Annotated in this window: 53 protein-coding genes, 1 tRNA gene and 1 pseudogene (2 of these 55 cut by a window edge); 34 read left to right on the forward strand and 21 right to left on the reverse strand. The window is 71.6% G+C overall.

Going from position 1 to position 55,531, the window contains the following annotated elements:
- Positions 1–381, reverse strand: the 5' portion of a protein-coding gene (locus tag ABZY45_RS22085) for a P1 family peptidase (protein WP_356742244.1). Its footprint begins 765 nt before the window's first position; 381 of the gene's 1,146 nt are visible here — the first part of the coding sequence; its start codon is at positions 379–381; the stop codon falls past the left edge of the window.
- Between the two features lie 209 nt (positions 382–590).
- Between ABZY45_RS22085 and ABZY45_RS22090 the strand changes: the two genes are divergently transcribed.
- From ABZY45_RS22090 to ABZY45_RS22115, 6 genes are read left to right on the forward strand one after another with little or no spacing between them, the layout of a single operon-like run.
- Entirely contained in the window at positions 591–1,751 is a 1,161-nt protein-coding gene (locus ABZY45_RS22090) for an MFS transporter (protein ID WP_356742245.1), read from the forward strand.
- A complete protein-coding gene (locus tag ABZY45_RS22095) occupies positions 1,748–4,072 on the forward strand; it encodes a molybdopterin oxidoreductase family protein (RefSeq protein WP_356742247.1) in 2,325 nt (774 codons plus the stop codon). The genes ABZY45_RS22090 and ABZY45_RS22095 overlap by 4 nt, the downstream gene beginning before the upstream one ends.
- A 7-nt stretch (positions 4,073–4,079) precedes the next feature.
- Entirely contained in the window at positions 4,080–4,682 is a 603-nt protein-coding gene (locus tag ABZY45_RS22100; RefSeq protein WP_145809174.1) for a 4Fe-4S dicluster domain-containing protein, read from the forward strand.
- Positions 4,679–5,419 (forward strand): Rieske (2Fe-2S) protein, encoded by a 741-nt coding sequence (locus ABZY45_RS22105; RefSeq protein ID WP_356742249.1) that lies wholly within the window; start codon positions 4,679–4,681, stop codon positions 5,417–5,419. Before ABZY45_RS22100 ends, ABZY45_RS22105 begins: the two co-directional genes overlap by 4 nt.
- Positions 5,416–5,820, forward strand: coding sequence for a hypothetical protein (locus tag ABZY45_RS22110; protein WP_356742250.1), 405 nt, complete (start codon positions 5,416–5,418; stop codon positions 5,818–5,820). The genes ABZY45_RS22105 and ABZY45_RS22110 overlap by 4 nt, the downstream gene beginning before the upstream one ends.
- 21 nt (positions 5,821–5,841) lie before the next feature.
- Entirely contained in the window at positions 5,842–6,069 is a 228-nt protein-coding gene (locus tag ABZY45_RS22115) for a hypothetical protein (protein ID WP_356742251.1), read from the forward strand.
- 26 nt (positions 6,070–6,095) lie between these two features.
- Here ABZY45_RS22115 and ABZY45_RS22120 read toward each other — a convergent pair.
- From ABZY45_RS22120 to ABZY45_RS22145, 6 genes and pseudogenes are all read right to left on the reverse strand, one after another.
- Positions 6,096–6,185, reverse strand: a pseudogene (locus ABZY45_RS22120) (large conductance mechanosensitive channel protein MscL); the annotation flags it as partial.
- A gap of 107 nt (positions 6,186–6,292) precedes the next feature.
- Positions 6,293–6,850 carry an RcpC/CpaB family pilus assembly protein gene (locus ABZY45_RS22125; protein WP_356742253.1) on the reverse strand — a complete coding sequence of 186 codons (558 nt, stop codon included), beginning with the start codon at positions 6,848–6,850 and terminating at the stop codon, positions 6,293–6,295.
- 334 nt (positions 6,851–7,184) lie between these two features.
- The gene (locus ABZY45_RS22130; protein WP_356742255.1) at positions 7,185–8,033 is read right to left on the reverse strand and encodes an S-methyl-5'-thioadenosine phosphorylase; all 849 of its coding nucleotides are present in this window, start codon (positions 8,031–8,033) and stop codon (positions 7,185–7,187) included.
- 88 nt (positions 8,034–8,121) lie between these two features.
- Complete coding sequence (locus ABZY45_RS22135) at positions 8,122–8,466, reverse strand: FmdB family zinc ribbon protein (RefSeq protein WP_356742257.1); 345 nt, start codon at positions 8,464–8,466, stop codon at positions 8,122–8,124.
- A gap of 66 nt (positions 8,467–8,532) precedes the next feature.
- Positions 8,533–9,813, reverse strand: a complete 1,281-nt coding sequence (locus ABZY45_RS22140) for an MFS transporter (protein ID WP_356742258.1) — start codon at positions 9,811–9,813, stop codon at positions 8,533–8,535.
- A gap of 410 nt (positions 9,814–10,223) precedes the next feature.
- Positions 10,224–11,777, reverse strand: a complete 1,554-nt coding sequence (locus tag ABZY45_RS22145) for a potassium/proton antiporter (RefSeq protein ID WP_356742260.1) — start codon at positions 11,775–11,777, stop codon at positions 10,224–10,226.
- A gap of 277 nt (positions 11,778–12,054) precedes the next feature.
- On the opposite strand from ABZY45_RS22145, the gene ABZY45_RS22150 reads away from it, so the two are divergent.
- The gene (locus ABZY45_RS22150) at positions 12,055–14,799 is read left to right on the forward strand and encodes a penicillin acylase family protein (RefSeq protein ID WP_356742262.1); all 2,745 of its coding nucleotides are present in this window, start codon (positions 12,055–12,057) and stop codon (positions 14,797–14,799) included.
- On the opposite strand, the gene ABZY45_RS22155 is transcribed toward ABZY45_RS22150, so the two are convergent.
- Positions 14,786–15,376, reverse strand: a complete 591-nt coding sequence (locus ABZY45_RS22155; protein ID WP_356742263.1) for a 5-formyltetrahydrofolate cyclo-ligase — start codon at positions 15,374–15,376, stop codon at positions 14,786–14,788. The genes ABZY45_RS22150 and ABZY45_RS22155 overlap by 14 nt on opposite strands.
- A gap of 106 nt (positions 15,377–15,482) precedes the next feature.
- Here ABZY45_RS22155 and galU point away from each other — a divergent pair, with 106 nt between their 5' ends.
- The 9 genes from galU to ABZY45_RS22200 all read left to right on the forward strand — a co-directional run bounded on the left by galU (position 15,483) and on the right by ABZY45_RS22200 (position 22,807).
- Complete coding sequence (gene galU, locus ABZY45_RS22160; RefSeq protein ID WP_356742265.1) at positions 15,483–16,385, forward strand: UTP--glucose-1-phosphate uridylyltransferase GalU; 903 nt, start codon at positions 15,483–15,485, stop codon at positions 16,383–16,385.
- A 4-nt stretch (positions 16,386–16,389) separates the two neighbouring features.
- Positions 16,390–17,745, forward strand: coding sequence for a gephyrin-like molybdotransferase Glp (gene glp, locus ABZY45_RS22165; protein WP_356742266.1), 1,356 nt, complete (start codon positions 16,390–16,392; stop codon positions 17,743–17,745).
- Positions 17,746–17,871: 126 nt separating this feature from the next.
- Positions 17,872–18,372, forward strand: a complete 501-nt coding sequence (gene moaC / locus ABZY45_RS22170) for a cyclic pyranopterin monophosphate synthase MoaC (RefSeq protein ID WP_356742268.1) — start codon at positions 17,872–17,874, stop codon at positions 18,370–18,372.
- Positions 18,369–18,893, forward strand: coding sequence for a MogA/MoaB family molybdenum cofactor biosynthesis protein (locus tag ABZY45_RS22175; RefSeq protein ID WP_356742270.1), 525 nt, complete (start codon positions 18,369–18,371; stop codon positions 18,891–18,893). Before moaC ends, ABZY45_RS22175 begins: the two co-directional genes overlap by 4 nt.
- 17 nt (positions 18,894–18,910) lie before the next feature.
- A complete protein-coding gene (locus tag ABZY45_RS22180; RefSeq protein ID WP_356742271.1) occupies positions 18,911–19,540 on the forward strand; it encodes a GNAT family protein in 630 nt (209 codons plus the stop codon).
- A 124-nt stretch (positions 19,541–19,664) separates the two neighbouring features.
- Positions 19,665–20,804: a gephyrin-like molybdotransferase receptor GlpR gene (gene glpR / locus ABZY45_RS22185; RefSeq protein ID WP_356742273.1), complete on the forward strand. Its 1,140-nt coding sequence runs from the start codon at positions 19,665–19,667 to the stop codon at positions 20,802–20,804.
- 87 nt (positions 20,805–20,891) lie between these two features.
- Positions 20,892–20,965, forward strand: a tRNA-Ala gene (locus ABZY45_RS22190).
- Between the two features lie 146 nt (positions 20,966–21,111).
- Positions 21,112–21,927, forward strand: a complete 816-nt coding sequence (locus tag ABZY45_RS22195) for an alpha/beta fold hydrolase (protein ID WP_356742274.1) — start codon at positions 21,112–21,114, stop codon at positions 21,925–21,927.
- A gap of 94 nt (positions 21,928–22,021) precedes the next feature.
- Positions 22,022–22,807 carry an SAM-dependent methyltransferase gene (locus ABZY45_RS22200; RefSeq protein ID WP_356742275.1) on the forward strand — a complete coding sequence of 262 codons (786 nt, stop codon included), beginning with the start codon at positions 22,022–22,024 and terminating at the stop codon, positions 22,805–22,807.
- 4 nt (positions 22,808–22,811) lie between these two features.
- On the opposite strand, the gene ABZY45_RS22205 is transcribed toward ABZY45_RS22200, so the two are convergent.
- A complete protein-coding gene (locus tag ABZY45_RS22205; protein ID WP_356742276.1) occupies positions 22,812–23,288 on the reverse strand; it encodes a GNAT family N-acetyltransferase in 477 nt (158 codons plus the stop codon).
- Positions 23,289–23,337: 49 nt separating this feature from the next.
- Here ABZY45_RS22205 and ABZY45_RS22210 point away from each other — a divergent pair, with 49 nt between their 5' ends.
- Positions 23,338–24,153, forward strand: coding sequence for an exodeoxyribonuclease III (locus ABZY45_RS22210; protein WP_356742278.1), 816 nt, complete (start codon positions 23,338–23,340; stop codon positions 24,151–24,153).
- 27 nt (positions 24,154–24,180) lie between these two features.
- Here ABZY45_RS22210 and ABZY45_RS22215 read toward each other — a convergent pair whose 3' ends face one another.
- Complete coding sequence (locus ABZY45_RS22215; RefSeq protein WP_356742519.1) at positions 24,181–24,801, reverse strand: MerR family transcriptional regulator; 621 nt, start codon at positions 24,799–24,801, stop codon at positions 24,181–24,183.
- Positions 24,802–24,970: 169 nt separating this feature from the next.
- Here ABZY45_RS22215 and ABZY45_RS22220 point away from each other — a divergent pair, with 169 nt between their 5' ends.
- From ABZY45_RS22220 to ABZY45_RS22235, 4 genes are all read left to right on the forward strand, one after another.
- Entirely contained in the window at positions 24,971–26,491 is a 1,521-nt protein-coding gene (locus ABZY45_RS22220; RefSeq protein ID WP_356742280.1) for an NAD(P)/FAD-dependent oxidoreductase, read from the forward strand.
- Positions 26,488–27,438 (forward strand): alpha/beta fold hydrolase, encoded by a 951-nt coding sequence (locus ABZY45_RS22225; protein ID WP_356742282.1) that lies wholly within the window; start codon positions 26,488–26,490, stop codon positions 27,436–27,438. The genes ABZY45_RS22220 and ABZY45_RS22225 overlap by 4 nt, the downstream gene beginning before the upstream one ends.
- Entirely contained in the window at positions 27,435–28,319 is an 885-nt protein-coding gene (locus ABZY45_RS22230; protein ID WP_356742284.1) for an SDR family oxidoreductase, read from the forward strand. Before ABZY45_RS22225 ends, ABZY45_RS22230 begins: the two co-directional genes overlap by 4 nt.
- Before the next feature lie 86 nt (positions 28,320–28,405).
- A complete protein-coding gene (locus tag ABZY45_RS22235; protein WP_277333412.1) occupies positions 28,406–28,615 on the forward strand; it encodes a hypothetical protein in 210 nt (69 codons plus the stop codon).
- 129 nt (positions 28,616–28,744) lie between these two features.
- Here the strand turns inward: ABZY45_RS22235 and ABZY45_RS22240 are convergent, their stop codons facing one another.
- Positions 28,745–32,134, reverse strand: a complete 3,390-nt coding sequence (locus tag ABZY45_RS22240; protein WP_356742286.1) for a S41 family peptidase — start codon at positions 32,132–32,134, stop codon at positions 28,745–28,747.
- Between the two features lie 178 nt (positions 32,135–32,312).
- Between ABZY45_RS22240 and ABZY45_RS22245 the strand changes: the two genes are divergently transcribed.
- Complete coding sequence (locus ABZY45_RS22245) at positions 32,313–32,885, forward strand: TetR/AcrR family transcriptional regulator (RefSeq protein ID WP_356742288.1); 573 nt, start codon at positions 32,313–32,315, stop codon at positions 32,883–32,885.
- A 127-nt stretch (positions 32,886–33,012) separates the two neighbouring features.
- The gene (locus tag ABZY45_RS22250; protein ID WP_356742290.1) at positions 33,013–35,226 is read left to right on the forward strand and encodes an MMPL family transporter; all 2,214 of its coding nucleotides are present in this window, start codon (positions 33,013–33,015) and stop codon (positions 35,224–35,226) included.
- A gap of 133 nt (positions 35,227–35,359) precedes the next feature.
- On the opposite strand, the gene ABZY45_RS22255 is transcribed toward ABZY45_RS22250, so the two are convergent.
- The gene (locus tag ABZY45_RS22255; RefSeq protein ID WP_356742291.1) at positions 35,360–35,758 is read right to left on the reverse strand and encodes an SsgA family sporulation/cell division regulator; all 399 of its coding nucleotides are present in this window, start codon (positions 35,756–35,758) and stop codon (positions 35,360–35,362) included.
- A gap of 179 nt (positions 35,759–35,937) precedes the next feature.
- Between ABZY45_RS22255 and ABZY45_RS22260 the strand changes: the two genes are divergently transcribed.
- The 7 genes from ABZY45_RS22260 (at position 35,938) to ABZY45_RS22290 (ending at position 41,727) form a co-directional block, all read left to right on the forward strand.
- Positions 35,938–36,990: an energy-coupling factor ABC transporter permease gene (locus ABZY45_RS22260; protein ID WP_356742292.1), complete on the forward strand. Its 1,053-nt coding sequence runs from the start codon at positions 35,938–35,940 to the stop codon at positions 36,988–36,990.
- Between the two features lies 1 nt (position 36,991).
- Positions 36,992–37,753, forward strand: coding sequence for a cobalt ECF transporter T component CbiQ (cbiQ, locus tag ABZY45_RS22265; protein WP_356742294.1), 762 nt, complete (start codon positions 36,992–36,994; stop codon positions 37,751–37,753).
- Positions 37,750–38,520, forward strand: coding sequence for an ABC transporter ATP-binding protein (locus tag ABZY45_RS22270; RefSeq protein WP_356742295.1), 771 nt, complete (start codon positions 37,750–37,752; stop codon positions 38,518–38,520). Before cbiQ ends, ABZY45_RS22270 begins: the two co-directional genes overlap by 4 nt.
- 77 nt (positions 38,521–38,597) lie before the next feature.
- The gene (locus tag ABZY45_RS22275; protein WP_356742520.1) at positions 38,598–39,758 is read left to right on the forward strand and encodes a serine hydrolase domain-containing protein; all 1,161 of its coding nucleotides are present in this window, start codon (positions 38,598–38,600) and stop codon (positions 39,756–39,758) included.
- Positions 39,755–40,552, forward strand: a complete 798-nt coding sequence (locus ABZY45_RS22280; RefSeq protein ID WP_356742297.1) for an SDR family NAD(P)-dependent oxidoreductase — start codon at positions 39,755–39,757, stop codon at positions 40,550–40,552. The genes ABZY45_RS22275 and ABZY45_RS22280 overlap by 4 nt, the downstream gene beginning before the upstream one ends.
- A gap of 33 nt (positions 40,553–40,585) precedes the next feature.
- Complete coding sequence (locus ABZY45_RS22285) at positions 40,586–41,074, forward strand: GNAT family N-acetyltransferase (protein ID WP_356742299.1); 489 nt, start codon at positions 40,586–40,588, stop codon at positions 41,072–41,074.
- 56 nt (positions 41,075–41,130) lie between these two features.
- On the forward strand, positions 41,131–41,727 hold the full coding sequence (locus tag ABZY45_RS22290; protein ID WP_356742301.1) for a hypothetical protein: 597 nt from the start codon (positions 41,131–41,133) through the stop codon (positions 41,725–41,727).
- 151 nt (positions 41,728–41,878) lie between these two features.
- On the opposite strand, the gene ABZY45_RS22295 is transcribed toward ABZY45_RS22290, so the two are convergent.
- The 6 genes from ABZY45_RS22295 to ABZY45_RS22320 form a co-directional block, all read right to left on the reverse strand.
- A complete protein-coding gene (locus ABZY45_RS22295; protein ID WP_356742302.1) occupies positions 41,879–42,388 on the reverse strand; it encodes a YbaK/EbsC family protein in 510 nt (169 codons plus the stop codon).
- 86 nt (positions 42,389–42,474) lie between these two features.
- Entirely contained in the window at positions 42,475–43,470 is a 996-nt protein-coding gene (locus ABZY45_RS22300) for an ornithine cyclodeaminase family protein (protein WP_356742303.1), read from the reverse strand.
- A 41-nt stretch (positions 43,471–43,511) separates the two neighbouring features.
- A complete protein-coding gene (locus tag ABZY45_RS22305; protein ID WP_356742305.1) occupies positions 43,512–44,435 on the reverse strand; it encodes an ABC transporter permease in 924 nt (307 codons plus the stop codon).
- A complete protein-coding gene (locus ABZY45_RS22310; protein WP_356742306.1) occupies positions 44,432–45,478 on the reverse strand; it encodes an ABC transporter permease in 1,047 nt (348 codons plus the stop codon). Before ABZY45_RS22310 ends, ABZY45_RS22305 begins: the two co-directional genes overlap by 4 nt.
- Before the next feature lie 226 nt (positions 45,479–45,704).
- Complete coding sequence (locus tag ABZY45_RS22315) at positions 45,705–47,396, reverse strand: ABC transporter ATP-binding protein (protein WP_356742308.1); 1,692 nt, start codon at positions 47,394–47,396, stop codon at positions 45,705–45,707.
- The gene (locus tag ABZY45_RS22320) at positions 47,393–48,406 is read right to left on the reverse strand and encodes a BMP family protein (RefSeq protein ID WP_356742310.1); all 1,014 of its coding nucleotides are present in this window, start codon (positions 48,404–48,406) and stop codon (positions 47,393–47,395) included. The genes ABZY45_RS22315 and ABZY45_RS22320 overlap by 4 nt, the downstream gene beginning before the upstream one ends.
- A 170-nt stretch (positions 48,407–48,576) precedes the next feature.
- Here ABZY45_RS22320 and ABZY45_RS22325 point away from each other — a divergent pair, with 170 nt between their 5' ends.
- Positions 48,577–49,326 carry a GntR family transcriptional regulator gene (locus tag ABZY45_RS22325; protein WP_356742311.1) on the forward strand — a complete coding sequence of 250 codons (750 nt, stop codon included), beginning with the start codon at positions 48,577–48,579 and terminating at the stop codon, positions 49,324–49,326.
- A 32-nt stretch (positions 49,327–49,358) separates the two neighbouring features.
- On the opposite strand, the gene ABZY45_RS22330 is transcribed toward ABZY45_RS22325, so the two are convergent.
- From ABZY45_RS22330 to ABZY45_RS22340, 3 genes are all read right to left on the reverse strand, one after another.
- A complete protein-coding gene (locus tag ABZY45_RS22330) occupies positions 49,359–50,993 on the reverse strand; it encodes a penicillin-binding transpeptidase domain-containing protein (RefSeq protein WP_356742522.1) in 1,635 nt (544 codons plus the stop codon).
- A gap of 228 nt (positions 50,994–51,221) precedes the next feature.
- On the reverse strand, positions 51,222–51,593 hold the full coding sequence (locus ABZY45_RS22335) for a hypothetical protein (RefSeq protein ID WP_356742313.1): 372 nt from the start codon (positions 51,591–51,593) through the stop codon (positions 51,222–51,224).
- Positions 51,594–51,618: 25 nt separating this feature from the next.
- Complete coding sequence (locus tag ABZY45_RS22340; RefSeq protein WP_356742315.1) at positions 51,619–53,379, reverse strand: phospholipid carrier-dependent glycosyltransferase; 1,761 nt, start codon at positions 53,377–53,379, stop codon at positions 51,619–51,621.
- A gap of 53 nt (positions 53,380–53,432) precedes the next feature.
- Between ABZY45_RS22340 and rsmI the strand changes: the two genes are divergently transcribed.
- The 3 genes from rsmI to ABZY45_RS22355 form a co-directional block, all read left to right on the forward strand.
- Complete coding sequence (rsmI, locus tag ABZY45_RS22345) at positions 53,433–54,329, forward strand: 16S rRNA (cytidine(1402)-2'-O)-methyltransferase (protein WP_356742317.1); 897 nt, start codon at positions 53,433–53,435, stop codon at positions 54,327–54,329.
- Between the two features lie 172 nt (positions 54,330–54,501).
- Positions 54,502–54,894 carry a hypothetical protein gene (locus tag ABZY45_RS22350; RefSeq protein ID WP_356742319.1) on the forward strand — a complete coding sequence of 131 codons (393 nt, stop codon included), beginning with the start codon at positions 54,502–54,504 and terminating at the stop codon, positions 54,892–54,894.
- A 32-nt stretch (positions 54,895–54,926) separates the two neighbouring features.
- Positions 54,927–55,531, forward strand: the 5' portion of a protein-coding gene (locus tag ABZY45_RS22355) for a TatD family hydrolase (protein WP_356742321.1). It continues 262 nt past the right edge of the window; the window shows 605 of its 867 coding nt (coding positions 1–605); it begins with the start codon at positions 54,927–54,929; its stop codon lies beyond the right edge, outside the window.

The raw sequence follows: 55,531 nt of genomic DNA on the forward strand, positions 1-55,531 counted from the left end.
GCCCAGATCGAAGAGGCATGCCGCCGGTACCACCGGCACCACCTGGGAGGGGCCGACCGGCACGCCACGCCCCTGCTCCTCCAGCCAGGCCATCACACCGGACGCGGCGTCAAGCCCGAACGCGCTGCCGCCGGTCAGGACGACCGCGTCGACGCGCTGCACCAGATTGCGCGGATCGAGCGCGTCCGTCTCCCGGGTGCCGGGGCCGCCCCCGCGTACGTCGACGGCCGCCACCGCGCCGCCCTCGGGGGCGAGGACGACCGTGGTCCCGCTCAGCGCCCCGGCGCCCGGCACCCGGGCGTGCCCGACGCGGATTCCGGCCACATCCGTCAGTGCGTCCAGCGGACCGGCTACAGGCAGGTTCTCGGCGTCCTCAGGCATCACGGGCTCCTCGTGGCGTGCGGCAGTACGCGGCCGGGCGGGCGGCGGGGTGGGCGGCTCGGGGCTGTGTACTGGCGAACGTACAGGCGCCTGCCCCGGATCGGGGCCCGGACGTACGACGCTCCCGGCGCGGGCCACCTGGGCGACGCGCTCACCCCATAGGGGCACAGAACGGGACCGAACGCCGTTTCCGGACCTACGGTGGCCGGGTGACCGAGCCACCAGAACCGCCCGCCGCAGCCGAGCAGTCCGCTTCCGGTGCCCGCACCTCTTCCTCCGGCAGCCCGGAGGGCCACCGACCCGCCCAGGGCCCCTCGCTCGCCACGCGGGCGGCCGAGGCCCTCCCCCGCTCCGTCTCCGGCCGCGCGACTCTGGCCGGTGCCGTCGTCTCCGCCCTGCTGATCATCGCGATCGTGTTCGGCAGCCGCCTCCTGCACGACTTCGACTCGGCACTCCTCCCGTACGCCGTGGCCACGGTCTTCCTCGCCTTCGGCGTCGCCTACCGCTACACGGTCTGGGTCTCGGCCCCCGGCGCCCGGCGACTGTTCAAGAACGGCTGGCGCAGCCTGTTCTCGGCGGAGAACTTCCGCAAGGCCCCCACCGCACTGCCGAAGATGATCGCCACGTACCTCGGCTTCCAGAAGTTCCTGGGCGCCCGGTCGCATGCCCGCTGGGCCGCACATCAGCTGATCTTCTGGGGTTGCGTCCTCGCCTCGCTGATCACCTTCCCGCTGACCTGGGGCTGGTTCACCTTCACCTCCGGCAGCGGCTCGGGCCCCGGTTACGAGATGCGCATCTGGGGTTTCAAGATCCTCGGATTCGACTCGCTGAACTTCATCGGCTGGGTCATGTTCCACGGCCTGGACCTCGCCGCCGTGCTGGTCATCCCGGGCGCCGCCTACTTCCTGTGGCGCCGGATGAAGGACCGCGGCGCCATGACAGGCCAGCGGTTCGCCTACGACCTCGTCCCGCTGCTCGCCCTGATCATCATCTCGGTGACCGGCCTGCTGCTCACCTTCTCGTCGATCTTCCTGCACGGGGGCGGCTACGAGTTCCTGGCGATCCTCCACATGGTGTCGGTCGTCTTCACCCTCATCTACATCCCGTTCGGGAAGTTCTTCCACATCGTCCAGCGCCCGGCAGCGGTCGGCATGCAGCTCTTCAAGTACACGTCGCGCCAGGGCGACGAGGTCTTCGCCTGCCGCCGCTGCGAGGAGCCCATCGACACCGGGGCGTACGTCGAGAACCTCCGCGGCACGATGCGCGACCTCGAACTCGGCTTCGACGAGTGGGCCGAGTACTGCCCGCGCTGCAAGCGGGTGCTGCGCGGCAACGCTTATCTCTCCCAGGTGAAGAAGGGCTACAAGTGACCGCGGATCCACGCGCAGCCGACGGCCGTACCGTCCTCCCCCTCGACCCCTCCCTCGCCCCGCCCGGCTCCCAGGGCTTCCGGGACGCGGGCGGCATTCCGGCCGACAAGTGGCACGCCGACCAGAACGGCGAGACGCTCGTCCCCACGCACTGCTGCTTCTGCGGGGTGCAGTGCGGGATGTACCTCCGCGTGGACCGAGGGGGCAAGGTCTTCGGCGTGGAGCCCCGCAACCACGACATCAACCGCATGCGGCTCTGCCCCAAGGGCGTCAACGCCTACCAGCAGGTCAACCACCCCGACCGCCTCACCGCCCCCCTCATGCGCCGCTCCCGCGACGAGGAACTGCGGGAGGTCTCCTGGGACGAGGCCCTCGACTTCACCGTCTCCGAGATCAAGCGCATCCAGGAGGCCCACGGGAGGGACGCCTTCGGTGTGCTGGGCGGGGCGAGTCTCTTCTCCGAGAAGACGTATCTGGTCGGCAAGTTCGCCCGGGTCGCCCTCAGGACCAGGCACGTCGACTACAACGGCCGGCTCTGCATGGTCAGCGCGGCGGGCGCCAACAAGCTCGCCTTCAACATCGACCGGGCCGGCAACCCGTTCTCCGACATCCTGCTCACCGACTGCCTGCTGCTCGCCGGGGCCAACGTCGGCGAGTGCTTCCCCGTGCTGACCCAGTACGTCTGGGGAGCGCGGGACCGTGGCGCCACCCTGATCGTGGTCGACCCGCGCGAGACCGCGGTCGCCCGCACGGCCGACATCCATGTCGCGCTGAAGTCGGGCACCGACTCCGCCTTCTTCAACGCCGTGCTGCACGTGGTGATCGAGGAGGGCCTCACCGACGAGAACTACCTCGCGGCCCATGCCGTCGGCTGGGAGGAGGTCAAGGCCAACGCCGCGCTGTACCCCCCGTCCCGCGCCGCCGAGATCTGCGGGATCCCCGCGGAACAGGTCGTCCAGGTCGCCCGCGCGTTCGCCCGCGCTCCCAAGGCCATGGCCTTCCACGCCCGGGGCATCGAACACCACACGCAGGGTGTGGAGAACTGCCTCAGCGTGATCAACCTCTGCACCGCCACCGGCCACATCGGCAGGCCCGGGGCCGGCTACGGCACCCTCACCGGCCAGGGGAACGGTCAGGGGGGCCGCGAACACGGCCAGAAGGCGGACCTCCTCCCCGGTGGACGCTCGATCCTCAACGAGGAGCACCGCCGGCAGATCTGCGAGATCTGGGGCATCGAGGAGTCCGAACTCCCGGCCGCGGGGACGTCGATGATGGAGATGGTCTGGCAGATGCAGCGCCAGGAGATCCGCGGCCTGATCGGCATCTGCAACAACCCCTTCGTGTCCCTGCCCAACTACGCGGTGGTCAAGGACGGGTACGACAAGACCGAGTTCCACGCCCAGTTCGACTTCTTCCTCTCCGAGACCGCCGCCAACGCGCACGTGGTCTTCCCCGTCACCATCTGGGCCGAGGACGAGGGAGTGATGGCGAATGCCGAGGCGAGAGTCGTCAAGCACAACAAGGCCCAGGAGCCGCCGGCGGGTGTGCGGACCGACACCTGGGTGATGTGCGAGATCGCCCGGCGTCTCGGCGCGGGGGACAAATTCGCCTTCGGCGGCTCCCGTGACGTCTTCGACGAACTGCGCAGGGCCTCCGCGGGCACGATCATCGACTACTCCGGCATCACCTACGAACGGCTCGAGGAGACCGGCGGGATCTCCTGGCCCTGCCCCTCCACCGACCACCCGGGAACCCCCCGGCTGTTCGAGGACGGGAAGACCTACCACGCCGACGGCAAGATCCACATGCAGGTCGTCGAGTGGCATCCGCCGGCCGACCCGTACGACGACGAACACCCGATGACCCTGACCACCGGACGCACCGTCGCGCACTTCCTCTCCGGCAACCAGACCCGCAGGCTGGGCGCCCTCGTCGAGCAGACCCCCCGGCCCTGGGCGGAGGTCCATCCCTCCCACGGATTCCGCAACGGCGAACCCGTCCGGGTCGTGACCCGGCGCGGCAGCGAGGTCTTCCCCGCCCTGGTCACGAAGGCGATCCGGCCGGACACCGTGTTCATTCCCTACCACTGGCCCGTCCCCACCGCGGCCAACGCGCTGACCATCGACGCCCTCGACCCCCGCTCCAAGATCCCCGAGTACAAGGTCTGCGCGTGCCGCATCGAGCACGCGGCCGAGATCGACGTGGTCCCCGCGCCCCCGGTCGCGCCGGGCCATGTCGCCTACCCCGAGACCCAGGTCTCCCGTACCGACCCGCTGCCGCCCACGGCCCCGCAGGGCCGTGGTACATCGGAGAGGGGCTGATGCCCGCATGATGGGCCGAACGATCTTCATCGACCCGGGGCGCTGCATCGGCTGCCAGGCCTGTGTCTCCGCCTGCCGGGAATGCGACTCGCACCGCGGCAAGTCGATGATCCACCTCGACTACACGGACGAGGGTTCCTCCGTCGCCTCCCTCCCCACCGTCTGCATGCACTGCGAGGACCCGGTGGCCCCCTGCGCCGAGGTCTGCCCGGCCGACGCGATCCTGGTCACCGCCGACGGCGTCGTGCAGCAGGCCGACACCACCCGGTGCATCGGCTGCGCCAACTGCGTCAACGCCTGTCCCTTCGGCGTCCCGAAGATCGACCTCCAGGCCAAGCTGCAGATGAAGTGCAACCTCTGCTACGACCGCACCGCCTACGGACTCGCCCCGATGTGCGCCACCGTCTGCCCGACCGGCGCCCTCTTCTACGGCACCGTCGAGGAACTCCAGGCGGAGCGCCCCGGAGTGCAGGTCGCCGACACCTTCGTCTTCGGCGAGAGCGAGGTCCGCACCGGCGTCGCCATGGTCGTGCCGGCGGAGCGGGTCCAGTGGCCGGTTCCCGGCGGACTTCCCGTCGTCGAGATCAACGGGAAGGACGTCCGCCGATGAGCGTCACCGAACAGCCGCAGCCGGGCCACGACCACGACTCGGGCGGCGACCCCCGCGAGGCGTTGCACGACAGGATCGCCGCCGACTCGCTCACCACCCGCAGGGACTACCTCCGGATCGTCGCCACCGTCTCCGGTGGCCTCGCCGTGGGCGGCCTGGCCGTGGCAGGCGGGATCCTGCACCGCCACGGTGAGACGGAGGACGGGAAGGCGCCCGCCCCGAAGCAGATCGCCACGCAACTCCTGCCAGGTGAATCCCTCGCCTTCCGCTATCCCGGGGACGAGGACCGGGCGGTCGCCGTGCGGATGGACGACGGCACACTCGTCGGTTACTCCGCCGTCTGCACCCACCTGGCCTGCGCGGTGCTGTGGCGCAAGGACCGCGGCACGGAGGGCGAGCTCTACTGCCCGTGCCACGAAGGGGTCTTCGACGCCCGCACCGGCGAGGTCACCGCCGGGCCACCGCCTCGCGGACTGCCCAAGGTGGTACTGACCGAGCTGGACGACGGCAGCGTGTGGGCCGTCGGCACCACCCGCTCCGGGGAGAGCGTCGAGGCGGGGCTGTGCCGCCAGCTCGGCGAGGACCGCCCGGATCTCGCCGCCCGGATCGGCTGCCCCGGCACCGGCGGCGGTGCGGAGGGGCCGTCGGCCCCGGCTCGTTCGGCTGTCCCCGTGCCCTCGGCGGCGGGTGAGCCACGCGGATCCGGCGACGCCCCGGCCCCCGGGAGGCCGTCATGACCGAGCCCCTGGACCCGATCGAGCCGCCACGGCCTCCCAACCCCGCCGGAACGGCGTATCCCGACTATCACCCGGGCAGCGCCCGTGCCGAGCTGAACCGCCCTGTCCACGAGCGCTATCCGCAGATCCGGCCCACCAGTGGCTACGCCGACCCGCGAGTACGGCATACAGGTCCGGGGCCCGGGGCGGGCTCGGAACAGGAGCCCGAGCGCTCCGCGAAGCTGACGGCCCGGCTGGTGCTGGCCCTGAGCGTGGTCGTCGGTCAGCTCTGGGCGCTCACCGAGGTCGTCAATGTGTGGATGGAGGGCGACACCGGCACGGCCTGGTGGGGTGCCGGTTTCCTGTGCCTGTCGTTCCTCGTCGTGCTGGGGCTGTGGCTGATCGATCCGAAGGACCGGTGAACGCGGCCGTACCCTGGAGGTATGAGTACCGCCCCCGCCCCCGGACCGCGAGAGTCGAAGCCGCCGCAGCCGCAGGAGCGGCAGCCGCAGGAGTCGAGGCCCGAGCCGCCGGCTCTGATCTTCGACGATCCGCTGGACCGGCAGTCCGCGGACGACACGGACCAGGGGTGGGGTGAGCGGGCTCCGGCCGGTGGCAGCGCGGCCGATCTGGCGCGTTTCCTGGACGAGAAGCCACCCCACCACATCTGATCCCGGCCGGTCTCCCGCCCGGCCGTTCAGGACGGGCGCCGTCGGGCGACCAGCTCGTCCCGGATCTCCTTCAGCACCTCCAGCACGCTCACCTCCAGCGTCTCCTGGACCCCTTCCCCGGTTCATGCCGGACGGGGAGCCAACTGCCCCGCCACACAAGGCGACAGAGGGGTGCACTGTCCGATCCCGTCCTTCCGGGGAGTGAGTTCCCGGGACCGCTGTGCTACTCGGCATGGGACACCGCCACCGCGAGCCGTCCCGAGACGCCCGCGCCGGCCAGAGCCGTGGCGGTCTTCCGCTCGACGGACAGGACCACCAGTGCCCCGCCGCCGGCGATCGCCTCGCCGTCCGGCGCGGCGTACGTGCCGCGGGCGCGCGTCTGCCGCGGCACCTCCGCGACGCGCACGTCGCGGGCCACCACTCGGGCTTCCGAGTCCCCGTCGACCGCCGCGATCACATCGACGCGGTCTCCGGGCCGCAGCAGCCCGACCGTGGCCGCGTCGGCGATGCGCACCGGAGCGGACACCAGCCGCACGGTTCTGGGCTCCGGCCCCGGTGGCGCACCCCCGGCGACGGCCGCCGCCCCTCTGTCACCGCCCAGCCCCGACGCGGCGAGCACGGCCGAGGCCAACGCGAACCCCGCCGCCAGCGCGCGGCGCTGTCCCCGCAGCGCCCGCCGGAGCCGCTGCCCTCCGCCGCCGCGGACTCTGAGCGGCTCGAAGAGCGGCACCCCGCAGGGTGGGGGAGGGACGGGACGTGTATCGGACACCGAGGGGAACATGGCCAGCACCACCTGCCGTGAAGTAGTCCGCGAAGGACGTCGAGGGACGTCGAAGGGCATCGAGAGACGTCGAGGGCGTCGAAGGACGTCACCTGGGGTATCGAGGAGCAATCGAGGGGCATCGACGGACCTCGAAGGACGTCGGTCGAGGGAAGTTCGTCGAAGCGAGGGTCGATGTGAAAGAGGGGAGTTCCGCGGGAATCCCCGCCGAACTCCCCTCACGATGCATCCTCCGCGCACATCCCGCTCTGCCCTGTGGACAACTCCCACGGTGTGGAAAAACTGGCCACCCGTACGAGTTACCCGACCCAGTTGGTGCGGACACCGAGCCCGGTCAGGGCAGCGCGATCCCCGTGTCGATTCCGTCCAGCGCGTGCCGGCACACGCACGCGCGGTCCTCGTTCGCGGGCAGCGCGGCCACCGCGTCGAACAGCACCGTTCGCAGCCGGTCCACGTTCTCCGCGAAGACCTCCAGCACCTCCGCGTGGTTGACGCCCTCCCCGGCCTCGGCCCCCGCGTCCAGGTCCGTCACCAGCGTCAGCGTCGTGTAGCAGAGCTCCAGTTCACGGGCGAGGACCGCCTCCGGGTGCCCCGTCATGCCGACGACCGACCAGCCCATGGCCGCGTGCCAGCGCGACTCCGCGCGGGTGGAGAAGCGCGGGCCCTCGACGACGACCAGGGTCCCGCCGTCCACCGGCTCCCAGTCACGTCCGCGTGCCGCGGCCAGGGCGGCCTTGCGGCCCTCGGGGCAGTACGGATCGGCGAAGCCGAGGTGCACGACGTTCGACTCGGCGCCGTCGGCGCGGGGTACACCGTCGTAGAACGTCTGGGTGCGGGCCTTGGTGCGGTCGACCATCTGGTCCGGTACGAGCAGCGTGCCCGGTCCGTACTCCGGACGCAGGCCGCCCACCGCGCACGGGCCCAGCACCTGGCGCGCACCGACGGACCGCAGGGCCCACAGATTGGCGCGGTAGTTGATGCGGTGCGGCGGGAGGTGGTGGCCGCGGCCGTGGCGGGGAAGGAAAGCCACTCGGCGGCCCGCGAGTTCACCCAGGAAGAGGGAGTCGCTCGGTGCCCCGTACGGGGTGTCAACCTCGACCTCGGTCACGTCCTCCAGGAAGGAGTAGAAGCCCGATCCGCCGATGACACCGATTTCCGCTGTGCCCGTTTCTGCGTTCACCATGCGATCACACTAACGGGCGCGCACGACCGGGACCCCGCCGATCCGATCGGCGGGGTCCCGGTGAAGCGTGTGGGCGGCGCGGGCTGCCTCAGGCGGCCGACGTACCGCTCGACGACGTGGACGACGCCGAGGACGAGGACGACGACGCCGTGGACGACGCCGAGGCGGCCGGCTTCGATTCCGTCTTCGACGCGGACGACGTGGAGGCGTCGGACGCCTTGGGGGACGACGTGGCCGGCGTGCTGCTCGACGAGGAGCCGCGGCTGTCGTTCCGGTAGAAACCGGATCCCTTGAAGACGATGCCGACGGCCGAGAACACCTTCTTCAGGCGTCCCTCGCAGTTCGGGCACACGGTCAGGGCATCATCGGTGAACTTCTGCACCGCTTCGAGGCCCTCGCCGCATTCGGTGCACTGGTACTGATAGGTCGGCACTTGCTCCTCCTGGCACTCTCACTCAATGAGTGCTAACGACGCTCCATACTGACGTATTCCGAGCGATCAGTCCACCGTGACCGGCTCGCGGTGACCGATCCCACGTGCCACCGTCCGCCCCTCGGACCACGGGGCCAGCCGCGAGCGCAGGGTCAGCAGGGTCGCCAGGGCCAGTGCGGTACCGGCCAGCGGGACCAGGAAACCGGTGCTCGCGCCGTGGGCGTCCGCGAGCTGTCCCGCCACCGTGACGGCCGCCGCCTGGCCGAGCGCCACCGCGCCCGTCAGCCAGGTGAAGGCCTCGGTCCTGGCGGACGCCGGGATCAGCGCCTCGACCAGCGTGTAGCCGCTGATCAGGGCGGGGGCGATGCAGAGCCCGACCAGCAGGCCGAGGCCGGCCAGCAGCGGCACGGAGTGCACGGCCCAGAGCCCGGACGCGGTCAGGGTCAGGGCCACGTATCCGACGATCAGCCGACGGCGCGGGCCGCTCTTCCAGGCGATGGCCCCGCAGGCGATGCCGGCCAGCATGTTGCCGGCCGCGAAGACCCCGTACAGCAGCCCGTTCACGCCGGGGTGGCCGACCTCCTCGGCGAACGCCGTCAAGGAGACCTGCATGCCGCCGAAGACCGAGCCGATGCCCAGGAAGGCGATCGCCAGGACCCGGACCCCTGGCACGGACAGGGCCGAGCGGTGCGGCTCGGCCGCCGTGGACGTGTCACGGGGAGCGGGCTGGGTGGAGCGCTGTGCGGCGAACAGGAGGCCGCCGACCAGGGTCAGCGTTCCCTCGGCGATCAGTCCCGCCGCCGGGTGCACGCCGGTGCAGAGCGCCGTCGCGAGCACGGGCCCTACGACGAACGTGAATTCGTCCGTCACGGACTCGAAGGCGGCGGCCGTGGCCATCAGAGGGGAAGCGGGCCGCCCGGGGGCGGCCCCGAGCAGTGCGGCCCAGCGGGCCCGCACCATCGGTCCGACCTGCGGGATGGACGCCCCGGTGGGCACCGCGGCCAGGAACAGCGCCCACAGAGGGGCGTGCGCCAGCGCGAGGGCGGCGAGAGCGCCGACGGATGCGGCGTGCACCAGGACGCCGGGCAGCAGGACGGCACGCTGCCCGAACCGGTCCGCGAGCCGACCGCTCTGCGGCGCGAACAGGGCCATCGAGACCCCGGAGACGGCCGCCACGGCGCCGGCGCTGCCGTAGGAACCCGTGGTGTGCTGAACCAGCAGGACGATGCCGATGGTCAGCATCGCGAAGGGCTGCCGGGCGGCGAAGCCCGGGAGGAGGAACGTCCACGCACCCGGGGTGCGCAGCAACTGCCCGTAACCGGGGCGGTCGGAGACCGTGGTCGCCACGGTCCTTGCCTTTCTGCCGCCTGGTGGCCGTGCCCCCCGGGCACCCGCGCACCGGAGTGCGGGGGGTGCGGGGGCTGCCGAGAGCTGTCCTCTTCGCGCGGGCTGCGGTAGATGCCGGGCGCTCGCTCCAGAGGCGAAGGCGCCACGACCGCCATACGGTCGCGCCAGCTCTGCGTCAGGCAGAGTTGGTCGATCAGAACTGGTCGATCAAGTGGAAATCAAGCGGATCATGAGATCCGGCCTTCATGTTACAGGTTCCTGCACTCCCGGACCTGCGTTTGCCTCCGGGCCGCCGGCCCCGCCGACCGCCGACGTACGCCCGCCCGCAGGACCCATCCGCGGGGCCCTCCCCCCAGGACCCGTTCCCCAGGTCCCGTTCCCCAGGACCGCCCCCAGGGCCGTCCCTCCACTCAGTGGTGCGCCCGTCTGTCGCCCGCCCTGTCCTCCGGCCGGTCGCCGCCCACGCCCAGCCTCTTGGCCAGCCGTGCGAGGTGGGGCGGCTCCGGCGTGCCGGGCTGCGCCTTGACGCCCGGGCCGCCGGTCCCCAGCCAGCCGGCCAGCTTGCCGCCCTCGCCGACCGCACGCAGCCGGGCCTCCGTCGCGTCGCGGACCGGGTCCGTGGCGACGACCAGCAGTTCGTCACCGCGGCGCAGCACGGTCGACGGCGCCGGGACGAAGCTCTTGCCGTCCCGTACGACGAGGGTGACCGCGGCTCCTGCGGGCAGCCGCAGTTCCGCGACCTCCACGCCGTGCATCTTGGACCTGCCGGGCACCTCGACGGACAGCAGGTGACCGCGCAGGCGCTCCAGGGGCGCCGACTCGATGCCGAGGTCCGCGGTCTCGGAGGGGTCGTCCCCGATCTTCAGGGCCCTCGCGAGCCAGGGCAGTGTCGGTCCCTGGATCAGCGTGTAGACGATCACGAGCACGAAGACGATGTTGAAGACCCTGGTACTGCCCTCGATCCCGGACACCATCGGGATGGTCGCCAGGATGATGGGCACGGCGCCGCGCAGCCCCGCCCAGGACATCAGCGCCTTCTCGCGGTGCGGCAGCCGGAAGGGCGCCAGGCTGATGAAGACCGACAGTGGCCGGGCCACGGCGGTCAGTACGAGGCCGACGACCACGGCGGGCCAGAAGTCGTCGATCAGGTCGTGCGGGGTGACCAGCAGACCGAGCAGGACGAACATGCCGATCTGGGCCAGCCAGCCGAGCCCGTCGGCGAAGCCCCGGGTGGCCGGCCAGTGCGGAAGCTTGGAGTTGCCCAGGACCATCGCGGCCAGATAGACGGCCAGGAAGCCACTGCCGTGGGCCATGGCGCCCGTGGCGTACGCCGAGACCGCGATGGCCATGACGGCGATGGGGTAGAGCCCGGACGCGGGAAGTGCCACATGGCGCAGCCCGAAGGCGCCGAGCCAGCCCACCGCGAGGCCGATCGCCGCGCCGATGGCCAGCTCCAGGGCTATCTCACCCACCAGCACGTACCAGTGCTCCACGGGACCGACGGCGGAGAACGCCACCACCAGGATGACCACGGGGGCGTCGTTGAAGCCGGATTCGGCCTCCAGGACACCGGTGATCCGTGAGGGGAGCGGAACCTTGCGCAGCACGGAGAAGACGGCCGCGGCGTCGGTCGACGAGACGACGGCGCCGATGATCAGTGCCTGCCGCCACTCCAGCCCGACCAGGTAGTGCGCCGCGCTCGCGGTGACGCCCACGCTGATGCCCACGCCCACGGTCGACAGGACGGCCGCCGCCGGCAGCGCGGGTTTGACTTCTTTCCACTTCGTGCCCAGCCCGCCCTCGGCCAGGATGACGACCAGGGCGGCGTAGCCGATCACCTGGGTCAGCTCGGCGTTGTCGAACTTGACGTCGAAGATGCCGTCCTGCCCGATGGCGATGCCGATGCCGAGGTACAGGAGCAGGCTGGGGAGCCCGCTGCGGGACGAGATGCGTACGGCCGCCACGGCGACCAGCAGGACGAGAGAGCAGACGAGCAGAAGTTCGTTGAGCGCGTGGACAGTCAGGGTCCGTTCCTTCCCTGCGTACGCCTTCCGGATCGTTCTCCGGCGGCCGGTACTTCGTTACCTTACCTAATCTTTAACGTTTTCTTGACGCCTTCGAGTGTTCGTGCGAACCGGTGCGCAAATGGATGCATCCCCATACCGCGTCCGAGTGGCTTCGGCGGGGCGCCTATGGTTGCTCCTGCACTCCCAGGACCACCCTGCCCCTCGAAGGACAGCGATGCCCGCCAACACAACCGCCCCTTCCGGGTCTTCCGATGCGAAGAAGACCGGCAGGAAGAAGGGGCGACGCGCCCGCCTGTTCGTGCTCGTCCTGGTGCTGGCGCTTGTCGCGGGTGTCGGGTACGGCGCGTTCTGGTCCGTATCCACCGTCCGGGCCTCGTACCCGCAGACCACCGGGTCGATCGACCTGGAAGGTCTGACCGGCGACGTCGACGTCAGACGCGACGAGTACGGAATCCCGCAGATCTACGCCGACACCGACGGCGACCTCTTCCGCGCCCAGGGCTTCGTCCAGGCCCAGGACCGCTTCTGGGAGATGGACGTACGCCGTCACATGACGTCCGGCCGGCTCTCCGAGATGTTCGGCTCGGGCCAGGTCGAGACCGACGCCTTCCTGCGCACCCTCGGGTGGCGCAAGGTCGCGCAGAAGGAGTACGACGAGGTCCTGGACGAGGACACCAAGAAGAACCTCCAGGCGTACGCGGAGGGGGTGAACGCGTATCTGGACGGCAAGGACGGCAAGGACATCTCCGTCGAGTACGCGGCGCTCGGCCTGACCAACGACTACAAGCCCACCGAGTGGACCCCCGTCGACTCGGTCGCCTGGCTGAAGGCGATGGCCTGGGACCTGCGCGGCAACATGCAGGACGAGATCGACCGCTCGCTGATGACCAGCAGGCTCAGCGAGAAGCAGATCAGGGACCTCTACCCGGACTACCCGTACGAGAAGAACAAGCCGATCGTCGATCAGGGCGGGATCTCCCCGGCCACCGGCAAGTACGACCCGGAGGCGGAGCCGTCGGACGACATCAGCTCGGGGACCGTCGAGGGCGCCACCGAGGGCCTCAACACCCAGCTCTCCGCGCTCTCCGACACCCTGGACGAGATCCCGGCGCTGCTCGGTCCCAACGGCAACGGCATCGGATCGAACTCCTGGGTCGTCTCCGGTGACCACACGACGACCGGCAACGCGCTGCTGGCCAACGACCCGCACCTCGCGCCGCAGCTCCCCTCGCTCTGGTACCAGATGGGGCTGCACTGCCGGCAGCTCTCGGCGACCTGTCAGTACGACACCGCCGGGTACACGTTCTCGGGGATGCCGGGTGTGGTCATCGGTCACAACCAGGACATCGCCTGGGGCTTCACCAACCTCGGCGCCGACGTGACGGACCTCTTCCTGGAGAAGGTCTCCGGCGACGGCTACCAGTACGACGGCAAGACCGAGCCCTTCGTCACCCGCGAGGAGACCATCAAGGTCGCCGGCGGCAGGAGCCGGAAGATCACGGTCCGTGAGACCAACAACGGCCCGCTGGTCTCCGACCGCAGCGGTGAGCTGGAGAAGGTCGGCAAGAAGGCCCCCGTCACCAACTCCGCGCCCGACCGGGGCGACGGATACGCGGTCGCCCTGAAGTGGACCGCGCTGGAGCCCGGCAGGACCATGGACGCGGTCTTCGAGCTCAACCGTGCCAAGGACTTCACGAGCTTCCGCAAGGCCGCCTCCCTCTTCGAGGTGCCGTCGCAGAACCTCATCTACGCCGACACCGAGGGCAACATCGGCTACCAGGCGCCCGGCACGATCCCGGTCCGTCTGGAAGGCGACGGCACGATGCCCAGCCCCGGCTGGACCTCCAAGTACGGCTGGGAGAAGAAGCGCATCCCGTTCGACGAACTGCCGTACGAGTACAACCCGGAGCGCGGCTACATCGTCACCGCCAACCAGGCCGTCGTCGACGACAGCTACGAGCACATGCTGACCAAGGACTGGGGCTACGGCGCCCGCAGCCAGCGGATCAACGACCTCATCAACACGAAGATCGAAGGCGGGGAGAAGATCTCCACCGACGACATGCAGACGATGCAGATGGACAACCAGAGCGCCATCGCGGCGGAGCTGGTGCCGGAGCTGAAGAAGATCGCCGTCTCCGACCCGAGCGTCCGTGAGGCCCAGAAGCTCCTGGAGGGATGGGACTACCTCCAGGAGTCCGACTCGGCGGCCGCCGCCTACTTCAACGGCGTCTGGCGCAACATCCTGAAGCTGGCCTTCGGCAACAAGCTCCCCAAGGAGATGCGGGCCAAGGGCGACTGCATCTACGTGGAGCCGGCCACCGGCACCGGACCGGTGGACGAGCAGGACAAGCTCGTACGGGAATGCGGCCAGCGCGCCCCGGAGGCGGCGCAGCCCGACGGTGGCGACCGCTGGTACGAGGTGGTCAAGAACATCCTGGACGACCAGGACAACGAGTGGTGGAAGGTCCCGGCCAAGGGCCGCGAGGAGGCCATCGACAGCCGGGACGAGCTCTTCGCCCGCGCCATGGAGGACGCGCGCTGGGAGCTGACCGCCGAGCTCGGCAAGGACATCACCACCTGGAGCTGGGGCCGGCTGCACCAGCTGACCCTGCGCAACCAGACGCTCGGCACCGAGGGCCCCGCTCTGCTCCAGCGGGCGCTGAACCGAGGCCCCTGGGACCTCGGCGGCGGTGAGGCGGCCGTCAATGCCACCGGCTGGAACGCGGCGGGCGGCTACGAGGTGATCTGGGTGCCGTCGATGCGGATGGTCGTCAACGTGGGGGAGTGGGACAAGTCCCGCTGGATCAACCTCAGCGGCGCCTCCGGGCACGCGTTCAGCGCCCACTACACCGATCAGACCGACAAGTGGGTCGAGGGTGAACTGCTCGACTGGTCCTTCGGTGACGAAGCGGTGAAGGAGTCGACCGTCGACACCCTCACGCTCAAGAAGCCCTAGAAGGGAAGCGCCGCGCTCCGCCCGGCGTGACCACGGCGTCCACGGGGTGGTCGTGCGGTTCCTCCGGAACCCGCGCGACCACCTCGTCGTCGTACAGCAGGACGATCAGGGCGGGGTGGGCCCCGGCGTCCGAGAGCCGTGCGAGTACCCGGTCGTAGCTGCCGCCGCCACGCCCCAGCCGCATCCCGCGCCCGTCCACCGCCAGTCCCGGCAGCAGGACGGCGTCCGCGTCCAGGACCGCCCGGGGCCCGAGACGGGCGCCGTCGGGCTCCAGGAGCCCGCGGCCCGCGGGCAGGAGATGCTCCGGACCCTCGAACACGGCCCAGTCCAGGTCGTTGTCCTCCATCAGCACCGGCAGCAGGACGCGTACACCCCGCGCGCGCAGAGCGTCCAGGAGCGCGTGGGTCCCCGGCTCGCGTCCGACGGACACGTAGGCCGCCACGGTCCGGGCGTCTGCCAGCTCGGGGAGGTCCAGTGCGGCCGAGGCGAGAACCGTGGCCGCCTGCCTCACGTCCTGCGAAGTGAGGAGCCGTCGCGCGGCGAGCAGTTCACGCCGCAGCGTCGACTTTCGGGACATGTCGTGGTTCAACGAGTGCTCGCAAAGCTCGTGTATGTGGATGAATGAGAACGAAGTTAACCGGACGCTCATCTTCCGCCCATAGGCACCGGTTACAGTTCTGCGCATGACTCAGTCGCGCCCCAGGATCAGCAAAGCTGTCATCCCAGCTGCAGGTCTCGGCACCCGGTTCCTGCCGGCCACCAAGGCCACTCCCAAAGAGATGCTGCCTGTCGTCGACAAGCCCGCCATCCAGTATGTCGTGGAAGAGGCGGTCGCGGCCGGTCTCTCCGACGTGCTGATGATCACCGGCCGGAACAAGCGTCCCCTTGAGGACCACTTCGACCGGAACTACGAGCTGGAGTCCGCGCTGACCCGCAAGGGAGACGCCGAACGGCTCTCCAAGGTCCAGGAGTCCAGCGACCTGGCCACCATGCACTACGTACGCCAGGGAGACCCGCGCGGCCTGGGCCACGCCGTCCTGTGCGCCGCGCCCCACGTCGGCGACCAGCCGTTCGCCGTCCTCCTCGGTGACGACCTCATCGACCCGCGCGACCCGTTGCTCGCCCGGATGGTCGAGGTCCAGGAGCGCGAGGGCGGCAGCGTCGTCGCCCTGATGGAGGTCGACCCCGCGCAGATCCACCTCTACGGCTGCGCGGCGACCGAGAGCACGGCCGACAGCGATGTCGTGCGGGTCACGGGGCTGGTGGAGAAGCCCGACCCCGCCGACGCGCCCAGCAATCTCGCCGTCATCGGCCGCTACGTCCTCGGCCCCGCGATCTTCGACATACTGCGCCGGACCGAGCCCGGCCGCGGTGGCGAGATCCAGCTCACCGACGCCCTCCAGCTGCTGGCCGAGGACGAGAAGATCGGCGGGCCGGTGCACGGCGTCGTCTTCAAGGGCCGCCGCTATGACACCGGTGACCGAGGCGACTATCTGCGTGCCATTGTCAGACTCGCGTGCGAACGTGAGGACCTGGGCCCGGACTTCCGGTCCTGGCTGCGCGGTTACGTCACCGAGGAGTTGTAACAGCTTGAGCGGCACGATCTGGTCGGTGGACGAGCACCTGGACGACATCCTCGCCGCGGTGAGGCCGCTGGAGCCCATCGAGCTGCAGCTGCCCGACGCCCAGGGCTGCGTCCTGGTCGAGGACGTCGTGGTGGGGGTCGCCCTGCCGCCCTTCGACAACAGCTCGATGGACGGATACGCCGTGCGCGTCTCCGATGTCGAGGGTGCCACGGAGGAGTTCCCCGCCGTCCTCACCGTGATCGGTGACGTCGCGGCGGGTGCCGGAGGGCTGCCCGAGGGCCGGTCCGTCGGCCCCGGGGAGGCCGCTCGCATCATGACCGGAGCCCCGCTGCCCGCGGGCGCCGAGGCGGTCGTCCCGGTCGAGTGGACCGACGGCGGTACGGGCGGCGGTCCCGCCTCCGCGATGCGGGCGCACAGCGAGTCCCCGGAAGGGGCGAGCGGCGAGGTCCGCGTACACCGTCCCGTGAAGCCGCGCGCCCACGTCCGGGCCAAGGGCAGCGACGTGCGGCCGGGGGACCTGGCGCTCCGGGCGGGTTCCGTCGTCGGACCGCCGCAGATCGGGCTGCTCGCCGCGATCGGCCGGTCGACGGTCAAGGTGCGGCCCCGCCCGCGCGTCGTGGTGCTCTCGACCGGGAGCGAGCTGGCGCAGCCGGGCGAGGAGCTGACCGGCGGCCAGATCTACGACTCGAACAGCTTCGCCCTGACGGCCGCCGCCCGGGACGCGGGCGCGATCGCCTACCGCGTTCCCGCCGTCGCCGACGACGCGGAGACGCTCCGGGCCACGATCGAGGACCAGCTGATCCGTGCGGACATCGTCGTCACCACCGGCGGGGTGAGCGTCGGGGCGTACGACGTGGTCAAGGAGGCGCTGTCCTCCGTGGGTGACGACTTCGCCGGTGACGGGTCCGCCGATGACGAGGGCGGCGCGGGCGGGGGCCGCGCCGGCGGGGGTGTCGACTTCCGCAAGCTCGCCATGCAGCCGGGCAAGCCGCAGGGCTTCGGCTCGATCGGCCCCGACCACACGCCGCTGATGGCGCTGCCCGGCAATCCGGTCTCCTCGTACGTCTCCTTCGAGCTGTTCGTCCGCCCGGCGATCCTGACGCTGATGGGCCTGCCGGATGTCCACCGCCCACGGGTCCGGGCCACGCTCACGACGGACGACACGCTCTCCTCGCCGCCCGGCAAGCGTCAGTTCCTGCGCGGGACGTACGACGCCGATGCCGGGACGGTGACCCCGGTCGGGGGAGCGGGATCGCATCTGATCGCCGCGCTCGCCCAGGCCGACGCGCTGATCGTGCTGCCCGAGGACGTCACCTCCGTCGAGTCCGGCACGCGGACCGAGGTGATCCTCCTCCGCTGACCGCCGCGCGGTGGCGGTACGGTATCTGGCGCTGTGCCGTACCGGGGGAAGCCCCCCGGGCCCCACGGACCGCGCTCTCGCGTGGGAGGTGCGGGCAACCGGCGCCCTACCGCTAGGCGGAGTGAGTTGAGTACGCAGAACAGGCTGACGCACATCGACGAGGCGGGCGCGGCCCGCATGGTCGACGTGTCGGAGAAGGACGTCACGGCGCGCGTCGCCCGGGCGAGCGGCCGGGTCCTCGTGTCCCCGCGTGTCGTCGAACTCCTCAGAGGCGAGGGCGTCCCCAAGGGCGACGCACTCGCCACCGCGCGGATCGCCGGGATCATGGGTGCCAAGCGCACCCCCGACCTGATCCCGCTCTGCCACCCCCTCGCCGTCTCCGGCGTGAAGGTGGATCTGAGTGTCGCCGACGACGCCGTGGAGATCCTGGCCACGGTGAAGACGACCGACCGTACGGGGGTCGAGATGGAGGCCCTGACCGCCGTTTCGGTAGCCGCGCTCACGGTGATCGACATGGTGAAGGCGGTCGACAAGAGCGCGGTCATCACGGACGTACGGGTGGAGGCGAAGTCCGGCGGCAAGTCCGGCGACTACCGGCGCCCCGCGCAGGAGGGGACGCACGCATGAGCGCCCCCGGCAGTACCCCGACGCCGGAGGCCTACCGCGCCCTGGTCGTGACCGCGTCCAACCGCGCGTCGGCCGGTGTGTACGCCGACAAGGGCGGCCCGGTCATCGCCGAGGCGCTCAGCGGCCTGGGATTCACCGTCGAGGGCCCCCAGGTCGTCCCGGACGGCGACCCGGTCGAGGCCGCTCTGCGGGCCGGCGCGGCGGCCGGTTACGACGTGATCGTCACCACGGGAGGTACGGGCATCTCGCCCACCGACCGCACGCCCGAGGCCACCCGTCGTGTCCTGGACCACGAGATCCCGGGCATCGCCGAGGCGATCCGCGCCGAGGGCCGGGACAAGGTCCCCACCGCCGCGCTCTCCCGGGGCCTCGCGGGTGTCGCGGACCGCACCCTCATCGTGAACCTCCCCGGCTCGACGGGTGGCGTACGCGACGGTCTCGCCGTCCTGAGCAGACTTCTGGTGCACGCCGTCGACCAGCTGCGCGGTGGCGACCACCCCCGACCGGGGAGCCCGAGCTGAACGTCCGGACCTGGCCGGTGATCCTGACCGACGGCGCCGTCACCCTCCGGCCGATAAAGCTGCGGGACCAGAGCGTGTGGCGCGAGGTCAACCGGCGTAACCGCGACTGGCTGCGCCCCTGGGAGGCGACCGTCCCGCCGCCGGCTCCCGGCGGCCCCGTGGCCCAGCGTCCTACCTACCGTCAGATGATCCGTCACCTGCGTGCCGAGGCGAACGCGGGCCGGATGCTGCCCTTCGCGATCGAGTACGAAGGGCGTCTGGTGGGGCAGTTGACGGTGGCCGGCATCACCTGGGGCTCTATGTGCTCAGGCCACGTCGGTTACTGGGTCGACCGGAGCGTTGCGGGACGCGGAGTCATGCCCACCGCCGTGGCGCTCGCCGTCGACCACTGCTTCCGTACCGTCGGGCTGCACCGGATCGAGGTCTGTATTCGACCCGAGAACGCGCCCAGCCGGAGGGTCGTGGAAAAACTCGGATTCCGCTCGGAAGGGCTGCGTCCGCGCTATCTGCACATCGACGGCGCCTGGCGTGACCACCTGATCTACGCCCTCACCGCCGAGGAGGTGCCCGACGGGCTCCTGCGGCGTTGGCGCAGGGTGCGGCCGGGTACACCGGATACGCCGCGCACGCCCGGGGAAATAAAATAAGTGTTCGAATTTGATTGCTCTCCGACGGTAATCGATCCCACTTCTGTCGACTGTTGACCCGAACAATCGCAAAAAAAGTCCGTCATATCAGCTGGATCGTGCGACACACCGGGCCAATTGGCGGATGCTGCCGTGCAAACCCCTCTACGGTGTGAGCGTGAGCAGCAGCGGCCTCATCTACGCAGTCATCGTCGGGGCCTGGGCCGCCTACTTGGTGCCGATGTGGCTCCGCAGGCAGGACGAGCTCAATGAAGCCCGTCCGACGGAACGCTTCAGCACCGCCATCCGGCTGCTGTCCGGACGGGCGGCCATGGAGCGCCGTTACGCCAAGGAGCTGCGGGAGCGGGATGCCGAGCAGGCGCCTGGCGACGTGGACCCGGATGCCGTCACGGACCGACTGGAGTCCGTCGACGTCCGGGCCTTTTCCGCGCCTCCGGCACATACGGAAGCCCGGTTGCGCGACCCGGCGCTCGAACGACCGGACCAGCAGCGGGCGCACGACCGGCCTGCCCGGCCGGCGCCCGCCCGGCGGCCTTCCGGCGCCGAGTCCGAACGGGAGCGGCGACGGCGGTCGCAGGTCCTGGCGCGCCGTCGCCGTACGACCACCGTCCTCTTCATGGCGTTCACGCTCGGCGCGGTCGTCGCGGCCGTCGGCGGTCTCCGCTTCCTGTGGGCTCCCGCCGTTCCCGCGGTGCTGCTGAGCACGTACATCGTGCATCTGCGGTCCCAGGAGCGCCGCCGGTTCGTCTTCACGATGGACCGGCGCCGTGCCGAGGTCGCCGCGCAGCGGCTGCGCGAGAACCGCCCGCGCAGGAACCAGCCCGCGGCGTCGGCTCCCGCCGATCCCGACGAGGAGCCCGAAGCGACCGCGCCCACCCCCACGGTCTCCCCGCAGGAGGCCGGCCGCCGCGCCCTGGTCGAGCAGACGGACCACGCCGAGTGGGTGGACCAGCAGCGTGAACGCGGCCCGGCCCAGGGCGACAGCTGGGAGCCGGTCCCGGTCCCGCTCCCGACGTACGTCACCGCCCCGGTCGCCCCGCGCGCCACGGGCGGGGTGGAGGTCGGCGACCCGGAGACCTGGAGCGCGGCCCGCTCCAGCCCGGCCGAGCCCACCCGCACCGGTTCCACGGACTCCGCGGAGCCCGACGCCGACCCGGCCCCGCGCCGCCGCGTGACGCCGCCCAGGCGCACCCGCGACCGCGGCCGGACGCCCCTCTTCGACCAGTACGACGACGAGGACCGGCCGCGCGCGGCCAACGAGTGAGACCACCGGTGAACCCGACTCGGTGACCTGCCGGGATACGGATTTCCGAGCACCCCGATGAGGGTGCTAGAGTTTCACTCGTTGCAAGGGCCTGTGGCGCAGTCTGGTAGCGCACCTCGTTCGCATCGAGGGGGTCTGGGGTTCAAATCCCCACAGGTCCACCGCACACATGAGATCCCGTCCGATCGTCACGATCGGGCGGGATCTCTGCTTTCCGGAGCGGGCGGAGGCAAGGGGCGTGACCGCCCCGATGATCAGCCGAAAACCGTCTGCGTTCCCGCCGATCACGCGGGTTAGGGTGCGCGGCATGACTGCCTTGACCCTGCGTGGCGCCACGATCGAGTACGACGACCTCGGGCCCTCGACCGGGGTGCCGGTCCTCCTGATCCACGGCCATCCCTTCGACCGCACGATGTGGGCGCCCCAGGCCGATGCCCTGACCGGAGCCGGGTACCGGGTCGTCACCCCCGACCTGCGCGGGTACGGCCGCAGCGAAGTCACCCCGGGCAAGGTCTTCCTCGCCGACTTCGCCGACGACCTGGCCGCGCTCCTGGATCACCTGGGCATCGAGCGGGCGGTGGTCGGCGGCGTCTCCATGGGCGGTCAGATCGCGATGGAGACGCAACTCCGCCACCCGGGGCGGGTACGCGCTCTCGTCCTGTCCGACACCTCCGCCCGGGCCGAGACCGACGAGGGCAAGGCGTTCCGCAACCGGGTGGCGGACGAACTGCTCGCCGAGGGCATGGACGGCTACGCGACGGGAGCGATCCACAAGATGCTCGCGGCCTACAACGTCGAGGCCATGCCGGACGTCGCCGCGCGCGTCCTGGCCATGATGCGGGCCACCGACCCCCGCGGCGCCGCCGCCGCACTGCGGGGAAGGGCCGAACGCCCGGACTACCGGGACACGTTGGCCGGCGTCCGGGTGCCGGTGTGGATCGTCGTCGGGGCGGACGACGCCTACACGCCCGTCGCGGACGCGGAGGCGATGCTCCGGCTGGTGCCGACGGCGTCCCTGAGCGTGATCGAGAAGGCGGGGCATCTGCCCGGCGTCGAACAGCCCGAGCTCTTCAACGCCGCGCTGCTGGACTTCCTGGCCACCCGGGTGGACGCCGGCGACTGAACCGCACCCGCCGTGGTGACCGTGGCCGACAGTGATCAGGCGTACGTCAGGCGCGCGGGACCGCCTGTTCGCGAATTCGTATGGAGGGCACCCTGTGACAGCCGGAACACCCAGCTCCCGAATCGACACCGGCAGGCCGCACCCCGCGCGTGTCTACGACTGGCTGCTCGGCGGCAAGGACAACTACCCGGTGGACCAGGCAGTGGGCGAGAAGCTGCCCGCCGAGGCACGGGCCAACGCGGCGCGGAACAGGGCGTTCATGCACCGGGCCGCAGCCTGGCTGGCCGGCCGGGGCGTCGACCAGTTCCTGGACATCGGCACGGGCATTCCCACCGCGCCTAATCTCCACCAGATCGTCCAGGCCGTCACCCCGCACGCCCGGATCGTGTACGCCGACAACGACCCCATCGTCCTGCGCCACGCGGAAGCCCTCCTGGTGAGCAGCCCCGAGGGTGCGACCGACTACATCCACGCGGATGTGCGGCAGCCCGAGGCGATCCTCGAACGCGCGGGTGAGCTGCTGGACTTCACCAGGCCTGTCGCGCTGTCCCTCATCGCGCTGATGCACTTCCTGCCGGACGACCAGGATCCGTACGGCATCACCCGCAGGCTGATAGCGGCGCTGCCGTCGGGGAGTCATCTCGTCCTGTCGCACGGGACGGCGGATCAGCACCCGGAGCTGAAGCAGGAGACCGAGTCCGCGTACAGCAAGGGCGCCATCGCGCTGCGGATGCGGACCCGCGAGGAGGTCGAGCCGTTCTTCGACGGGCTGGAGCTCGTCCCGCCCGGGCTGGTCACGGCACCCGAGTGGTACCGGGAGGAGCCCGCACCGGTGTATGAGCGGAGCGGGTTCTACGTCGGCGTGGCGCGCGTGCCGTAGGCCGTCACAGCGGCTTGGCCATGCAGATGCTGCTGTCGTACGTGCGGTAGTGGCCGAACTTGGGGCAGGGCGCGTAGCCGCTCGACGTGTACAGCGCGATCGCCTCAGGCTGCTGGTCGCCGGTCTCCAGGACCATGCGGGTGCGGCCCGCCGCGCGGGCGTCGGCCTCCAGCGCGGCGAGGATGCGGCGCGCCAGGCCCCGGCCACGGCCCTCCGGGACGACGAACATCCGCTTGATCTCGGCGTCGCCGTCCGAATAGCCCTCGTCGTTCCGCTCCTGGCTGCGCCAGCCACCCGTGGCCACCGGGCGGTCCTGTTCGTCGTAGGCGAGCAGGTACAGTCCGCGAGGCGGGTCGAACATGGTGGCGTCGAGCGGTGTGATGTCGCCCTCGTCCCCGTAGCGCTCGGCATATTCGAGCTGCACCTGGTCGTTGAGTTTGACGGCGTCGGGGTGGTCGAAGGGCCGAGGCTGGATAGTCATGCGATTCATGGTACAAGTATGCACGTCCGCATGTAGGTACTGTACCGGGATGCTGACCGTTACCTCCGTCAATGTGAACGGGCTCCGTGCCGCCGCGAAGAAGGGCTTCGTCGAGTGGCTGGGGCGGACCGAGGCCGATGTGATCTGCCTCCAGGAAGTCCGCGCCGAAGTGCAGCAACTCCCCGACGAGGTGCGTGAGCCCGAGGGTTGGCACGTCGTGTACGCCCCCGCCGCCGCCAAGGGGCGTGCGGGAGTCGCCCTCTTCACCCGGCGCGCGCCGGAGCGCGTACAGATCGGGTTCGGCGGGTTCGAGGTCCCGGGCTGTGAGGAATTCGACACCGCCGGCCGCTACGTCGAGGTGGATCTCCCGGGCGTGACGGTCGCCAGCCTGTACCTGCCCTCGGGTGAGGTCGGCACCGAGCGGCAGGAGGAGAAGGAGCGCTTCATGGCGGCCTTCCTTCCTTATCTCCAGGGGCTGAAGGTGCGGGCCGCCGCCGAGGGGCGCGAGGTCGTCGTCTGCGGTGACTGGAACATCGCCCACCGGGAGGCCGACCTCAAGAACTGGAAGTCCAACAGGAAGAGCTCCGGCTTCCTCCCCGAGGAGCGGGAGTGGCTGACCCGGGTGTTCGACGAGGCGGAGTACGTGGACGTGGTCCGCGCGCTGCACCCGGACGAGGAGGGCCCGTACTCCTGGTGGTCCTACCGGGGCCGGGCCTTCGACAACGACGCGGGCTGGCGGATCGACTACCAGGTGGCGACCCCCGGTCTCGCCGGCCGGGCGGTCAAGGCATGGGTGGAGCGTGCCGCCACGCACGGTGAGCGGTGGAGCGATCACGCGCCGGTGACGGTCACGTACGAGCGCTAGGAGGCCCGCGCCCTCGCGTCCGGCGGGTCAGGGCTCCTCGCGCAGCCGGCGGTCCAGGGCCATGGACAGCTCCGCGTCCACCACCGCCTGGGCGAGCGTGCGCAGCTGGTCCGGCTCGGTCCGGGCGGTATGGGTGCGCAGGACGCGCACGAAGAGGTCGGCGAGGGCGTCGGCGTGCTCGCGGACCTGGCGGCCCGCGGCGAGTACGGCGTCGAGCGGAACGCCGGCCCGGACGAGTTCGGACGAGGCCTCCAGAAGGCGGCGGCTGATGTGGACGATCTCCTCGCCGTCGGTGCCGAGGTAGCCGAGCTCCATGGCCGCGGCGAGGTTCTCCGCCGTCGCCTGGTCCTGGAAGTAGTCGGCCAGTTGCTCGGGTGTGAGCCGGACCGGCGTCTCCTCGGTGGGTTCACCCAGGCCGAGCACCTCGGCGACGTCCCGGCCGCTCTCGAAGGTGCTGGCGAGGTCGGCGATGCCGTTGAGGGTGTGGCCGCGGTCCAGCAGCCCGGTGATCGTGCGCAGCCGGGCCAGGTGATGGTCGTCGTACCAGGCGATACGGCCCTCGCGGCGGGGCGGCTGGATCAGTCCGCGCTCCCGGTAGAAGCGCAGGGTGCGCACGGTGATGCCGGCCTCCTCGGCCAGCTCCTCCATGCGGTACTCGCGGTGCTCGCGTCCTTCAGCCACACCCGCACCCTATGTTGTACCGCCGGTAACTTTCCTTGTCCCGCCCCCTACCCATCAGTACGGAGCTGCTCTACCCTCCCAACAATGCCAGTGATTGCTGGCAGAGTCGCGTGACGTACCGCGGGGAGGCGGCAGCATGGCCCAGCACGAGCACGTACGAGTGGCGGTGATCGGATCCGGATTCGGCGGCCTCGGAGCCGCTGTCCGGCTCCGCCGCGAAGGGATCACCGACTTCCTGGTCCTCGAACGGGCCGGAGCCGTCGGAGGCACCTGGCGGGACAACAGCTACCCGGGCTGCGCCTGCGACGTACCGTCCCACCTGTACTCCTTCTCCTTCGCGCCCAATCCCGAGTGGCCGCGCACCTTCTCCGGGCAGCAGCACATCCGCGCCTATCTGGAGCACGTCGCCGACACCTTCGGGCTGCGGCCGCACATCAGGCTGAACCACGAAGTCACCGTCATGCGCTGGGACAACGACGAGCTGCACTGGGTGATCGAGACGGCGAACGGCTCCACGGTCACCGCCGACGCGGTCGTGTCCGCCACCGGTCCGCTCTCCGATCCGAAGCTGCCGGACATCCCGGGGCTGGCCGGCTTCCCGGGCAAGGTCTTCCACTCCGCGCAGTGGGACCACGACTACGACCTGAGCGGCAAGCGCGTCGCGATGATCGGCACCGGCGCCTCCGCGATCCAGATCGTCCCGGAGATCCAGCCGAAGGCCGGCCGGCTCACCCTCTTCCAGCGGACCCCGCCGTGGGTGATGCCGCGTATGGACCGCGCCATCAGCAGGGCCGAGAAGTGGCTGCACCGCACGCTGCCCGTCACGGCCACCGCGCGCCGCGGACTCCTCTGGGGCATCCGGGAGTTGCAGGTCGGTGCCTTCACCAAGCACCCCGACCAGCTCGGTCTCGTCGAGTCGATAGCCAAGGCGAACATGGCGCGGGCGATCAAGGACCCCGCGCTGCGGGCCAAGCTCACTCCCTCGTACCGCATCGGCTGCAAGCGCATCCTGCTCTCCAACGCCTACTACCCGGCGCTGGCCCAGCCCAATGTGGACGTGGTCGCGGCCGGCCTGTCCGAGGTGCGCGGCTCCACCCTTGTCGGCTCGGACGGTACGGAGACCGAGGCCGACGTGATCATCCTCGGCACCGGCTTCCACGTGACGGACATGCCGATCGCCGACCGGGTCGTCGGCGCCGACGGCATCACGCTCGCCGAGTCCTGGAAGGACGAGATGCAGGCGTTGCGCGGTGCGACCGCCGCCGGCTTCCCCAACTGGATGACGATCATCGGCCCCAACACCGGGCTCGGGAACTCCTCCATGATCCTCATGATCGAGTCCCAGCTGAACTACATGGCCGACTACCTGCGCCAGCTGGACGTCCTGGGCGGGCGCGCCGCACTCGACGCGCGGCCCTCCGCCGTCGGCGCGTGGAACCGCCGGGTCCAGGACAGGATGCGGCGCACCGTCTGGAACACCGGCGGCTGCACCAGCTGGTACCTCGACGCCAACGGGCGCAACACCACCGTCTGGCCGGGTACGACGGCCGAGTTCCGCCGCGCCACCCGCTCGGTCGACCTGGGCGAGTACGAGGTCGTCCGTCCCCCCGCCACCCACTCCGCCACGCGGGCCGTGCCCGAGGAGGCCGCACGATGAGCCGGCTGACACAGCTCCGGGACATCCCGCCGGTGCCCGTACGCGAACTGAGCGTCGTCTCCGCGGACGGTTCGCGCGTCCACGTCGAACTGCATGGCCCCGAGGGGGCGCCGGCCGTGGTCCTGGCCCACGGCTGGACCTGCAACACCCGCTTCTGGGACGCCCAGGTGCGTGACCTGGCGGTGGACCACCGCGTCGTCGTCTACGACCAGCGAGGGCACGGCCGTTCGCCCGAGGCCGGGCCCGGCGGCTACAGCACGCGCGCGCTGGCCGACGACCTGGAAGCGGTGCTGAAGGCCACGCTCGAACCGGGGCAGAAGGCGGTCCTCGGTGGGCACTCCATGGGCGGGATGACGCTGATGGCGGCTGCCGGCCGGGCGGCCGTGCGGGAACACGGGGCGGCCGTGCTGCTGTGCAGCACGGGCAGTTCGCGGCTGACCGCCGAGTCGCTCGTGCTGCCGATACGGGCGGGCGCCCTGCGCACCCGGATGACGGCCGCGGTCCTCGCGGCGCGCGCACCGCTCGGACCGGTCACGGCGGTCTCCAAGGTCATCCTCAAGTACGCGACGATGGGGCGCGGTTCGGCCCCGGATCGCGTCGACGTCTGTGCCAGGATCGTCCATGCGTGTCCGCGCAGGGCACGCGTCGCCTGGGGGCACGTGCTCGGGGAGCTCGACCTCGAGGCACGTGTACGGGAGCTGCGGCTGCCGACCGCGGTGATCGCGGGTACGGAGGACCGGCTGACGCCGCCCGTGCACGCGAGGGCCATCGCAGCGGCGCTGCCGCAGAGCCTCGGGCTCACCGAACTGGCGGGCATGGGCCACATGACGCCGGTCGAGGCACCCGAGGTGGTCACGGCGAAGCTCCGTGAACTCGTGGCCTCGTACGTCACTCTTGAAGGCGCGGGCAGCACGGCGGAAGCCGTGAGCGAGGAGGAGGTCGCATGAGCGGCAGGCGGAGTCTCGAAGGACAGGTCGTCGTCGTCACCGGTGCGGCGCGGGGAGTGGGTGAACTGCTGGCCCGCAAACTCTCGGCGCGGGGCGCCACGCTGGCGCTGGTCGGCCTGGAGCCGGACGAGCTGAAGAAGGTCTCGGAGCGGCTGCACTCCGAGAGCGACCACTGGCACGCGGACGTCACCGACCACGTGGCGATGAGCCGGGTCGCCGAAGAGGTCAAGGCGCGTTTCGGGAAGGTCGACATCGTCGTCGCCAACGCCGGTGTCGCCACCGGTGGTCCGCTCGTGGACTCGGACCCGGAGGCGTGGCGGCGGGTCATCGAGGTGAACCTGATAGGCGGCGCGGTGACCGCGCGGGCGTTCCTGCCGGTGCTGATGGAGAGCCGCGGCTACTTCCTCCAGATAGCGTCGCTGGCCGCGATCACCCCGGCGCCGATGATGAGCGCGTACTGCGCGTCCAAGTCCGGCGTGGAGGCGTTCGCCCACTGTCTGCGCGGGGAGGTCGGCTACCGGGGCGTGAAGGTGGGGGTCGGCTACCTGTCCTGGACCGACACCGACATGGTGCGCGGCGCCGACGAGGACGACGTCATGCGGGAGTTGCGGCAGCGGCTGCCGTGGCCGACGAACCGTACGTATCCCCTGGGCCCGGCGGTCGACCGGATCGTGGCAGGGATCGAACGGCGCTCCGCGCACGTGTACGCCCAGTGGTGGCTGCGCGGGATGCAGTCGATCCGGGGGTATCTGCCGATGGTCATAGGGACCGTGGGGCAGCGCGAGATGAAGCGGTTCGGGCCCCGGCTCGACGGCGTCGGCAAGGGGCTCGTGGGGGCCGGAGGGCGGGCCGACCAGAGGGAGCGCGTCCAGGGCGGATGATCGAAATGCGGTGAATGTCCGGGTGTGTAAGTCTGAGCGAGGCCCCACCGGGGCCGACCCCACGCACCCACATAGGAGTGAACAGCATGGGTATCGCAGACCAGTTCAAGGACAAGGCGCAGGAGCTCGCCGACCAGGCCAAGCAGCAGAAGGCCGGCGGCAAGCGGCCCGAGGCGCGCGAGCGCTCCGCCGGCCGCCCGGACCGTGCCCAGGACCAGGCGCAGGGCCGTCGGCCCGAGGCGCGGGACCGGGCGCGCGACGCCGGTGAGCAGGCCCGTGAGCGCTCCGAGCGCTGACGGCCGACGCGCCTAGTCGCGCGGTCTGTTGGGGCGTACCCGGTTGCCGGGTACGCCCCTTCCGTGTGTGCCGCTGGCGCGTGTGCGGACCCCGCCCCGGAGGGCCGGGTCAGCCGGGCCGGCGCGCGGTCACCTCGGCGGCAGCGGGGGGCGGCGCAGGTTCGGAGCCGTGTCGTACGTGGGAGGCGTGGCCGCCGGGTGCGCGCCCAGCAGGTCCAGCGCCACCCTGACCGCGTCGTCCAGCACCGCGTGACGCCCCTCCGCCCAGTCCAGCGGTGTACGCAGGGCCTCCAGGTCGGGCTCCACGCCGTGGTTCTCGACGGACCAGCCGTAGGTGTCGAACCAGGCCGCGTTCATCGGCACCGTGATCACCGTGCCGTCGCCGAGCCGGTGCCGACCGGTCATGCCGACCACCCCTCCCCAGGTGCGCTGACCTACCACCGGCCCCAGCTTCAGCAGCCTGAAGGCGGCGGTGATCATGTCACCGTCGGAGGACGTCGCCTCGTCGGCGAGGGCCACGACCGGCCCCCTGGGCGCGTTGGACGCGTACGAGACCGCCTGCGCGTTGCGGGTCAGGTCCCAGCCGAGGATCGTGCGGGTGAGCTTCTCGACGACCAGCTCGCTGATGTGGCCGCCCGCGTTGCCGCGCACGTCGACGATGAGGGCGGGGCGGGCCACTTCGAGCCGCAGGTCGCGGTTGAACTGCGCCCAGCCGGATCCGCCCATGTCGGGGATGTGCAGGTACCCGCACTTGCCGTGGCTCAACTCCCGTACGACCTCGCGCCGTTTGGCCACCCAGTCCTGGTAGCGCAGCGGCCGTTCGTCGACCAGGGGGACGATCGCGATGCGGCGTGACCGGCCGCCGCCCTCGCCTCCGGCGGGGCGGAACGTCAGCTCGACCGTGGTGCCGCCCGCCGCCGTCAGCAGCGGGTACGGCCCGGCCACCGGGTCGACCGGCCGGCCGTCGACGTGCGTGAGGACGGCGCCCTCCCGGATGCCCGTACCGGAGAGCGGTGAACGCGCCTTGGAGTCGGAGGAGTCGCCGGGCAGGATGCGCTGCACCGTCCAGTCCCCGTCCCGGCAGACGAGGTTGGCGCCCAGCAGCCCGATCGCCCGCTGGTAGTGCGGCGGGCCCTCGTTGCGGCGGGCGGGCGAGACGTACGCGTGCGAGGTGCCCAGCTCACCCAGGACCTCGCGCAGCAGATCGGCGAACTCGTCGGGAGAGGCGACGCGTCGGACCAGCGGACGGTACTGGTCCAGCACGGCGTCCCAGTCGATGCCGCACATGTCCGGTTCCCAGAAGTAGGACCGGATGATGCGGCCGGCCTCCCCGTACGCCTGGCGCCATTCCGCAGCGGGGTCGACGTCGTGCAGGATGCGGCGCAGGTCGATGTAGACCGTGGAGTCGTTGTCGCCGGGCTCGTTGGACGGTACGGCGCGCAGCTCCCCGTCGTCCATGACGACCAGCCGGGTGGCGTCACCGCTGACCGCGAACCAGTCCAGGTGGCCGACCAGTTCGGTCTTGCGGGCCTTGGCGATGTTGAAGTGCTCCAGGGTCGGCCGTCCCGACATGTCCGCCGGGTTCGCGAACGTCTCGCCCAGCGCCCCGGAGATCGGCCAGCGGAGCCAGACCAGACCGCCGCCGCTGACCGGCTGGAGCGCCGAGTACTTCGACGCGGAGACGGGGAACGGCGTCACCCTGTTCTCCAGGCCCTCGAACTCCACGGTGACCGTCGGCCCCTCGACCGTCCCCTCGGGGATGTCCACGGGGTCCAGGCCGCCCGCCGCGGGCCTCCCGTCGGGGAGCAGCGCGAACGGGGAGGGGGTGGCCGAGGAGAGGGGGACCAGATACGGCCGGCAGCCCAGCGGGAACGAGAGGTCGCCGGTGTGGACGTCGTACACCGGGTCGAAGCCGCGCCAGGAGAGGAAGGCGAGGTAACGGCCGTCGCCGGTGAAGACGGGGTTCTCGTCCTCGAAGCGGCCGTTGGTGACATCCACTATCACCGGGGCGTCGGGGCCGGAGATCCGTGCCAGCTTGATCTGCCGCAGGGAGCGTCCGACGCCGGGGTGCGACCAGGTCAGCCAGTGCCCGTCCGGCGAGAACGCCAGATCGCGGACCGGGCCGTTGACGGAGCGGATCAGCTCGGTCACCTGGGGCGCGGGCGCCTCCGACGCCGACGCCGACGCCGGATCGGGCTCCGGTGGGGCCGCCCCTGGCTCCGGGCGGGCCGTCCCCGGTTCCGTGCCGTCCAGGTCCAGAGGTTCCGCCTCCTCCCTGGTGTCCAGGAGCAGCAGCCGGCCGTCGTTCGACGCGATGGCCAGCCGTTCGCCCTCCGGGTCGGAGATCAGCTCGTGGACCCTGCCCAGCTGCCCGGCTGCCAGCCGGCGCGGCGGGCGGTCGCCGCTGGCGCGGGGGAGATGGGCGATCTCGATCGCGTCCTCGCCCTCCGCGTCGGTGACGTAGGCCACCTGCCCGCTGCTGCCGAGCATCTCGGGCAGCCGGACGCGCACCCCCGGGGTGTCGGCGATGGTGCGCGCGGGGCCGTCGCGGTGGGTGAGCCAGTAGAGGCTGCCGCGCACGGAGACGGCGCTCGCCCGGCCCGTCTCGTCCACCGACAGCGCGTCGACGTGGCTGGCCGCCGGTACCTGGTACGTACGCCGTCCGGTCCGTGGCCCGCCGAGCCGTACCTCCAGTTTCCGGGGTTCCGCGTCAGGCGACTCCAGGTCCTCGACCAGCCACAGATCGCCCGCGCACTGGTAGACGACCCGTGTGCCGTCGCTGGAGGCGTGCCGGGCGTAGAACGCGTCGTGGTCCGTGTGCCGGCGCAGGTCGCCGCCGTCCATCAGGCAGCTGTACAGGTTGCCGACGCCCTCGTGGTCGGAGAGGAAGGCGATGCGCCGCCCGACGAACATCGGTGCGTCCAGATGGCCGCCGATGTCCGGCAGCAGGCGCTTGCCGTGCAGCCACAGGCGGCCCGTCGCCCCGCCGCGGTAGCGCTTCCACGCCGCCGGTTCGTGCGGCGGCTTCCCCGTGAGCAGCAGGGTGCGCCGCTCCCCGTCGATGTCGGCGACCGCGATGTCGGAGACGGGCCCCCAGGGGAGTTTTCCGCCGGGGCTGCCGTCGGTGGGGACGCTGTAGGCCCACGAGAAGTACGAGAACGGCTGGTTGTGCGAGGACACGGCGAGGATCTGGGAGGAGTCCCCGGGATCGGGACTCCAGCCGCAGACCCGGGCGTCGGTCGACCCCCAGTAGGTGAGCCTGCGGGCGGGGCCGCCGTCCACGGGGGCGATGTGGATCTCTGGGTCGAGCGTGCGCCAGGTCGTGTAGGCGATGCGGCTGCCGTCGGGCGAGAAGCGCGGATGGCTGACCCTCGTCCGGTCGACGGTCAGCCGCCACGCCCGGCCTGGCCGCTGCCCCGCCGGGGCGAGAGGGGCGACCCAGAGGTCGTCCTCCGCCGCGAAGCAGAGCAAGTCCTTGTGGAGGTGCGGGAAACGGAGATACGCGACGTCGTCACTCACCCTCCAATGCTTTCCGCGCGAAGGGCCAGCGGCAACTTGTGGTGCACGACACAAGCGAAACTGTCTCGTTTCGCTCAGAGAGAGGGTAGCTTCGAAGTGTACGAAACGGTTTCGTTCCGCTAGTTGATCTTCGACTGGCGTACCATCCAGCAGGCGCAACTCAGGAGGAGGTCGACCCATGGCACGCAGCCGGCTCACGCCCGAACGCGAGAGCGAGCTGTACACCGCCGTGCTCGATCTGCTCGGCGAGGTCGGCTATGAAGCCCTGACCATGGACGCCGTTGCCGCCCGAACCCGCTCCAGCAAGGCCACCCTCTACCGCCAGTGGGGGAGCAAACCCGAACTCGTCGTCAAGGCGCTCCGGCACAACAAGCCGGTGCAGCTCGGCGAGATCGACACCGGTTCGCTGCGCGGCGACTTCCGCGCCGCGCTCCTGCAGACCGACGACTGCCAGATGGAGAAGAACTCCGCGCTGATGCGGGGACTCGGCCAGGCGGTCCACGGCAACCCCGATCTGCTCCAGGCGCTGCGTGAGCTGATGATCGAGCCGGAACTCACCGGCCTCGGACTGATGCTCAGGCGGGCCGTCGACCGGGGTGAAGTGCGTCCGGACAACCCGGCGCTCTCCTATGTCCCGCACATGATGATCGGTGCCTTCGCCGCTCGTGAGCTGGTCGAGGGCCGCGCCGTCGACCAGGCGTTCCTCACCGACTACGCGGAAGCCGTGGTGTTCCCCGCCCTCGGCGTCTGACGTCCCCGCATTCCCTTCATCCGTACGACCTGACTCCACGACGCTCCACCTGACACGCCGCTCTCGTCGTCGGGCTGGTTCCACACGCCCTCTTCCGCACAACGACCTGACCGGGAGTACATCCTCCGTGGCCACATTCCTGTACAAACTCGGACGGCTCGCCTTCCGGCGCCGCCGTTATGTCGCTCTGATCTGGGTGGCGCTGCTGGCTCTGGCCGGCTTCGGCGCCGCCTCCGCGTCCACCGCCACATCGAGCTCCTTCTCGATCCCCGGCACCGAGGCCCAGCGCGCCTTCGACCTGCTGGAGGAACGCTTCCCCGGCGGCAGCGCCGACGGAGCGACCGCCCGGGTCGTCTTCAAGGCGCCCGAGGGCGAGAAGGTGACCGGGGCGGCCAACAAGGCCGAGATCAAGGGGATCGTCGGCGAGCTGAAGTCCGGCTCGGACCAGATCGCCTCCGTCGCCGACCCGTACACGGCCGAGGCCGTCAGCAGGGACGGCTCGACCGCGTACATCTCCGTCTCCTACAAGGTGAGCTCCATGGAGCTCACCGACGGGACGCGGGAGGCGCTCGAGGACGCCGGGGAGACCGCGCGGGACAGCGGGATGACCGTGGAGATCGGCGGTGACGCGCTCCAGGTGATGCCGGAGACCGGCGCCACCGAGATCATCGGGGTCGCCGTCGCCGCCGTGGTGCTGGTCATCACCTTCGGGTCGCTGATCGCGGCGGGTCTGCCGCTGCTCACCGCGCTGATCGGCGTGGGGATCGGTGTCTCGCTGATCACCGCCCTGGCGAACGTGCTCGACCTGGGCTCCACCACCTCCACGCTCGCGATGATGCTCGGCCTCGCGGTCGGCATCGACTACGCGCTCTTCATCGTCTCCCGCTACCGCGCCGAACTGGCCGAGGGCCGGGAACGCGAGGAAGCCGCCGGCAGGGCCGTCGGGACGGCGGGTTCCGCGGTCGTCTTCGCGGGCCTGACCGTCGTCATCGCCCTCGTGGGCCTCGCGGTCGTCAACATCCCGATGCTGTCGAAGATGGGCTTCGCCGCCGCGGGGACCGTCGCGATCGCCGTGCTCATCGCGCTCACCCTCGTCCCGGCGATGCTGGGCTTCGCGGGCAAGCGGATCATGGGGCGCAAGGCGCGCAAGGCCGCCGAGGCGGAGAACAGCCCCGAGGCGAAGCCGAACATGGGCACCCGCTGGGCGCGGTTCGTGCTGCGCAAGCCCGTGTGGGTGCTGCTGGCCGGTGTCATCGGTCTCGGTGCCGTCGCCGTACCGGCCGCCTCGCTGGAGATGGGCCTGCCGGACGACGGCTCCCAGCCGACGAGCACCACCCAGCGCCAGGCCTACGACCTGCTCTCCGACGGCTTCGGCCCCGGATTCAACGGTCCGCTGCTCGTCGTCGTGGACACGAAGGACAGTGCGGACGGCAGGACTGCGGTGGACCGCGTCTCCCAGGAGATCGAAGGCATCGACCACGTCGCCGCCGTCACCCCGGCCGTCTTCAACAAGGCCGGCGACGCCGCGACCATCACGGTCGTCCCGCGGGACCGGCCGAGCTCCAAGGAGACGGAGGACGTCGTCCACGCCATCCGTGACGCGGGCGCGGACGTCAAGGGCGACACCGGCGCGGAGGTGCTGGTCACCGGCGCCACGGCGATGAACATCGACTTCTCGGAGAAGATGAACGACGCCCTGCTGCCGTACCTGGCGCTCGTGGTCGGGCTGGCCTTCCTCCTGCTGATGGTGGTCTTCCGCTCGCTGCTGGTGCCGCTGAAGGCGGCCCTCGGCTTCCTGCTCTCGGTCGTCGCGGCCCTGGGCGCGGTCGTCGCGGTCTTCCAGTGGGGCTGGCTGGCCTCGCTCTTCGGGGTCGAACAGACCGGACCGATCATGAGCATGATGCCGATCTTCATGGTCGGTGTGGTCTTCGGTCTCGCGATGGACTACGAGGTCTTCCTGGTCACCCGGATGCGTGAGGCGTACGTACACGGGGAGACCCCCGGGCAGGCCGTCGTCACCGGCTTCCGGCACGGGGCGCGGGTCGTCACCGCGGCCGCGGTGATCATGATGGCCGTCTTCGCCGGCTTCATCGGCTCCAGCGAGTCGATGGTGAAGATGATCGGCTTCTCGCTCGCGATCGCCGTCTTCTTCGACGCCTTCGTGGTGCGCATGGCCATCGTGCCGGCGGTGCTCGCCCTGCTCGGCAAGCGGGCCTGGTGGCTGCCGCGCTGGCTGGACCGGGTGCTGCCCAACGTTGACGTGGAGGGCGAGGGCCTGCGCAAGGACCTCGCCGACGGGCCCGCCGAGGGCGGCGGGGAGCGCGAGCTCGTCCGCGTCTGACACATCAGGACCCCGGGGCTCGCTCCCTGAGCGGACGAGCGAGCGTGGCCCCGGAGCGCCGGTCACCTGTGGGGACGGGGGACCGGGGCGGCGATGAGCCCCCGTGCGCGCGGCACGGGGGCTCTTGCCGTGTTCAGGTGCGGGTGGCCGTGGCCGGTGCGGCGGGGGTGGGGGTGGCGGCCGGGGGTGTGGCCGGCGGGCGTGCCGGTGCCGACGCGTGCGTACGCGCCAGGAACCGGATCAGCGGGGCGTTGTCGAACTGGAGGACGGCCACGCCGTCGGTGGCGTGCAGTTCCAGGATCAGCTGGGCCCGGCCGCACGGCCAGACCCGTATGTCCCCACGGCTGACGGGGGTGCGCATCCCGCGCTCCAGGAGGTCGAGGCCGAAGACCCAGTCGACGCCGCCGGGGAGGCGGACGTGGACGGTCCGTGGCTCCTCGGGGTCGTAGCGGAGTTCGACGGGAACACGCCGCGGGTCCGGGCCGTCCGTGATGAGCCGGGCTCGTGCGTCTTCTTTGATCGTGAGGGACATGGCCGGCTCCTCCTGTGTGTTTATCGCTTCCCCTAATGTCCCATATCTTCCCATTTGGGCATGTTGAGGGGTGTATCTAGTTGTCACCTCTGCGCTCTTGCGAACTCTTTGCAACAGGGCCCTATCATTGAGCGGTTCTCGACCCCGCCCGCAGCAACGCCCGAAAGCGGAGCCACTCCATGCATGTACCCGACGGATTCATCAACGCACCCGTCTCCGCCGTCGCGGGCGTCGTCGCCGCAGGCGCGGTCGCCGTCAGCCTCCGTGGCGCCCGGCGCGAACTGGACCAGCGGACGGCACCGCTCGCCGGGCTCGTCGCCGCCTTCATCTTCGCCGTGCAGATGCTGAACTTCCCGGTGGCGGCCGGTACCAGCGGACATCTCCTGGGCGGGGCGCTGGCGGCGATCCTCGTCGGGCCGTACACAGGGGTGCTCTGCATAGCGGTCGTCCTGCTGATGCAGGGTGTCCTCTTCGCCGACGGCGGCCTGACGGCGCTCGGCGTGAACATCACGGTGATGGGCGTCGTCACCACCGTCGTCGCCTACGTGCTCTTCCGCGGCCTGACCCGTGTGCTGCCCCGCACCCGCCGCTCCGCGACCGTCGCGGCCTTCGTGGCCGCGCTGGTCTCCGTGCCGGCGGCGGCCGTCGCCTTCACCGCCGTCTACGCGATCGGCGGGACGACCGACGTCCCCATCGGCAAGGTCCTCACCGCGATGGTCGGCGTCCACGTCCTGATCGGCATCGGGGAGGCCGCCATCACCGCGCTGACCGTCGGCGCCGTGATCGCCGTACGCCCCGACCTGGTGCACGGTGCCCGTGGACTCGCCGCCCCGCTCAAGCTCCGCGTCGACGGTGAACTCGTCGACGCCCCGGCCGCCACGCCCGCGCCCGCCCCGGCCGCCGCACGCTCCACCCGCAAGGTCTGGGCCACCGGCCTGGCCACCGCGCTCGTCCTCGCGGGCTTCGTCTCCTTCTACGCCTCCGCGAACCCCGACGGCCTGGAGAAGGTCGCGGCGGACAAGGGCATCGACGAGAAGGTCCAGGAACACGACACCGCCGATTCCCCCCTCGCCGACTACGGCGTCAAGGACGTCAGCAACGCCCGGATCTCCGGAGGTCTCGCCGGAGTGATCGGCGTCGGGGCGACCGTCGCCGTCGGCAGCGGGGTGTTCTGGGCCGTACGCCGCCGTACGCCGGCGGAGTCCGGCACGCGCACCACCGAGACCGTCTGACATGGGCGCCGGCCACGCGCACAAGCTCTACCGGCACGGGCACTCGCCGGTCCATGAGCTGCCCCCGCACTGCAAACTCGCCGCCGTCCTCTGCTTCGTCGTGGTCGTCGTGTCCACCCCGCGCGAGGCCGTCTGGGCCTTCGCGCTGTACGCCGCGCTGCTCGCCGCCGTCGCCGCGGTGGCCCGCATCCCCGCCGGGTTCCTGCTGAAGCGGCTGGTCATCGAGGTGCCGTTCGTCGCCTTCGCGCTGCTCATGCCGTTCGTCGTGCCCGGCGAGCAGACCGAACTGCTCGGGGTCTCCGTCAGCGTCCCCGGCCTCTGGGGCGCCTGGAACGTCCTCGCCAAGGGCACGCTCGGCGTGGCCGCCTCGGTGCTTCTCGCCTCCACGACCGAGCTGCGCTCCCTGCTGCTCGGCCTCCAGCGGCTCAGGCTGCCCCCGCTGCTCGTCGAGATCGCGTCCTTCATGATCCGGTACGGCGACGTCATCACGGACGAGCTGCGCCGGATGTCCGTCGCCCGCCGCTCCCGGGGCTTCGAGGCGAGCGGCGTACGGCACTGGGGTGTCCTCGCCAAGACGGCCGGCGCCCTGTTCATCCGGTCCTACGAGCGCGGCGAGCGTGTCCACCTCGCGATGGTCAGCCGCGGCTACACCGGCACCATGCCGGTGATCGACGAGGTGACCGCGTCCCGCACCCAGTGGGCGCACGCCGCGGCCCTCCCCGTGCTCGCCCTCGTCGTCTGTCTGCTGGGATGGACCGTATGAGCCTGCCCACCGCCCCCGCACCCTCCCTCGAGGTCAGCGGCCTCGCGTACGCCTACCCCGACGGCCACCAGGCCCTCTTCGGTGTCGACCTGACCGTGGCCCGCGGCGAACGCGTCGCGCTCCTCGGCCCCAACGGCGCGGGCAAGACCACCCTCGTCCTGCACCTCAACGGCATCCTGGAGGCCGGAGCGGGGACCGTCCGGGTCGCCGGCCTGCCCGTGGTGAAGAAGAACCTCGCCGAGATCCGCCGCCGGGTCGGCATCGTCTTCCAGGACCCCGACGACCAGCTCTTCATGCCGACCGTCCGCGAGGACGTCGCCTTCGGCCCGGCCTCGGCCGGACTGCGCGGCCCCGAGCTGGAGGAGCGGGTCATGGGCGCGCTGAAGCGGGTCGGCATGGAGGAGTACGCGACGCGGCCCCCGCACCACCTCTCCTTCGGCCAGCGCCGCCGGGTCGCCGTGGCCACCGTCCTCGCCATGGAGCCGGAGATCCTCGTCCTGGACGAGCCCTCCTCCAACCTGGACCCCGCCTCCCGGCGCGAACTCGCCGACATCCTGCGGTCCCTGGACGTCACCGTGCTGATGGTCACCCACGATCTGCCGTACGCCCTCGAACTCTGCCCGCGCGCCGTCATCCTCAGCGACGGGGTGATCGCCGCCGACGACCGCACGCAGGACCTGCTGTGCGACGACGCGCTCATGCGCGGCCACCGGCTGGAGCTGCCCTTCGGCTTCGACCCGCGTTCCGTGTCCGTTCCGCGTCCGTGAACAGATGGTGACCCGCCCCCCGTTCCACCTGCGGCGGGATGCACCATGGGGGGATGAGCGGGAGCACGGGAGCAGGCGTGGACGTACGAGGCACGGTGGCACCGGGGTTCGAGGCGGTACGGGACGCTTTCGTCCGTAACTTCGAACAACGCGGGGAACGGGGCGCGGCGGTCGCCGTCTACCATCACGGCCGCAAGGTCGTCGATCTGTGGGCCGGCACGAGAGACGTCGACGGCGCCGAACCATGGGCCGTGGACACCGTGCAGATCGTCCGCTCGGCCGGAAAGGGAGTGGCCGCCGCCGTACCGCTGTTGCTGCACCAGCGCGGACAGGTGGACCTGGACGCCCCTGTCGGCACGTACTGGCCGGAGTTCAAGGCGAACGGCAAGGAGCGCGTCCTCGTACGCCACCTCCTCGCCCACCGCGCGGGGCTGGCCGCCCTCGACACGGCGCTGACCCCCGAGGAGGCCGCGGACCAGGTCTCCGGGCCGCAGGCCGTCGCCGCGCAACGGCCCCAGTGGGAACCCGGCACCGACCACGGCTACCACGCCCAGACCTACAGCTGGCTGATCGGCGAACTGGTGCGCAGGGTCACCGGGCGGACCATCGGCCGCTGGATCGCCGAGGAGATCGCACGCCCGCTCGGTCTGGACTTCTGGTTCGGGCTCCCCGAGGACGAGGCGCACCGCATCGGCCGGATCGGCCCCGTCGAGCCGCCGCCCGTCGAAGGCAGCGGCGCGCTCCGCGTGCGCCCCAAACGTTCCGTCGTGGAGGCCTACGGCGACCCGGCCTCGCTCACCCGCCGCGCCTTCGGCGCGATCGACCCCTTCCCCGACGAGAACGCCCCGGCCTACCGCGCCGCCGAACTCCCCGCGTCCAACGGCGTCGCCACCGCGCGGGGCCTGGCCCGCTGCTACGCCGCGATGATCGGCGAGGTCGACGGGCAGCGGCTGTTCGCCCCCGCCACCCTCACCCTGGCCCGCACCGAGGAGTCCGCCGGCCCGGACCGGGTGCTCGTCGTCAGCACCCGCTTCGGCCTCGGCTACATGCTGCACGGTCCCGCCGCCCCGCTCCTCGGCCCCGGGTCCTTCGGACACCCCGGCCGCGGCGGCTCGCTCGGCTTCGCCGACCCCGAATCGGGCATCGCGCTCGGCTATGTGACGAACGGTCTGCAGAAGGGAGTTACCGCCGATCCCCGTGCCCAGGCCCTGGTCAGGGCAGTACGGTCGGCGCTATGACTCCTCCTCGCTTCGACGGGTACGCCGCGCTCCTCACGGGCGCGGGACAGGGCATCGGGGCGGCCACCGCCCGACGGCTGGCCTCCGAGGGCGCGGCCGTCCTCGTCACCGACCTGGACGCCGAGCGCGCCGAGCGCACGGCGGCCGCGATACGCGCCACCGGCGGTACCGCCGAATCCCTCGCCTGCGACGTGGGTGACCGGGCGGCGGTCGAGGCGGCCGTCGCCCACGCCGTCGCCTCCTTCGGCCGGCTCGACGTCCTGGTCAACAACGCCTACGGCAACCACGACGACGCCGCGCTCTTCGAGGACGAGGCCGACGAACCCTGGGCCCGGACCCTCGACATCACCCTGAGCGGGCCCTACCGCTGCTCCCGGGCCGCACTGCCGCACCTGGTCGCCTCGGGCCGGGGCGCCATCGTCAACATCGGTTCCGTCAACGGTGAACAGAGCTTCGGCGGCCACGCGTACAGTGCCGCGAAGGCAGGCCTGGCCAGCCTGACCCGCACCCTCGCCGGCCACGCCGGACCGCGCGGCGTCCGCGTCAACCTCGTCGCCCCCGGCACGATCCGTACGGACGCCTGGGCGGGCCGCGACGCCGAACTGGAGCGGGCCGCCGCCCTCTACCCGCTCGGCCGGATCGGCGAACCGGAGGACATCGCCTCCGCCGTCGCCTTCCTCGCCTCCCGTGACGCGGCCTGGATCACCGGCACGACCCTGCGGGTCGACGGCGGGCTGCTCGCCGTCAACACGGGCTTCCGCAGGGCGATGACGGGCGAGGAGGAAACCGGGTAGCGGGACCGGCGGGCCGCGCTCTACCCTCCACCGATGATCGACCACGGCTTCACCGACAGGACCGGCCGGCGCGTCACGCTGCGCGAGGTGACCGACGACAACTGGCGCGTGGTCGCAGACGTCGCGCCGCTCGACAGCCAGCGCGCCTACGTCCCCGCCCTCGCCGCCCGCTACCTCCTGCTGACGATGCGCGAGGACACCTGGAACTCGCTCGCCGTCCACGCGGACGAACTCCCGCTGGGGCACGTGATGTGGGCCCGGGACGAGGACGGGTCGTACTGGATCGGCGGGATGCTGATCGACGGACCCGAGCAGGGCAGAGGTGTCGGGCGGGCGGCCGTCCGTACGCTCACCGCGTGGCTGGCAGGCAGGGAGGGCTGCGAGGTCGTCCGGCTGTCGTACGACCCCGCCAACACGGGAGCCGCGGCGCTGTACACCTCGCTCGGCTTCCGTCCGAACGGCGCCTTCGAGGACGACGAGGTGGTCGTCGAACTCGTCGCCCCCGCTGTCGGTGCCGTGTGACAGGGTGACGAGCCCGGTACGAAGCGGACTCCGACACGGAAGCACGGGTGGCACCGATGGGTGATTTCTTCCAGCGCGTCGTCGATCTGGAAGTGACGGGCGAGGAGGCCGGACCGCTCGCCGGGCGGATGGTCGACTGGATGGTCGCTGAGGGCATCATCACGCGTGAGATGACCAAGGACGCGATGTACAGCCTGTTCGCCGACCTCGGTCACGAGCCGGGCCCCGACTGGGCGCGGGCGGTGGCCGACGCCTCCGATCCGACGTGGCTCCCCGGCCCCGTCGCGGTCGTCGTCGGCCGCCACCACCATGTCGGCGGCCAGGGCCAGGACGTGGCGGACGCGGCGACCTGTCCCCGGTGCGGAACACGCACGGTCGTCATCGACTATCCGCAGAGCTTCGAGCCGGACGAGGAGGTCTGGCAGCCGTTCAGGGCCGGCATCGAGACGTGGCGCGCGACGGGGCGGGGTGACGTGACCTGTCCCGCCTGCGCCGTTCCCGTGCCGGTCACCGAGTGGGAGTTCGGCCCCGAATTCGACCTCGGGGCCCTCGCCTTCGACTTCTGGGGATGGCCGCCGCTCTCCGTGCGCTTCCTCGCGGAGTTCCGCGCCCGGCTCGGCCACCGCACCGAGGAGCAGTCGGGCAAGTTCTGACGCCCGGAGGGCGCCCCGCGGGAGCGCGGCTCCCGCGTCAACTCGTGTGCAGCATCAGCCTGATGCCGACAGCGTGCCTATCGCCGTGCCGACGATGATCGAGGACGCGCGCAGCGCCGCGAACGGCGGACCGCCGCGACCACCGGAGGGGTCACGCGGTCCGTTCGCGCACGTCCACGAGAGTGCCGCCCGCGAGCTCGATCAGGGTGGCCGGATCGAGCCGGAACACGGCGTGCGGATGACCCGCAGCCGCCCACACCACCGGGTGGCCCAGCAGCGCCCGGTCGGCCAGCACGCGCGTCTTCGTGCGGTGACCGAAGGGCGGCACGCCGCCGATCGCGTATCCGGTGGTCTCCCGGACCATGTCCGCCCGCGCGCGGCCGACCTCGCCCGCCCCCAGCGCGCTCCGTACGAGCTCCACGTCCACCCGCGAGGAGCCGTCCATCAGGACCAGGACAGGTACGCCGTCCGCCTGGAAGATCAGGGACTTCACGATCTGGCTGAGCTCGCAGCCGATCGCGGCGGCGGCCTCGGCGGCGGTGCGCGTGGCATCGGGGAAGCGGCGTACCTCGACCTGGAGGCCGAGCTCCCGCAGGGCCTCGGCGAAACGCGGGTGCGCCTCGGAGGAGGCCGGGACCGGGGTGGTGTCGGAAGTGCTCATGCGCCGCACGCTACTGAACCGGCCGCCGAGCGGGCCACCGAGATGTCGCCGCCTGTGCCGGTCCCACGTACCGCCCCGGCTCCGGGTCAGCCGCTGAGTTCGATCCTCGTACCCGTGTGCCGCTCCTGGGCGGCGTCGATCAGAAGCCTGGCCACGGCCAGGTCCTGGAGGCCGATGCCCACGGAGTCGAAGAGCGTCAGCTCGGCGTCCGAGGTCCGCCCGGGCTTCGTGCCCGCCAGGACCTCGCCCAGCTCGCAGCGGAAGTCGTCCTCGCGGAGCGCGCCTTCGGCGAGCGGTATCAGCACCTCGCCGGACTTCGCGCGGGCCGTGGAGTACGCGTCGACGACGATCCGGCAGCGCACGACGCCTTCCGTGTCGATCTCCCGGTGGTCGGGCCGCGGCGGGGCGCCGACGGCGTTGATGTGCTGGCCCGGGGACAGCCACGCCCCGTGGACGAGCGGCTCCCTCGACGGCGTCAGCGTGCACAGGACGTCCGAGGACTCCGCCACGGCCTGCGGCCCGTCCAGCACGCTCGCCTCCACGCCGAGCTCCTCGGTGACCCAGGCCGCCATCTCCCCGCTGCGGCCGGGGTCGCGTCCCCACAGCACGATCCGCTCGTAGGGGCGGCCCGGGAGCAGGGCGCGGGCGTGGGCCCGGGCGAGCGGCCCGGTGCCGATGAGACCGAGGACCCGGGAGTCCTGCCGGGACAGCGCTCGGGTGGCGACGGCGGTCGCGGCGGCGGTTCTCGCCCGGGTGACCTCCGCCCCGTCGAGGAGCGCCTCGCACGCCCCCGTATCGGCGGACACCGCGAGGACGGCCGAGCGCTGCACCGGCAGCCCCCGTTGGCGGTTGGCGGGGAGGTCGGCCAGCAGTTTCACGGCGGCGAGACCGGCGGGGGCGGAGGCGGAGGCCATCGCCAGGAAGGTGCCGTCCGAGCCGGGAAACGGCATGGCGGGCGGAGGCGGCAGGACGGCCCTGCCCAGGGCGAGGTCCCGGTGGCACTCCTCCACGGTCGCCTCGATGTCGTCGCGCAGGTCCGCGAGCAGGGCCCGGATGTCGGACCGGGTCAGGATCAACGTCATTCGTATGTCCTCAGGGAAGGTGTGCGGGCGGCGGCGGTCGGTCAACTGCCGCGCAGGAAGGGGACGGTCAGCCCCGAAGGCGCACGGCTGCGGCCCACGAGCCCGCTGACGGCCAGCAGCGCGATCACGTACGGGAGCGTCGTCAGCAGCGGCGCCGACAGATGCAGTCCCAGCGCGGGCGCGGCGAACTGGAGGGACTGCGCCACTCCGAAGAAGAGGCAGGCCACGATCGTGGGCCAGGCCCGCCAGCGGCCCGCGATCACCGCGACGACCGCGAGATAGCCGATGCCGCCGGTCATGTTGTCGCTGAAGGCGTGCACCTCCGACAGGGCCAACTGGGCGCCGGCCAGGCCCGACACGGCGCCGGTGAGCAGCACGGCCGCGAAGCGGACGGTCCGCACCGGAAGCCCGCAGCGGTCCGCTGTGGTCGCGTCCTCGCCGATCGCGTCGACGGCGAGGCCCCAGCCGGTACGCCTGCTGAAGCCGAAGGCCAGGGCGGCGGCGATGACGAAGGCGGCGTACCCCAGGGCGGTCTGCTCGAACAGGGCGGGCCCGAGGACGGGGACGGAGTGCAGCCCCGGGATCGCGATCGGGTCGAAGCCCGGCACCGAGTCCGCGGCCCCGTCCCCGAACAGCACCCGTGAGCCGTAGGTGGTCGCGCCGAGTGCGAGGGCGTTCGCCGTGATGCCGGTGACGATCTGATCGGCGCGCAGGACGACGCTGAGCAGCGCCTGCAGGGCCGCGAAGAGCAGTCCCGCGGTCAGCGCGGCGAGCACGCCGACGCCCGCGCTGCCCGAGGCCAGGGCTCCGGCGGCCCCCGCGAAGGCGCCGGTCAGCATCATGCCCTCGACGGAGAGGTTGAGCACGCCGGCACGTTCGCTCAGCAGCTCGCCCGACGACGCCAGCAGGAGGGGCACCGCGAGGCGCACGCCTCCGGAGGCCAGCTCCTCCACGACCGCACTCATGAGCCGCTCCTGTCACGTGTGGTGGTGAACATGGCCGCGGCGACGAACAGCACGAGCAGGCTCTGCACGATCTGTACGGAGGAGGCGGGGACCTCGGCCGCGAGCTGGAGGTTGATGCCGCCGTTGGTGAGGAAGCCGAAGAGGAGCGACACCGCCGCCACGGCGGTCAGTGAGCCCCGGGCGAGCAGCCCCACCACCAGGCCGGAGAAGCCGTAGCCCGAGGAGAAGTGTTCGGCCAGCACATAGGGGGCGATGGCGACGAGGGCCGCGCCAGCCAGCCCCGCGGCGGCGCCGGCGAACGCCAGGCTGCCCGCTTCGAGACGGCCCACGGGCAGTCCCAGCCGGGCGGAGGCGGCGGGCGAGTGCCCGACGGACCGCAGCCGCAGCCCCACGGCCGTGTGCCGCAGCACCAGTCCGGTGAGCACGGCGGCGACGGCCGCGATCACCACGATCGCCGTGGCGGGGGACTCGACGCCGCCGATCAGTGGCAGCCGTGCGCCTTCGGGCAGCGGGGCCGACTGCGGCAGCGTCTCGGACGACGTGACGGGCTGGCGCAGCAGCGCCTCCTCGTGGACCGCGACCGACACGAGCCCCACACCGATGAAGTTGAGCAGCAGGGTGGTGATGACCTCGCTGGTGCCACGTGCGGACCGCAGCCAGGCAGCGACACCGGCCCAGGCGCCGCCCGCGAGGCATCCGGCGGCGAGGACGAGCGGGACCCCGAGCGCGGCGGGGACCCCGGAGGGCAGGGCGGTCCCCACAGCGGCGGCCGCCAGCCCACCCGCGCAGAGCTGGCCCTCGCCGCCCACGTTCACCAGTCCCGCGCGGTGGGCGACGGTGAAGCCGGTGGCGATCAGAGCCAGTACGGCAGCCGAGTTGAGGGAGCTGCCGACGGCGTACGACGATCCGAACATGCCCTCGACGAGGGCGTCCCAGGCGACGGCCGGCTGTGTTCCGGCGCCCATGACGAGCCCGAGACCGGCCAGCCCCGCGAGCATGACCGCGAGCACTCCGACGGCGACGGGATGCCTCAGCGCGGTCACGAGACGCACTCGCGCCGAAGGAGAGGCGGGTGCCGGTGCGGACACCGGGGCCGGGGCTGGGGTGGACAGGTGAAGCGGTGGGGGCGACATGGCGGCTCCTTGCTCCGTACGGGTGTCGAGGCGTGCGACCGGGGCGGGGGCGCCGGTGCGGGAGTTCTGCGGGGGGCGGGCGGGCGCGCCTTCGGGGATCGGCGGTGTGTGCCTGCGGGGTCCGGCGGGCGACGGTTCAGCGCCCGGCCGGCCCCCCGCCGGGGAGGGGCCGGGGTGCGGCCCCGGGGGCCCCGGGGACGGCCAGGGCTGGTGCCCCGGAGGCTGGGCCCTCCTCCCGGGTTCCTGGGTCCGACGGGTGTGCGCCGAGCATCAGGGCGCCGATCCGCTCCCGGGCGTCCGGCTCCGACGGGTCCACGGGGCCCAGCAGCTTCCCCCGGTAGGCCACGGCGATCCGGTCGCACAGCGCGAGGAGTTCGGGCAGTTCGCTGGAGACCACCAGCACCCCCGTCCCCGCGGCGGACGCCTGACGGATGCGGGAGTGCACGGCGCCCACCGCGCCGATGTCCAGTCCGCGGGTCGGCTGCGACGCGGCAAGGCAGACCAGCGGGTCGAGGGCCAGCTCCCGTGCCAGCACCACCTTCTGCTGATTGCCGCCCGACAACGACGACATGAGGGCCCCCGGGCCGTCCGCACGGATGCCGTGCTCCGTGAGCACCGCCTCCGCGGCCCGGGCCATGGACCGCCGGTCGAGGAACGCCCCGTACCGGCGGAAACGGTCGAGCCGGCCGAGGAACAGGTTCTCGGACACCCGGAGGCGGGGCACGCAGCCCTCGTGGAGCCGGTCCTCGGGCACCACGCCCAGGCCCGCCCGGCTCCGCTCGCGCGGCGCGGCACGCGTGACGTCCCGTCCGCCCAGCTCCACCTGACCCGAGCCGGGGGTGAGCGAGCCGCCGAGCAGAGCCATGAGCTCGCTCTGCCCGTTGCCCTCCACCCCGGCGATCCCGACGATCTCCCCGTACCCGACGTCCAGGGAGACCGCGTCGAGGGCGTACGTCCCGTCGGGGCGCCGCACGCTGACGTCATGGAGGCGCAGCGCCTTTCCCGTACGGTCCGGGGCGGAGGTCGTGTCCTCGCCGCCGGGAGCCCCGGTCGACGGTGCCGCCCGGGGGCCGCCGTCGACCGCCAGGCCGATCGTCCCTGCCGTTCCCGCGCCCAGCGACTGTGCGGGCCGGCCGATCATCAGCGGTACCAGCCGCTCCGGCGGGAGTTCGGCCAGCGGCCCGCCGCCGGACACCCGGCCGCCGCGCAGCACCGTCGCCGCGTCACCGGCCCGCGCGGCCTCGCCCAGCTTGTGCGTCACCAGCACCACGGCGTGACCCGCGTCGGCGATCCTGCGGCAGGTCGCGAGCAGCGCGTCCGTCTCGGCGGGCCCGAGGACGCCCGTGGGCTCGTCCAGCACGAGGAGCCGGGGCTCCCGCAGCAGCGCCTTGACGATCTCGGCCCGCTGGCGCACCCCGACGGGCAACTCCGCGACCCGGGCGTCCAGGTCCAGCTCCAGCCCGTACTCCTCACGCACCCGGGCCACCCTCCGGTGCAGGTCACGCAGGCGCAGCAGGCGCAGGTTCTCGCCGACGGTCAGCGTCGGTACGAGGCTGAAGTGCTGGTGCACCATGGCGATTCCGGCGGCGAGGGCGTCGGCGGGTCTGCGGGGGGCGTAGGGCGCGCCGTAGAGCCGGAGGGCACCCTCGTCGGGGACCAGCGAACCGCCGACCATGTGGCACAGGGTCGACTTGCCGGCGCCGTTCTCCCCGAGCACGCAGTGCACGGTGCCGGCCTCGACGACGAGGTCCACGGCGTCCAGGGCGCGCACCGCGCCGAAGGACTTGGTGAGACCGGTGATCTCCAGAGCGGGAGCGATCGCGTTCATCGGGTCGTGATCTCGCCGGCCGTGATCTTCCGCTTCAGCTCGTCGAGCTTCTCGCCCACCGCCGGGTCGGCGGTGTCGCAGAGCACGATGTCGTTGTGCGGCTCCTCGAAGGTCAGCCCGAAGTGGACGGCCTCGGCCTTCCAGTCCCCGGCGACCAGGTGGTCCACCGCGTACTCGATCTCCGCGCCGATGTCCGTCTCCACGTACCCCGCGTACGCCGGGTCGCTTCCGCACGCGTGGGCTATCGGGCCGCCGATGAGGGCCCCGTCGCGCTGGCCGGCGGCCTGGGCGACCCCCTTGTGGCCGAGGTTGAGGACCTGCCCCAGGACGTCCGCGCCGGCGCCGAAGTCGGCCAGCGCCGACTGCTTGGCCTTGGCGACGTCGTTGAAGTCGCCGACGTACTGCGGAGCGAGGACCTTCACACCCGGGTCGGCCGCCTCGGCTCCCCGGCTGAACTCCTCGGCCGCGTTGACGATGGCGGGCAGTTCCGCGCCACCGATGAATCCGACCGTGCCGCGCTTGGAGAGCAGGGCGGAGGCGGCACCGGAGAGGAAGGCGGCCTCGGCCTGCTGTGGGTCGTACAGCGAGAGGTTCGCGAGCGGCTTTCCGTCGGCCGGGCCGCCGATCTCCGCGAACTTCACCTGCGGGAAGCGCGCCGCCACATTGCGCACATCGGCGTCGGTCTGCCCGCCGATGGAGATCACGAGGTCGGAGGTGGTGGCGAAGCGCACCAGCGCCTTCTCGTAGTCGGCCGTGGCCACCTGCTCCACCTTGCTGAACTCCACGGCGCCGCCGTGCTTCTTCGCCGCGCGCTGGTATCCGAGGTACGCCGATCCCATGAAGCCGTCGTCGGAGAGCGAACCGGGGAAGAGCACACCGACCTTGAGCTTGCCGGAGTCTTCCCCGCCCTCGGCCGCGGACGAACCGCCGCAGCCGGTCAGCAGGAGCAGCCCCGAGACGACGGAGGCGGCGACGGCGACGGAGGAGAGGGGAGTTCGGGATGGTGCCACTGGGATGCCTCCAGGAGACGGGGCCCGCGAGCCGGTTAGTGGTATACCGCTATGGCGCCCCAGTTTCCGGGTCGTATGTTGCCGCCGTGTCACCGAGCGGTTAGCAGTAGGCGCCCAGCCGCGTGGTCCGCTTACGGTGGGACCGGCCCGACATCGGAGGAAGAGCCTTGGTGACAGCAGCCCGACCGTCCGACGAGGGGCGCCCCTCGCTGCGCGACCATGCGTACGAGACCCTGCGGCGGCGCATCATCGAGGTCGAACTCCAGCCGGGGGAAAGGCTCGTCGAGCGCGACCTCGCCGCGGAGCTGGAGGTCTCGCGCATCCCGCTGCGGGAGGCTCTGCGCCTCCTGGCGGCCGACGGGCTGGTGGTCCTGGTACCGCACCGGGGGGCCCTGGTCGCGCCCTTCACCCCGAGCGATGTACGTGATCTCTTCGACGTCCGCGAGTCACTGGAGTCCCTGGCGGCCCGGCTGGCGGCGGAGCGGGCGGACGCGGACGGACTGGCGCGGCTGGCGGACGGCCTCGACGCGGCCCGTGCCGCGACCCGGGCGCACGACCGAGCCGCCATCGCCGCGGCCAACGCGGCCTTCCACAGCGACATCGTCGAACTCGCGGCCAACGCGCTGCTCAGCGGGGTGATGCGCCCTCTTGAGGCGCGCATGCACTGGCTCTTCCGCCTGACGGCCCGGCGGGACCCGGACCGGCAGTGCGCGGAGCACGAGCAGATGTACGAAGCCATCGCCGCACGCGACGCGGACCGGGCGGCGCGGCTCGCGCACGAACACGTCGCCGACGGACGGGCCGCCAGCCTCGCCCTCGCGGCGCAGTGGTCGCGGCCGGACATCGACCCGGAGGTGATCGCCGCGCGCAGGCGGCGTGGCCGGGGCGACGCCGGAAAGCAGGCCGGGCCGGCGGCGTGATCCGCCACCGGCCCTGAAGGGATCCGCGTCCGCTACGACCCGGCGCGCAGCACCGCCGCCACCACGGGGCCCGCGGCGTCGCCGCCGTGGCCGCCGGACTGGACGACGGCCGCCGCGGCGAGGTCGTTGCTGAAGCCGGTGAACCAGCTGTTGGACGTGCCCTGTCCGTCGACCTCGGCCGAGCCGGTCTTGGCGCCCTTGTCGCCGCCGACGGTGGCCATGGCCGCCTTGCCGGTGCCCCAGGAGGCGGTGGCCCGCATCATGTCGTTCAGCTGCCGGGTGACGTTCTGCGACAGCGAGCGTGACGCGGTGGCGAGCTGACGGCCGTCCAGGGACTGCGGGACGATCACGGGCTGGTGGAACGTGCCGGTGCGGGCGGTCGCCGTGATGGACGCGATGTTCAGCGCGTTCATCTGGACGGTGCCCTGGCCGATGTACTGGGCCGCCGCCTCGCCACCGGTCTCGTCGGGCACGCTGCCGTCGAATGAGGAGATACCGGACTTCCAGTCGAGCCCGATCCCGAAGACGTCGCGGGCCTCCTTCGGCAGCGCGGAGTCGTCCTTCGTGTCGTCGATCAGCTTGATGAAGGCGGTGTTGCACGAGCGCGCGAAGCTGGTGGTGAAGCTGCTGGAGCCGGGCAGCTCGAAGTGGTCCAGGTTGTGGAACGTACGCCCTTGGTACAGCACTTCCCTGGGGCATTCCGTCGCGCCGTTCGCCGTGACGAGGCCCTTCTCCAGGAGCATCGCGGCGGTCACGATCTTCAGCGTGGAACCGGGCGCCTGCTTGCCCTGCATCGCGGCGTTGAAGCCGGTCGCCGGGTTGTTGGCGACGGCGCGGATCGAACCGGTGGACGGCTTCACGGCCACCACCGACGCCCCGCCGAACTGCTTGACCGCCTTCTCCGCCGCCGCCTGGGCACCCGCGTCGAGCGTCGTCCGCAGCGTGCCCGGCTTCCCCTTGGCCAGGGTCAGCAGCGTGGTGTTCGCCGCGGCCTCGTCCTCGGGCTCGATCCAGGTCTCGATCCCCGGGGAACCGCCCGCCTTGTCGCCGTACTTCTCGCGCAGACTGTCCAGGATCGGCCCGAGCGAGGGGTAGGTCTCCTTGTCGAGCACCTTGCCGTCGTGGTCGACGGCCTCGATCGCCGCCGTCGCGGACTCGCCGGTCCGGAGCGACGCACCCTCGGTGAGCTGCGGGTGGATCACCGTGGGCTGCCAGTCGACCAGCGCCTTCCCGGTGGTCAGGCCCCGCACGACGGTCAGCTCGGAGGCGTACGACCAGGGCTTGGACTTCCCGTCGTAGGAGACGGTCGCCTTCACCGTGTACGGCACCTTCGTGCCGACGGCGGGGCCCGGTGTGATCACCGCCTTCGTGACGTGGGCCTCCTCGGCGTACCCCGCGAGCAGCGGCTCGGCCACCGACTCGTTGTTCGTGAGCTGGGCCGCGGCGGTCGCGTCACCGGACGCCCACGCCTTGAGGAAGCCCTCGGCGGTCTCCTTGATCTCGTCCTTGCCGGGCGGCCCGGTCCGCACCTCCGAGGACGCGGACGCGCTTTCCGTCCCCCCGGCGTCCCCGCCTCCCAGCACCACGTCGTACACGCCGTAACCGACTCCTCCGGCCACGAGTACGAACACCCCGCCGACCATGGCGACCTTCGCCCCACCGCGCATCTGTGCGGCCCCCCTCCCCATGAGTCCCTTCTTGAACGTGTTCAAGAAAGGGCCTTCCTTCGGCACCATACGGGACGGCAGGGGACTACGAGGAGGTTGTTACCGGACCGCGACGCTCTCCCGGAGAGCGCTTTCCGCCATGTTCTACGCAGGCCGGGCAGTTCCGGCGCGCCACCCGGCCCCGGCCCTGACGGCCGGCCACGCGGGAGAAGCGGCGAGCTGAGCGGGTCAGGACCCCTCACCCTGGAGCGGTGGCTTCCTGACAGCCTGCGGGGGCCAGCCCGCGCAGGCCACCAGTGCGCTGCCGTCCTCGGTGAGGAAGAGCAGGGTGGTCCATGACCGGTCGACGGCATCGATGAGCCCCGTGCGCACGGGGCGGCCCTGTTCGCGGACGAGCCGAACCGCTCGTTCCAGGCCGAGAGGTTCGAGTCCGTGCCTGCGCATGCGCCGAAGCCGGAGCCCGAAGACTCCGGTATGCACGACGGCGGGTTGTGCCGTGTCTCCCACCCAGTAGGTGGCGCCGGCGCGGAGAGTGGCCAGAGCTCTCGACGACGCCTCGTCGTCACCGGCCAGCAGCGATTCCAGCACGTGCCGTTCCATGATCACCCCCGCATGCCCGCCGCCGCTACACCCAGGTGTCCAGCCACATCCGGTCGCGCCAGGAGGTGTCCGGGATCGACGTGCCCGTGTAGATCGGCCAGAAGTAGACGAAGTTCCAGACGATCAGCAGTACCAGCACACCCGCCGCGATCGCCCCCAGGGTGCGTCTGCGTTCGCCCGCGGCGTCGTCCTTCTCCGGGCCCTGACCGTGCCCGGTGCCGGTTCCCGGGCCCAGCAGTGCGCCGATCATCATCGTGACCGCCAGGCACAGGAACGGGACGAACACGACCGCGTAGAAGAGGAAGATCGTGCGCTCCTGGTAGAAGAACCAGGGCACCCAGCCCGCCGCCACACCGCACGCGATCGCCCCCGCCCGCCAGTCGCGCCGGAAGAACCAGCGCCACAGCACGTACAGCAGCGCCACGCACGCCGCCCACCAGAGCAGCGGCGTACCGAGCGCCAGGACCTCGCGGGCGCACTTGCCGGTCGCGGAGCCGGCGCAGCCCGTCTGCTCCTCGTAGAAGTAGGAGACCGGGCGGCCCAGGACGATCCAGCTCCACGGGTTGGACTGGTAGGTGTGCCCGGAGGTCAGGCCGACGTGGAATTCGTAGACCTGGTTCTCGTAGTGCCACAGGCTGCGCAGCCAGTCCGGCAGCCAGGTCCAGCTGCCGCCCTTGCCGTCGGTGGTGGCCCAGTTGCGGTAGTAGCCCCTGTCCGTGACGATCCAGCCGGTCCACGAGACGATGTACGTGCCGATCGCGACCGGCACCGTGGACACGAACGCGGGCAGCAGGTCACGCAGGACCACCGCCCGGTAGGGCTGTACGGCGCCGGCCGTGCGCCGCGCGCCGACGTCCCAGAGCACCGCCATCACACCGAACGCGGCCAGGATGTAGAGGCCGTTCCACTTCGTGGCGAAGGCCAGGCCGAGCATGAGGCCGGCCGCGATCCGCCAGGGCCGCCAGCCGAGACGGAGCGTTTCGGCGGTGTGGGCGTCCGGCCGCAGGAGACCCTCCTCGTCGACCGGCAGGGCGGCGGCCAGCTTGCGGCGGGCCCAGTCGCGGTCGATGAGGAGGCAGCCGAAGGCCGCGAGCACGAAGAACATCAGCACCAGGTCGAGCAGCGCCGTGCGGCTCATCACGAAGTGCAGCCCGTCGACGGCCAGCAAGGTGCCCGCCAGACAGCCCAGGAAGGTCGAGCGGAACAGCCTGCGGCCGATCCGGCACAGCATCAGGACCGAGACGGTGCCGAGCAGCGCCACCATGAAGCGCCAGCCGAACGGGGTGAACCCGAAGAGCTGCTCACCGATGCCGATGACCCACTTGCCGACCGGCGGATGGACGACGTAACCCGGGTCCACCGGGACGTCCACCGACGACCAGTCCTTGAGGATCTGCTTGTCGATGTCCTTCGGCCAGGAGCCCTCGTACCCCTGGTTGACCAGCGCCCAGGCGTCCTTGGCGTAGTACGTCTCGTCGAATATCACCGCCTTCGGGCTGCCCAGGTTCCAGAACCGCAGCACCCCGGCGACCAGGGCCACCAGCAGCGGGCCGCCCCAGGCCGCCCAGCGCTCCAGGCGGCCGGCGAGCACCGGCGGCACGGCGAGTACGTTCCAGAACTGGCGGCCCGGCCGGGTGTACGGCGGGATCAGGCGCTCGCGCAGTCCCGCCTCGGGCCGTGGGGAATGGCCGAAGCGGCGCAGTCGCAGCTGCCAGGAATGCGGCTGGTCGCCGGTGTGATCCCCGGCGTCGGTGCCCTGCTGGGCCTCGGGCGCAGTACTCGTCACCGTGCCATCGTAGGGAACGCATCTGTGCGAGGGGTGCCGTCCGTGCTGGGAGGATGGCCGATGTGACTGGAACGACTGGAACGCTCGTACTCGCAGGGACCCCCATCGGCGACGTGGCGGACGCCCCGCCACGGCTCGCCGCCGAGCTGGAGACGGCCGATGTGGTGGCCGCCGAGGACACCCGGCGGCTGCGCAGGCTCACCCAGGCGCTGGGCATCCATACGACGGGACGTGTCGTCTCCTACTTCGAGGGGAACGAGTCCGCGCGTACGCCCGAGCTGGTCGAGGCGCTGGCCGGCGGCGCGCGTGTCCTGCTCGTCACCGACGCGGGGATGCCGTCCGTGTCCGACCCCGGCTACCGGCTCGTCGCCGCGGCCGTGGAGCGGGACATCAAGGTCACCGCGGTGCCGGGACCCTCCGCCGTGCTGACCGCGCTGGCCCTGTCCGCGTTGCCCGTGGACCGTTTCTGCTTCGAGGGCTTCCTGCCGCGCAAGGCGGGCGAGCGCCTCGGGAAGCTGCGCGAGGTCGCGGACGAGCGCCGCACGATGGTCTTCTTCGAGGCGCCCCACCGGCTGGACGACACCCTCGCCGCGATGGCCGAGGTGTTCGGCGCGGACCGCAGGGCCGCCGTGTGCCGGGAGCTGACCAAGACGTACGAGGAAGTGAAGCGCGGCCCGCTCGGCGACCTCGCCCTCTGGGCGGCCGAAGGCGTGCGCGGCGAGATCACCGTCGTGGTCGAGGGCGCCACGGACACCGGGAACGAAGGACTGGACGCCGCCGAGCTGGTGCGCAGGGTCCAGGTGCGCGAGGAGGCGGGGGAGAGGCGCAAGGAGGCCATCGCGGCGGTGGCCGCCGAGGCGGGGCTGCCCAAGCGCGAGGTCTTCGATGCGGTGGTCGCGGCAAAGAACGCGGCTCGGACCGGCCAGGAACAGGGCAAAGGACTAGCCTGAAATGTAAAGCCCGAGCCGCGAACCGGGCCCTTCGGCCACGGATCGGCCAAAAGCGTTCCAACACTCGGCAGACCTGGTGCTTCGCCGCCGGTGAGGGCGTCCACTTGAGGGTGGAACGCACCGTCCGGAGTGCTCGTCCGGAGTGCTTGTCCATCGGACAAGAGGAGCAGGCATGAGTGAGATCGCAGCGACCACCGTGCACGAGGCGTACGCCTTCGCGTGCATGCGGTGCGGGTACGGCTGGGAGCAGGCCTACGAGATAGAACACCACGTCGACCACTCGGGCCACGCCTTCGTGGTCTACAAGGCGGACGGGCAGCGCGTGCCCTCACCGCTGTCCACCCCCACCTGCGCGAAGTGCGGCAGCCATGTCGTCCGGATCATGCGGGCGGGCCGGGTCTCCATGGTCCAGCAACTGCTCCGGCCCCAGCAGACCGTACGCCCGGAGAAGCCCGGCGAGCAGACGGCGGCCGAGGAGATGGCCGTCGCGGCGGTGCGCGCCCCCGGACCCGAAGGACACCACTGGCACCTGTCCGACCTGCTCCGTCCCTTCCACCGGCGGTGAGCGCGGGGCTCACGCCCTCGTAGAGTCGGGGCATGAGCCGTACCGACGCCCCGCCGCTCCCCGAACCCCTCAGGGTTCCGGTCGCCGATTCACACACCCACCTGGACATGCAGGACGGAACCGTCGAGGAGGGCCTGGCCCGGGCCGCGGCGGTCAACGTGACCACCGTCGTCCAGGTGGGCTGCGACGTGAAGGGCTCGCGCTGGGCCGCAGAGACCGCCGCGGCGCACCCTTCCGTCCACGCCTCCGTCGCCCTGCACCCCAACGAGGCGCCCCGCATCGTGCACGGGGACCCGGAGGGCACAGCCCGGCAGGGGGCGCGCGAGCCCGGTGGGAAGGCGGCGCTCGACGAGGCGCTCGCCGAGATCGACGCCCTGGCCGCCCTCGCGCACGTACGCGCCGTGGGGGAGACAGGACTCGACTTCTTCCGCACCGGTCCCGAGGGCGTCGCCGCCCAGGAGGAGTCCTTCCGGGCGCACATCGAGATCGCCAAGCGGCACGGAAAGGCCCTGGTCATCCACGACCGGGAGGCCCACGCGGACGTGCTGCGCGTCCTCGCCGACGCGGGCGCGCCGGAGCGGACCGTCTTCCACTGCTACTCCGGGGACGCCGAGATGGCGCGGATCTGCGCGGAGGC

This window comes from Streptomyces sp. NPDC006516 (genome assembly GCF_040611875.1).
Classification (GTDB): domain Bacteria; phylum Actinomycetota; class Actinomycetes; order Streptomycetales; family Streptomycetaceae; genus Streptomyces.

Excerpts from the sequence above, each read along its gene's own strand:
- ABZY45_RS22100 (WP_145809174.1), top strand. The coding sequence starts at position 4,080 with ATGATGGGCCGAACGATCTTCATCGACCCGGGGCGCTGCATCGGCTGC.
- ABZY45_RS22105 (WP_356742249.1), top strand. The coding sequence starts at position 4,679 with ATGAGCGTCACCGAACAGCCGCAGCCGGGCCACGACCACGACTCGGGC.
- ABZY45_RS22110 (WP_356742250.1), top strand. The coding sequence starts at position 5,416 with ATGACCGAGCCCCTGGACCCGATCGAGCCGCCACGGCCTCCCAACCCC.
- ABZY45_RS22115 (WP_356742251.1), top strand. The coding sequence starts at position 5,842 with ATGAGTACCGCCCCCGCCCCCGGACCGCGAGAGTCGAAGCCGCCGCAG.
- ABZY45_RS22125 (WP_356742253.1), bottom strand. The coding sequence starts at position 6,850 with ATGTTCCCCTCGGTGTCCGATACACGTCCCGTCCCTCCCCCACCCTGC.
- ABZY45_RS22130 (WP_356742255.1), bottom strand. The coding sequence starts at position 8,033 with ATGGTGAACGCAGAAACGGGCACAGCGGAAATCGGTGTCATCGGCGGA.
- ABZY45_RS22150 (WP_356742262.1), top strand. The coding sequence starts at position 12,055 with ATGCCCGCCAACACAACCGCCCCTTCCGGGTCTTCCGATGCGAAGAAG.
- ABZY45_RS22155 (WP_356742263.1), bottom strand. The coding sequence starts at position 15,376 with ATGTCCCGAAAGTCGACGCTGCGGCGTGAACTGCTCGCCGCGCGACGG.
- galU (WP_356742265.1), top strand. The coding sequence starts at position 15,483 with ATGACTCAGTCGCGCCCCAGGATCAGCAAAGCTGTCATCCCAGCTGCA.
- ABZY45_RS22175 (WP_356742270.1), top strand. The coding sequence starts at position 18,369 with ATGAGCGCCCCCGGCAGTACCCCGACGCCGGAGGCCTACCGCGCCCTG.
- glpR (WP_356742273.1), top strand. The coding sequence starts at position 19,665 with ATGCTGCCGTGCAAACCCCTCTACGGTGTGAGCGTGAGCAGCAGCGGC.
- ABZY45_RS22195 (WP_356742274.1), top strand. The coding sequence starts at position 21,112 with ATGACTGCCTTGACCCTGCGTGGCGCCACGATCGAGTACGACGACCTC.
- ABZY45_RS22205 (WP_356742276.1), bottom strand. The coding sequence starts at position 23,288 with ATGACTATCCAGCCTCGGCCCTTCGACCACCCCGACGCCGTCAAACTC.
- ABZY45_RS22210 (WP_356742278.1), top strand. The coding sequence starts at position 23,338 with ATGCTGACCGTTACCTCCGTCAATGTGAACGGGCTCCGTGCCGCCGCG.
- ABZY45_RS22215 (WP_356742519.1), bottom strand. The coding sequence starts at position 24,801 with ATGGAGGAGCTGGCCGAGGAGGCCGGCATCACCGTGCGCACCCTGCGC.
- ABZY45_RS22220 (WP_356742280.1), top strand. The coding sequence starts at position 24,971 with ATGGCCCAGCACGAGCACGTACGAGTGGCGGTGATCGGATCCGGATTC.
- ABZY45_RS22225 (WP_356742282.1), top strand. The coding sequence starts at position 26,488 with ATGAGCCGGCTGACACAGCTCCGGGACATCCCGCCGGTGCCCGTACGC.
- ABZY45_RS22230 (WP_356742284.1), top strand. The coding sequence starts at position 27,435 with ATGAGCGGCAGGCGGAGTCTCGAAGGACAGGTCGTCGTCGTCACCGGT.
- ABZY45_RS22235 (WP_277333412.1), top strand. The coding sequence starts at position 28,406 with ATGGGTATCGCAGACCAGTTCAAGGACAAGGCGCAGGAGCTCGCCGAC.
- ABZY45_RS22245 (WP_356742288.1), top strand. The coding sequence starts at position 32,313 with ATGGCACGCAGCCGGCTCACGCCCGAACGCGAGAGCGAGCTGTACACC.
- ABZY45_RS22255 (WP_356742291.1), bottom strand. The coding sequence starts at position 35,758 with ATGTCCCTCACGATCAAAGAAGACGCACGAGCCCGGCTCATCACGGAC.
- ABZY45_RS22260 (WP_356742292.1), top strand. The coding sequence starts at position 35,938 with ATGCATGTACCCGACGGATTCATCAACGCACCCGTCTCCGCCGTCGCG.
- cbiQ (WP_356742294.1), top strand. The coding sequence starts at position 36,992 with ATGGGCGCCGGCCACGCGCACAAGCTCTACCGGCACGGGCACTCGCCG.
- ABZY45_RS22270 (WP_356742295.1), top strand. The coding sequence starts at position 37,750 with ATGAGCCTGCCCACCGCCCCCGCACCCTCCCTCGAGGTCAGCGGCCTC.
- ABZY45_RS22280 (WP_356742297.1), top strand. The coding sequence starts at position 39,755 with ATGACTCCTCCTCGCTTCGACGGGTACGCCGCGCTCCTCACGGGCGCG.
- ABZY45_RS22285 (WP_356742299.1), top strand. The coding sequence starts at position 40,586 with ATGATCGACCACGGCTTCACCGACAGGACCGGCCGGCGCGTCACGCTG.
- ABZY45_RS22290 (WP_356742301.1), top strand. The coding sequence starts at position 41,131 with ATGGGTGATTTCTTCCAGCGCGTCGTCGATCTGGAAGTGACGGGCGAG.
- ABZY45_RS22295 (WP_356742302.1), bottom strand. The coding sequence starts at position 42,388 with ATGAGCACTTCCGACACCACCCCGGTCCCGGCCTCCTCCGAGGCGCAC.
- ABZY45_RS22300 (WP_356742303.1), bottom strand. The coding sequence starts at position 43,470 with ATGACGTTGATCCTGACCCGGTCCGACATCCGGGCCCTGCTCGCGGAC.
- ABZY45_RS22305 (WP_356742305.1), bottom strand. The coding sequence starts at position 44,435 with ATGAGTGCGGTCGTGGAGGAGCTGGCCTCCGGAGGCGTGCGCCTCGCG.
- ABZY45_RS22315 (WP_356742308.1), bottom strand. The coding sequence starts at position 47,396 with ATGAACGCGATCGCTCCCGCTCTGGAGATCACCGGTCTCACCAAGTCC.
- ABZY45_RS22330 (WP_356742522.1), bottom strand. The coding sequence starts at position 50,993 with ATGCGCGGTGGGGCGAAGGTCGCCATGGTCGGCGGGGTGTTCGTACTC.
- ABZY45_RS22335 (WP_356742313.1), bottom strand. The coding sequence starts at position 51,593 with ATGGAACGGCACGTGCTGGAATCGCTGCTGGCCGGTGACGACGAGGCG.
- rsmI (WP_356742317.1), top strand. The coding sequence starts at position 53,433 with ATGGCCGATGTGACTGGAACGACTGGAACGCTCGTACTCGCAGGGACC.
- ABZY45_RS22350 (WP_356742319.1), top strand. The coding sequence starts at position 54,502 with ATGAGTGAGATCGCAGCGACCACCGTGCACGAGGCGTACGCCTTCGCG.